Below are 57,671 nucleotides of genomic sequence, written 5' to 3' on the forward strand. Positions count from 1 at the left end.
ATTTCAAAGAACATGAATATAAACAACTGAAAATCAGTTTATTTCAAGTGGACACTAGTGATATTTTTTATTAATAACCCGGGAGCTGTGTCAGATTAGGGTTATCGATCATGGGGTGACCGGCAGACTGGGCGGCAAAAGGGAGCAATTCGGTGCGATTTTCCCGGAAACCGTAATAGAGGCCATCACCACCTCCCGGGGCCTCTATCCAGTTGGGGTACTGACCTCCGTTTTCATCGGAACCTGTAGGTTGCGTGTAAATAATGGCGCCGATTTGCAATGTATTAAAGCCACCCCGGAACCCTACTGCTTTACGGGCATTACCGTTAAAAGTACTTGTATAAGCCTCAAACATTTTTACAGGATACCATTTATCCCCGCTTTCGACAGAAATGCCGTGAGCAGCTACTATATCGGCCAGGATTTCCTGAAAATCATCATAACCGGACGCATCGGCAGGTACATCCCGCACTGCTGCGATTTCAGTTGCATCAGTCAAATCTATATAATCTACTGCCAGAAATTCATCGCCATAGCTTTGTGCGTCCTCATGGTATTTATACAAGCGGTACGCCGGAACATCCGCATATTCACCGGTACGGTCAGAAAGGTTCTTCATGGCCTTCTGGGCCTCGGTCAATTCTTCGGTCAAGCGATTCATCCGGATCAAGTCGGTACGAAGATTAAATTCGCCTGCAAATTCCCATTTGCGTTCCTGCACTATAGCCTTTTCAAACTCCTGTTGTCCGGAAGGTATGGGCATGGCACCTATACCGGCACGATCTCTTACTGCTCTCAGGGCATCCATAGCTGCCCCCGTAGGCCCTCCATTCAGGTAATTCTGTGCTTCTGCGTACATCAGCAGCACATCGGAATAACGTAAAATGGGAATGTTGAGGTTCCGGCTGCTCGCTGCCTGTGGTTCTACACACCACGAAATGCGGAATTTACCGGGCATGATACAGGAATACGTAGTCCCCACGTCTACCCAGGTATCACTTGAACTTCCGTTATCCAGGAAATAAATACTGTAGGCAGTACAAGAGACATCCCGTCGGGTATCGTTTTCGTCAAAAGACAAGTAGTAGGTAGGGAGCATAAATTGCATGGCCTTACGCGAACCATATGTGCCACCTCTGGAACCGGGGTGGGCGTATACCCCGAAACTCGAGTTGGTATTGGGACCGTATTGTGCGGTATGCCAGAGTATTTCGGGATCAACACTCGTAAAATTGCGCTGACAGAAGTTATACCATAAATACTGAAAACCGCTCATTCCGCCCTGGTCCTGTATCAAATGATTGGCGCCCCGGCCTATTATCTCTTCACAGGCATCACTGGCAATCTGGTATAGTTCCCGGACGCGGTCATTATCGTTGCGACGTGCCATTGAAGCTGCGGAGGGGTTATTGAGGTCCCAACGCAGGGAATAGCCTCCCGCATAGAGTGCTATCCGGGCCAGCAGGGCATAGACCCCTTGTTTGGTGAGGCGTTCGTTCGTAGGAAAACCGCTTTCCGATAACCAGGGGATATCGTCTATGGATTCCTGTATATCGGTGATAATATGATCGTATATTTCATCCCGCGGTGAGCGTGAAGGGTAAAAGGTATTTTCATCATCAGGGTTCATCTCCTCCAGCGGAATCCACACTGCGGGGACATCACCATACACGCGGATGAGGTTGTAATAGCAGAAAGCGCGGATCGCTTTTGCTTCTCCCAGCAAAGCATTGCGTTTATCACTCTCTTCCATGGCATTTAACCTGCTGATGGCGATGTTGGCAGATTCTATGGCAGAGTACATTTCCGCATAAATAGTGGTAACGGTAAAAGGAGAAGTGGCATCATAATAATAGTTACAGATGTTGTACTTGGAATTATTGGTAGATCCGTCCTCGCAGGAATGCATGACCGTTTCTCCTGCTCCCAGCTGATAAAACATTTCGGTAGGCACCAGACCGCGATAGCAACCTTGTACAAACATATCTGCTGTTTCTAGGTCGGAAAATACCGATTTGGTATCGGAAGAGTTATAGGGAGGCATATCCAGAAAATCCTTTTCGCAAGAACTGATGCCGAAGGCAAATATCATTAGCGATAATACGGGTAACCTCTTTTTTATGTTGAGTATCTTTTTCATCGTCTGTAATAGTTTACATTAAAATGTTAGATTAATACCGAGAACAAAGCTTCTGGAACGCGGATACGTAGAACTGTCATATCCGGGGGTAACCGTAACACCCTCTGCGGCCGCAACTTCCGGGTCATAACCGGAATAACCCGTTATTGTAGCCAGGTTATTGACCGTAACATAGAAACGGGCGTTAGACATATAGGCTTTCTCCGCCCACTTTGCAGGTAAGGTGTATCCCAGTGTTAACTGTGCAATACGCAGATAAGACCCGTCTTCTACATAATACGAAGAAGGATAGGTAATATAGCTTGAGTTGGTCGTATTTAAACTCCAGGTACGCGAAGCTTCATCGGGATTTAATTCTCTCAATCTTGACAGGCTAGTTGCCTGCCTGCCCGTTAAAGGGTCTATAACCCGATAATAATTATTCCCGAATTCTTCGGGGACATTCTGGTAAAGCGCATACGGGCTCAAACTATGTTTGGTTGCATTATAAATATCATTACCTACACTGAATTTCATAAATACGTTCAGGTCGAAGCCCTTGTATGTAAATGTATTGTTAATACCCCCCATATAGTCAGGAGTACCGTTCCCTATTTTGACCAATTCGCGGGTAAATTGGTCCCCTTCTTCGTTATCCGCAGCGAATTTAATATCACCGGGACGTGGGGTAGCGTCTCCATAGGGTTTAACGACGCCTTCCCTTAAGGTAAGTGTACCGTCGGCATTCTCTGTGAAATCATCTGTGGTATACAGTCCGTCATACGCATAACCATACATATCTCCCAGTTGTTCGCCAATTACAGCATAATAGGTGACGGAACCTGTTCTGTTGCCACCTACACTAAATGTACGCTGATCCAGGCCCTTCTCGAGGGAAATTACCCTGGACCTGTTTAATGACACGTTCACATCGGTTGTCCACCGAAAATCCTTAGATTCAATATTTACGGTACTAAGTGTAAATTCCCATCCCCGGTTACGCATGGCCCCTACATTCTGATATTGTCTGGTATATCCAGTCGAAACGGGAACCAAGCTGGACATAAGCATATCACTGACATTGTTGTTATACCACTCGGTTGTTAATTTTATACGACTCCTGAACATACTTATGTCCATACCGATGTTAGTAGCTTTTAGTGTTTCCCATTTCAGGTTTTCATTGCCTAAGGTATTGCTGGTTACATAAGCCGGATTACCAATGGTGTTATTGATAGGGTAATCTGTTTGTGACACATTGGTAAGGTATAGATTATCATCTATTCCGTTATTACCGGTGATACCGTACCCCACACGTAACTTTAAGTTGTTTACCGTGTTCATTATATTGCCATTCTTCCAGAAATTTTCTTCCGAAATACGCCATGCTCCCGATACGGAAGGGAATATTCCCCATCTGTTGCCTCTGGCAAATTTGGAAGAGCCATCTCCTCTTATGGTTGCAGTCAGCAGGTAACGATTGTCATAGGTGTAGTTTACACGTCCGAAAACAGAAAGCAGGCCGTTGCGTGAATGGTCTGTTTCTTTATCAGATACCGTTGCATTGGATATGTCATCCAATCCGAAATTGGGATACGGAAATTGCCTGAGCTCGATCTCGTTATTTTCCGATTCACTGTAGTTTACCTCATGCCCTAACAACACATTCACATAATGCTTTTGAGCAAAGGTTTGATTGTAGTTCAATGTATTGGTTATCTGGTACCGGTACGATTCGGAATTACCAATACTTCCGTTAATCCCCGTATTTACAGGGTCTGTTAGGAATGCTCTGGAATTCTCATCCGAAAAGGAAGTGGATTTACTGTTTGACCAGGTATATTGGCCGGATGTACGCCATGTGAAATGTTTGAGAAAATCAAACTCTACACCTGCATTTACTATAAAGGTACGGGAACGCTTGTTCGAGGTAGAAGCGTTATTCTCTATAAGCGGGTTTTCCGTATCGTAGGTAGAATCCAGCGCCGAAAAGTCCGGATAAGTCTGCGTATTTAGCAATTGATCTTCTGTAAATAAAGTACCTCCGTTTATCGGTTGGAGAAGTATTTTTTTCATACCGGAATAGGCACCACCTCCATCGGTTGATATATTTGAAAACATGGTATTAACATCCAGTCGGATCCCCTTATAAAGTTCCGAATTGATTTTGGCACGAAAAGAATTTCTCTTCTCGTTGTGATTTGCCAGGAGACCGTCCTGCCCGTTGTAATTATAACTCAGAAAAACCTGCGTTTTCTCAGTGCCGGTGGTAACAGTAACATTGTGATTTTGGGTTAAGGCCGATCCACCCAGCATCCTGTCCTGCCAGTTTATGGCATTGGCAGAAGCATATCTATTGTTAATACGACCAAAGGCACCTGTATAAAATCCGGGAGTATCTGTCCCCAGACTGTTATCAAAAACATTACTCCATTGCGTCGTTTTACCTTGCAGCTGGGCCATTTCATACTGATACCTCACAAAATTTTCGGCATCGGATATCATGTCCAGCTCTTTGGAAAGCCTGTCGAACGAAGCAAAGGAGTTAAAAGAAACCTTTGTTTTCCCTGTTTCTCCGGATTTAGTGGTAATCACAATAATACCGTTGGACCCCCGGGCTCCGTAAATAGCTGTGGATGAGGCGTCTTTTAATACTTCGATACTTTCAATATCATTCGGGTTAATTACATTGAGTGCGTTACTCATCTGAAAACCGTCTACGATATAAAGCGGTTCGGTATCCTGAGTAATTGATGCCCCTCCGCGGATAGTAATATTCGCTTCGGCCCCGGGAGCACCACTAGAGGTTACAATATTTAATCCAGCTGCTCTGCCCTGAAGTGCCTGTATGGCATTCATTGCCGGAACAGAAGCTAATTCATCGGCGGAGACAGAAGATATTGCCCCGGTCAAATCAGACTTTTTTACCGCTCCATAGCCCACGACCACTACCTCATCGAGTTCGGAATGGTCTGCTTGCATCCGGATATTAAAATCTGCTGCTTCTCCAACGACCAACTCAATCGTTTTCGTTCCTATATAAGAAAAAACAATGACGTTGTTTTCTGAAACTTCAAGACTGTAATGTCCGTCAAAGTCAGTTTGTGTTCCTGTTGTAGTTCCTTTTATCAGCACGTTTACGCCAGGTAAGGGCACACCGTTTTCATCGATAACATTACCCTCTATATGCTTTACCTCCTGGGCACTGACAAAAGATATACCTGCCAGAAGTAAAGCTGAAAAGAAGAGCTTTAGAATATGGTTTTTCATAAATAGTTTTGGTTTTATTAACACATCAAAACTATTTTCAATGAAACAGAAAACTATCCTGTACTATGCTGAGACACAACTTATTTAACTTTTCCGCCTGGAATAAACCTCGATTGCAGCTAATAATCAGGCATTTTTTGCCCGATCAGATTTTTGGGATGTTATAGGCTATAGCTGTGTACGATACTTTTTTTCCCTGCCGGACAGGACTGTACAGGATACGGTATTTAAAGAAAAGAAAGAAATTGCGTAACGAACAAAAAACAGGCCCTTATGTATACCTTCCGGTTATTGGTTATGCTTTTTGCTTTAAGCCTTCTCTCCTGTGACGGTCCCGGACCGCAGGCAAATGAGGCACAGGCTACTGCATGGTGGCACGATAAGGAGCGGGAAGTCCACTACCTGCCCGAGGGAAATGATTTTGTTTTACATAAGGGAAGGCGAAGGTTCAACAGGGCCTTGTATGGCACCAATACCGGCTTCCGGGTAGAGGCCGGGGACCTTCCGGAATTTGCCATGTACATGCCGGGGATGGGAGGAAATTTTAAGCTTGGAATTATCCGGGGAGAAGACAGCAAGTGGATCATTGACTGCGATTCTGTTGCCACCCGTTATCGTCCCGGCAGTATGCTGTATACGATAAAGGATAAACTATTGGGTGCAGGGGCCCTGCGTCTCCGGATATTGGCGCTTGCAGATGAAGAAGGTTTTGTTCTCAAGGCAGATATGGAAGCGATCCCGGAAGGGACCGAACTTCTTTGGGTTTATGGTGGTGCCAGCGGAAAGAAATTTTCACGTAACGGAGACATAGGAGCCGATCCGGAATCGGTATTTTACCTGAAACCGGAATATTGTACAGGAAACACCTATGACATCAGGGAAAAATCATTTATGCTCCGTTACGGTTCTGTTCATAATAAGAAAAAACGGGAAAACGATAAGTCTGTGTTCGGGATTTTTCCGGAAAAATCTGTGGTGCATCTTGCAGATGCCGGACAACAGTCCTCTCCCCTGTCCATAAATGCTTCCGAAGGGGATTCCCTTCCCGTAATTACAGGCAAACTGGAGGCACAAACATCGGAAAGTCTGTTCTGGCTGCTCAAAAGAGGGGGAAAAGATGATTTTTCACTTCAGGACAACCCTTCGGAACAATTTCTGCATGCCGAAGAAGCACGGAAACAACTCGCAAACCGGGTTAAGGTCCGTACTCCCGATCCTTATATCAATACGTTGGGAGGGGCCCTGGCCTTTGCCGCCGATGCTATCTGGGAGGCTCCCGCCTATCGCCATGGAGCAGTAGCATGGCGGATGCCGCTCAACGGCTGGCGGGGAGCATATGTGGCCGACCCACTGGGCTGGCATGACAGGGCCGGATTACATTTCGGCAGTTATGCGAATTCACAGGTTACCGAACCGGCCACAGGGCCGGTGGTGGCAGATACGCTGCTCAACCTGGCAAGACAAAAAGAAGAAATAGGTACGTCCCTGTTCAGCAGCGGATATATAAGCCGGAATCCCGATAATAATACCAAAGCACATCATTACGATATGAACCTGGTTTTTATCGATCAGTTACTCGGCCATTTCCGGTGGACCGGAGATATGGATTTCCTCAGAGAAATGTGGCCGGTCCTGGAGAGGCATCTCGCCTGGGAAAAGCGTAATTTCGATCCGGACGGGGACGGGCTTTATGATGCCTATGCCTCCATATGGGCCAGTGATGCCCTTCAGTATAACAGCGGAGGGGTTACCCATTCTTCCGCATATAACTATCGTGCCAATAAGATAATGGCACAACTGGCCGAAAAGATCGGGAAAGATCCTCTCCCGTACAAAAGAGAAGCACAACACATATATCGTTCGGTCAATGAACAATTATGGATGCCGGAAGACGGACGTTATGCAGAATACAAAGACCGGATGGGCAATAAACTGTTGCATCCTTATCCGGGATTATGGACGGTTTACCACGCTATGGAGGCCGGGATACCGGATGGTTTCCGGGCCTGGCAGTTGCTGCGGTACACAGATACGGAGATACCACACATTCCCGTACGGGCAAAAGGACTGGACAAACAGGGACTGTATACGTTGTCCACTACCAATTGGCAACCTTATACATGGTCGGTAAACAATGTGGCCCTGGCGGAAGTATTACATACCGCCCTGGCCTACTGGCAGGGAAACAGACAGGAGGAAGCTTTTCATCTGTGGCAGAGTGCGCTTGTGGAAAGCATGTACCTCGGAGCCAGTCCCGGCGGATTTCACCAATTATCTTTTTACGATGCCATGAGAGGAGAGTTGTATCGCGATTTTGCTGACCCTGTCGGAATGACCGGCCGGACACTGGTAGAAGGTCTTTTCGGGATACAGCCCGATGCCGTAAACGATACATTGACCATTACCCCGGGGTTCCCGACAGATTGGGATCATGCATCCCTTGAAATCCCGGATATTGCGCTTGACTATAAAAAAACCGGAAACCGGGAAGAATATACTATCATCCCAAGGCTTAAGACGGAAATGTACCTGAAGTTAAGATTAAGGGTACGGAGGGACGCGATAAAGTCGGTAACCGTGAATGGACAGGAAATTATTTGGACAACAGACGAACAGGCTGTGGGTGCCCCGGTAATAGAAATAACCGTCCCGGAACAATCCGGATACGATGTAGTGGTGGAATGGCAAGGCAATGACCTGGAAAAGACCTACCCGGATAGAGACGTACGGCCGTACGTCTCCATAGGAGAGCAAATCCAGATGGATTTCCGCCCTGCCGGAATACAAAAAATCTACGATCCTCAAAAGATACTGGAAAACCCATCATTTTCCGGAGGAAAACTGATGACACAAATAAAGGATAAACCCGGGGAAAAATCGGTTTTTTTACGATTAAACCAGGGACAGTTCAGTTGGTGGCAGCCTTTGGATCTTTCGGTACGGCCTAAAGTAGAGGTTGTCCGTTTGGTTAAAGGAGATACTGTAAAAAAAGAAAGAAAAGAGATCGCCTTGCGCAACAATACCCCGGAAGAGCTCGCGGGTAAACTGGTGGTTAATCCCGGGATAAAAGAATATGCGACAGATATTACTTTACCCGCCAACTCTGAAGCGCCTGTAAAGGTCCCGGCAGGAAATCTTATTACGGGTAGTAATGTATTGGTGTTGAGGTCGGATGGGGAAGAGGTCTTAAATACGAATTTCCGGGACTGGGATGTCAAGGCCCCGACCGGTTCCCAATGGGAAACCCTGGATATCTCGTCTTTTTTTAACAGCAGTGTCACTGACATTTTCAGAAACGAATACCTGTCTCCCCGGCCGGTGTCACCTACCTTGCAATTGCCCGTTCACGGTATAGGGAACTGGTGCTATCCGAAAGTGGAAACAGATATTGACGATTCCGGCTGGTGTAAAAAAGCAGGGAAAGACAACCATGTGGAGACACCGTATGGAATTCCCTTTATGACTCCCGGAGAGAAGGAAAAAGATAATGTAGCCTTTACCTCCATGTGGGACAATTATCCGGAAGAAATAGCAATTCCTTTATACGGTAAAGCTTCGCATTTGTATATGGTCATGGCCGGGTCTACCAACCCCATGCAGAGCAGGATAATTAACGGAGTGGTCACCGTGGAATACGGAGACGGGACCAAAGAAGAACTGGCACTCAAAAACCCGGAAAACTGGTGGCCGATAGAACAGGACTATTTCACTGATGGATATGCCTTTACTACAGGAGGAACGAGACCACCCCGTGTTTATTTGAAAAGCGGGGACATTTCCCGGGAATTCACGGCATACACCCCGATAAAAGGGTTTACCGATTTTGGTGTGGAAGGAGGTGCGGCTACTATTCTGGATTTACCGCTTAACCCGGAAAAGGAGTTAAAAACCATAAAGTTGAGATCTGTAGCCAATGATGTGGTTATCGGCCTGATGAGCGTAACGCTTCTCCGTGATCTGGAATGATAAATTATGAATACCGGGAATGTTTATTGGCAATAAAGCCTTTATACATTCACATAAAACTTTAAAGTGTGGACCGAAAAGATTTTTTACAAAGTATATCCCTTTTTTCTGCCGGCCTCCTGATCCCGGGAACGGGATTTTCCACAGGTAATCCGGCAAAAGAGGGAAACTTTGGATTTGCGGAAAGACTGGTACCTGTAGGCAGGAGACTGCAGATGGAAGGATATTATGTTTGGTGTAATAGTCCTATAGAGGGACCGGATGGTAAAATTCACGTGTTTTTCTCCAGGTGGGCCGCAGAAAAATCGATGAGCGGATGGATAAGGGGATCGGAAATATGTCATGCCGTAGCCGATCATCCGGAAGCGCCATTCCGTTTTGTTAGTGTGGTACTGGCTCCGCGTGACGGAGACTATTGGGATGCGACTACCTGTCACAATCCGCATATCCGGTATATAGATGGGAAATACTGCCTGTTTTTCATGGGAAATTCCAATGGGAAAACCAATACCAAACGTATAGGCCTTGCTACCTCTTCTTCATTGTACGGCCCCTGGCAACGCCCGGACAGCCCCTTGTTGGAAACAGGTAAAGAGGGAGCGTGGGACGATCATTGTACAACGAACCCTTCTTTTGTAAAACACCCCAACGGGGAATACTGGCTGTTTTATAAATCGTGGAATACCTTGGAGTATGAGGAGGCAGTCGGGAAAAGCGTGAGGGGTAACCGGAAATACGGGTTGGCCGTAGCAAAAGATTTGCAGGGGCCTTATGTGAAATACGAAGGAAACCCGATAGTGGATTTTTCCGGCAGGGGAAGAAACGCCCAGTTCGAGGATGCTTTTATCTGGCTCGAAAAAGACCGGTTCCGGATGCTGGCCAGGGATATGGGAGTTTTTAGTGATGATGTAGGGCTTTATCTGGAATCGACGGATGGAATACATTGGGGAGAACCTTCCATCGGATATCATCCTCTCAAAAATTACGTAAACGAACCCCCGCCTCCCGGGTACTTAAAACGGTATGGACGTCTGGAAAGGCCGCAGGTATTGTTTACAGATGGTAAACCTTCCTATCTTTTTACGGCGGGACAAGGAGGAAAATACGGAACTTCGACATCTTTTGTGTTTAAAATAGTGTAGAAAAGAGATGTTGTAGTCGCAATTGTCGGGGGAGGATAGGCAATAGCCAACATATTGCACCTCGGAGTGATGAAAATAACCGCTAAAACCCAATCATAAAAATGAATTATACACTGTTAAATCCGGAAATACATAAAAAGATCATTCTTGCCTTGTTGATACTGGCAGGGACAGGTTGTTCCGGCGTAAAAGAAGAAAAAGAGGAGACACAGGGGCAGATAGACCGCAAAGCATTGGTACAAAGACATAATGTAGTAGTAGAAGAGGCCGATACACTGGCATCACTCTCTGTCGGAAACGGAAAATTCGCCTTTACCACAGATATTACGGGTTTACAAACTTTTCCCGAAACCTATCAGAATGGCATTCCTCTCGGGACGCAATCCGAATGGGGATGGGACAGTTTTAAAGATACGACGGGCTATAAATTTGAAGAAAGCCTGAAAGCATATGACCAGTACGGACGGAAGGTAACGTATGCCGTACAAAGGTCTTCCGAACCCGGAAGGAACAGGGATGCTGCCAACTGGTTCCGTAAAAACCCCCACCGTCTGCAACTCGGCAACCTGGGTTTTGAGATTTATAAAGAGGACGGAAGCATGATCGCCGTGGAAGATGTAAAAGATATCCGCCAGGAGCTCGACTTATGGGCAGGGGAAATACGAAGTTCATTTACTGTGGAAGGGGAAAAGGTTGAAGTCCGGACCGATGCACACCCGGAAGAAGATATTATAGGGGTAGAGGTGACATCCGCACTTATAAAAGAAGGCCGCCTGAAGATCCGGCTTCGTTTTCCCTATCCTACGGGAGAATGGACAGATGTTGGTGTAAACCGGCAAAATACCGGAAGGCACAAAACGGAACTGGCTGTTTCGGAAGCGGACAGGGCGGAAATTATCCATACGCTGGATACGATGTCCTATGCCGTTAAGATGCAATGGAAGGAAAAGGGAATGGCAGAGCAGAAAGAACCGCACTATTTTGTGGTGACTCCCGATAAAGGCTCAGACACTTTCAGTATGACCTGTTTGTTTGCTTCCCAGGGGAATAAAGAAGTTTCCCTGCCTTCTTTCGCAGAGGTACAATCCGCGAGTACCGATGGATGGGAGTCTTTCTGGAATTCGGGGGGAGCAATAGATTTTTCGGAATGTACGGACCCCAGGGCGGCGGAACTGGAAAGGCGGGTAGTGCTTTCCCAGTACCTTACCAGGATACAATGTGCAGGAAACGCCCCGCCACAGGAAACGGGGCTTACCCATAACAGTTGGTTCGGGAAGCCGCATCTGGAAATGCACTGGTGGCACGGTGTACATTTCCCGTTATGGGGCCGGCCGGAATTGCTGGAGAAGAGTATGGACTGGTATACCAAAGTATCCCGGAAAGCAGGGAAAATTGCCGAAAGACAAGGATTTGAAGGAGTCCGCTGGCAGAAAATGACCGATATATACGGTAATGAATGCCCGTCTTCCATAGGATCGGTACTTATCTGGCAACAACCGCATTATATTACCTTTGCCGAATTGCTCTACCGCGCTGACCCGGACAAGAAAACCCTGGAGAAATATAAGGAACTGGTCTATGCTACGGCAGATTTTATGGCGTCGTTCGCACATTATGATAAGGACAAAAAGCGATATATGCTGGGGCCTGTGGTGATTCCGGCACAGGAACGTTTTAAAGCGGAAGAAACATTTAATCCCACATACGAACTGGCGTACTGGCGTTGGGGGCTGGAAACGGCGCAAGAATGGAAAGAACGTCTCGGGGAAGAACGAAGCGCCCAATGGGATGATGTCCTTCGGAAGCTTTCCCCGCTTCCGGTGCAGGACGGCGTTTACCTCGCCACCGAAAGTGCCACGGATTCTTATACTAATCCGAAATATAAGACAGATCATCCGTCCGTATTCGGGACCTATGGCATGTTACCCGAAACATCCGGGCTGGATAAGGAAATCATGCGGAACACATTCGATCTTATTTGGAAAGACTGGGTGTGGGAAGATACCTGGGGCTGGGATTTTCCGATGACAGCCATGACAGCAGCAAGACTTGGCCTGCCGGAAAAGGCGGTGGATGCCTTGTTTATGGATATACCTACCAATACTTACCTGCCTAACGGACATAATTACCAGGATAAACGTCTGCGGTTGTACCTTCCCGGTAATGGAGGAATACTGACCGCGGTGGCTATGATGTGTGCCGGTTGGGACGGTAGTGAAGGTGAGAATCCCGGTTTTCCGAAAGACGGTACATGGGATGTACGGTGGGAAGGGCTGGCCAGAATGCCCTAGTAAAGTATTTTTCCGGAGAACTACCGGATAAAGTCACGATAAATGCCCTGAATTTTCGCAATGGTCAGTTTTCCCTGATGAACAACAAGCCGGTTCCGGAATTTCAGGGGTTTTTCCCGGGGAATGGAAATCGGTTTTCTGCCCGGAAAAGCGGCATTTTGCATACTTTGGTTTTTTCTGAGTATCCAGCCCTGAAACGAAGGCAGGTTTTCAGGATCGCAGAACAGGACAATCCCGGTTTGTTCTTTTTGCCCTGTGTCGTAATCCGGAATAGCGTGTACCCATCCGCCGGTTTTTACCGGGGTGTTTTCGGGAGTAACTTCGCCTTGCGCGGAGAAAAAGGTTATTCCGTCAGATGATTTGATCCTGGCAGAAAATCCTCCGTATCCCTTATCGTCTTCCGAACCTCCTATTTCTACACCATCCGTCAGGGCGGTCAGGGAAATGTCAAAATCCATGAGATAGTAACCTTCTTTCGGTGTATAGGAAATACTGGCCTCTTCGCGGATAACGGCTTCTTCCGAATCGGTAACCCAGTAAACAACAGTATGTAATATTCCGGAATTTTTACGGACTTCGGTTCGGGCCGAATCTACTTTCCACCGGATCCCTTCACACAGCCAGGGGTCACTTACCCTTTTTCCTTTGACAAAAAGCTGGTGCCAGGTCCAGAAAACGCCACGGTGATGCAGGTGATCCTCCGGGAAGTCTTCGGTAAGAATATCTCCCCGGGTATCGTAAAGCGGATGAATGTAATTGGCCCGGGGAAATTTACCGTTTTTCGATTTGGTCCCCTTTTGGTACGAAAAGCGTGGAGAACCTCCTTCATAAAGGGTTATTTTATCACGTTCTTCTTTAAAATGCAATTGCTGTGCGTAGCTGCATATGCAAAAAAGGAAAAGCAGAAAATATAAAAAAGTACTTTTTAAATTTCTCATGGGCAATGAATCCTGTTCCGTAAAGATACACCGATATTGCATTACACCGAATTTCTGTCCAGAAAATGAAAAACGTTTTTAATCTGTTCCTTACGGTTGTTAAGAAGCATATCTGCGGCAGTTTCTCCCATTACTTTGAAATCTGTACTGATCACGGTAATGCCCAGGAGTTCTTTAAGAGGAGTATCGTTATATGAAATAATACCGATATCTTCTCCCAATACGAGGTGTTGTTCCCGTACCTGTTTTACCAGGTTGACCAGATCGTTTTCTTCTATAATTATATAGGCATCACGAGATTGCAAGCCCATATCGTCGTAAATCTCATTCAGTATCTCAAAATCGAAAGAATGTTCCACACAGAATTTACGGAAACCGTGGAGGATACGCAATGGATAAGGGTACACGGACTTTTGCGGGTATACGAGGATAAGCTTGTCATAACGGAGAAGTTTTTCCAGTCCCGCTGTCAAAGCGTGATAGATGTCATTTTCAAAATCCTGGTAGATGGCCGCGTATTTCCCCGAAATGGAAGGTTTGCAGTTATCCATCAATAGCAATTTGTCTTTTGGAATTTTTTCTATGGCTTTCAGCACCTCTTCGGTATTGCTGATATGCATCATTTTCTCGTTTTTAAAATGAGGCATAATGACATAATAATCATAAGCCCCGATATTTTTCTCAAGGGTTTTTACAAAAAGCGTCTCTTCGCAGTGATAAATAAAAAGATTGACATGCCCGTTAACCCCTATGCGGTCTACAAAAGAGTTGTATATCCGCATTTTATAGGAGCTGAGCTTGTTAACCATAAAGAAAATGTTGATCTTGGAAATAAGGTCCGTACGTGCCGTATAGTACCCCTTGCCTTTTACGGAAACAATGATCTTTTTTTCCTTTAAAAGGCGATAGGCCTTTTCCACGGTATCTCTCGAGAGGTAGCATTCTTCACTCAGTTCGTTGATAGAAGGTATCTTCTGTCCTATTTTCAAATCTCCCCTTGCAATGCCTTCTATTATAGAATCTACGATCTGTTTGTATTTCGGCACTCTCGAATCCTCATTTATGCTAATATCTGCAATGGCTGGTGCAATATTCATAGTTGGTATTTTTAGTGTTAATATATGGAGGTTTTGGTAAATTAGCACATAAATTTTTTCTAAAAGGTAAAATTAAATAATTTTGGTGTATATCCTACACTATATCATGAATATCTAATAATTAACCACTTGTGAGCAGCACACCACAGGATAGTTGTTTTGCGTATAACTTATATTTTCGTCCATGCTTGAATAGAGAATCTTAATCCGTGAAAAAAGGTATTACCTGCCGGCCGGGACAAAGGTCAGGGGATGCCTTGAGAACTAAAAATGTAAATCGATGAAAATACTGGAAAAGAAAAATTTCAAATACGTGGACTATCTGTGGGATGAAGAAAAGGCCGCCGCTATGGAAGGTAATGAAGTGGATCTGCTGCTTTACCGGTCTAACCTTCTCGGCGCGGACCTCCGGATTACCAATTACGGTGGTGGAAATACGAGTTGCCGTACCATAGAAAAAGATCCCCTCACCGGAGAAAATACGGAGATTATGTGGATCAAAGGTTCCGGAGGAGATATAGGAAGCCTCACCAGAAGTGGACTGGCAGGACTTTACGTAGACAAGTTACGTGCGTTGAAAAAAGTATACAGGGGATTGGAGCATGAAGATGAAATGGTAGCCTTGTTCAATCATTGCATATATGACCTGAACAGTAAGGCTCCTTCTATAGATACGCCATTGCATGGCCTTTTGCCTTTTAAGCACATAGATCACCTCCACCCCGATGCCCTGATAGCCGTTGCGGCGGCAAAGGACGGTGAGCAAATAACCAGGGAAATCTGGGGAGACTCTATGGGCTGGGTACCGTGGCAGCGCCCGGGCTTTGATCTGGGATTGCAGATAGAAAAATGCCTTGCAGATAATCCGGGCATAAGGGGAATTATACTCGGGAGCCACGGGTTGTTCACCTGGGGAGATACTGCTTATGAATGTTATATAAACAGCCTGGAAGTTATTGAACAGGCGTCCGCATATATAGAAGAGCGGGTAAAATCCAATGGTAGTGTTTTCGGCGGGGAAAAAGTGAAAAGCCTCGATCCGCAGAAAAGAAAAGACCAGGCAGCGACAATAGCGCCGTTGTTAAGAGGCCTTTGTTCCTCAGAAAAAAGAATGATAGGACATTTTACGGATGCTGACAGGGTCTTGCAGTTTATAAACAGTAATGATCTGGAAAGACTGGCTCCGTTGGGAACCTCCTGTCCCGATCATTTTCTCCGGACAAAGATACAACCGTTGCTTTTGCACCTGGATGCTGGTACAGACCTGACCGATCGGACAGAAATACTTGAAAAACTGAAACCGGCATTTGAACAGTACAGGAAAGAATACAGGGAATATTACGAGGGCTGTAAGCGGGAAAACAGCCCGGCGATCCGCGATGCCAATCCGGTAGTGATCCTCTGGCCCGGGGTGGGCATGTTCACTTTTGCTAAAAACAAGCAAACCGCACGTGTGGCATCGGAATTTTATATCAATGCTATTAACGTTATGCGCGGGGCGGAGGCCATAAGCGAATATACATCCCTGCCACGCCAGGAAGCTTTTGACATAGAGTACTGGTTACTGGAAGAGGCAAAATTGCAACGTATGCCTGCGGAGAAAACCCTCTCCAGAAAGGTTGCCGTAGTTACCGGAGCCACCGGAGGCATAGGTAAGGCCATAGCAGATAAACTGGTCGCGGAGGGTGCCAATGTGGTACTTACGGACCTGGATGAAAATCTTTTGAAAGAAGCCGAAGAGACCTATAAAAAAGATGAAGTTTCCTCTACGGTCTGTGACGTTACCAAAGCAGTATCGGTGGAAGCGGCATTCCGGAAGGCATGTGTGGATTTCGGGGGTGTGGACATAGTAGTCCATTCCGCAGGACTGGCCATTTCCAAATCCCTTCCTGACACTTCAGAAGAGGACTGGGAGCTGTTGCAAAACGTATTGGTAAAAGGACAGTTCCTGCTGGCAAAGGCCGGGGTGGATATTATGAAAAAACAAGGTCTTGGCGGAGATATTATAAGTATAGCCAGCAAGAATGGCCTCGTAGCCGGCCCGAACAATGTGGGCTATGGTACGGCCAAAGCAGCCCAGCAACATATGTCGCGTCTTCTCGCAGCCGAACTGGGAGAAGATAAAATACGGGTGAATACCGTAAATCCGGATGGTGTGATCGTAGGAAGCAAGATATGGGAAGGCGAATGGGCCGAAGGGAGAGCCAAGGCTTACGGTATAACTGTGGAGGAACTTCCCGCACATTATGCCAAAAGGAATCTCCTGAATGAGATCATCCGCCCGGAAGATATTGCCAAGGGCGTATATGCCCTGTTGGGAATACTTGACAAAAGTACCGGGAATACCATTAATGTAGATGGTGGTATGGCCAACGCTTTTGTACGATAAAAAAGATAACATCAATTTGACAAGACAGGAATACAACAGAGGATGAGAATAGACCAGCAGGAAATAAGGGAGTTGAACAACCCCGGTACGGATACACATAAGCGTTGCCTGGAAGGATTGAAGACCGTTTATTCAGAATCTCTTATAGAGAGAGTGGTAAACAGGCTTTCGGACTTCCAGGTGGCACTGCCGAGTTGGGCTCTTGGTGCCGGTGGAACCCGGTTCGGGCGTTTCTCCTATGGCGGAGAGCCCGGTTCCCTGGAACAAAAGATAGAAGATATCGGGGTAATACATCAGCTTACAAAGACCGCGGGTGCGGTGTCCCTTCACATTCCTTGGGATATCCCGAAAGATGTGCAAGCCGTAAAAGAACTGGCGGATTCCCTGGGTATTACATTCGACGCTATGAATTCCAATACCTTTCAGGACCAGGAAGGGGCGGCAGAGAGTTACAGATATGGTTCCCTGAGCAGCGTACACCAGGCAGCCAGGGAACAGGCTGTTGAACATAATATTGAGGTAATACGCATCGGGGAACAGCTGGGTTCCGGAAGCCTGACCGTATGGTTGGCAGACGGGGCCAATTTTCCTGGTCAATACAATTTTCAAACCGTGCTTAAGCATGCAGAGGATAGTTTGAAGAAGATCTACAGGGAGTTACCGGAAGACTGGAAATTATTAATCGAATACAAGCCGTATGAACCCAATTTTTACAGTACTGTAATCCAGGATTGGGGTACCTCGTTTATGCTGGCAAACGCCTGCGGGGAAAAGGCATTTACACTTGTGGACCTGGGGCATCACCTGCCCAATACCAATATAGAACAGATTGTGGCTACCCTGATGTCGCAGGGTAAACTCGGGGGATTCCACTTCAATGACAGCAAATACGGGGATGACGATCTTACGGTGGGATCGGTGAAACCATATAACCTTTTCCTCATTTTTAACGAACTGGTCTACGGAATGGAAAATAATCCCCAAAACCCGTCCCTGGCCTGGATGATCGATGCCAGTCATAATATAAAGGATCCGCTGGAAGACCTCATACAATCACTCGAAGCCATATTGATTGCTTATGCCCAGGCTTTACTGGTAGACCGCGAGGCCCTGCTTGAAGCTCAACAGGGCAGTGATGTAGTGCGGTGTCAGGAAATTTTACAGGATGCCTACCGTACCGATGTAAGGCCGTTACTCCGGGAAGCCCGTCTTCGTTCGGGAGGGGCCATGTATCCGCTACAAGCCTACCGGGAACTGAAAATAAGAAAACGACTGATTGAAGAAAGAGGCATGAGAGTGAGAGCAACAGGACTGTAAAAAACAAATCATAGGGAAACTCCCCTGCCAACCAAATTAAACAACTTTAACCGATGAATGCCAAAACTGAGGTGACCGCCGTTTTTGATATCGGTAAGACCAATAAGAAATTTTTCCTGTTCGACACTGATTTCAAAGAAGTATACAGGGAATATACCATGCTGGATGAAACAGAGGACGAAGACGGTTATCCCTCGGAAAACCTGCAACAGTTGCAACAATGGCTGAAGGGCCTGCTGGACCGTATTCTCCATGCGGAGGAATACAAGGTAACCGCCATCAATTTTTCCAGCTACGGTGCCAGCTTTGTACATGTGGATGAAAAAGGGAATGTACTTACACCGCTTTATAATTATACCAAACCGGTACCGGAAGAAATCACAAAGGAATTTTATGATACATATGGCGATGAACTGTCATTTGCCATCGAAACAGCTTCTCCACAGGCGGGAATGCTGAATTCCGGAATGCAACTGTACTGGATAAAGAAGACCAAACCGGAAATCTTTGAAAAGATCAAGTACTCTCTTCATTTTCCGCAATACCTGTCTTATCTGTTTACGGGCATTCCCCTTAGTGATTATACCAGTATAGGCTGCCATACCGGGCTCTGGAACTATGAAGCCAACGATTACCACAGCTGGGTATATAAAGAAGAAATAGACAAGAAGCTTCCTCCGATTGTACCTTCCGGGACCAGTTTGAGCATGACTTACAAGCGGAAAAAGATCAAGATCGGGGTGGGGATACACGACAGTTCGGCTGCGCTTTTGCCCTATATCCTGAGTGAAAAGAAACCGTTTTTACTGGTGTCTACCGGAACCTGGAGTATTTCCCTGAATCCTTTTAATGAGGAAGGGCTCTCCCGGGAAGATGTGGAGAACAATTGTCTGAACTATATGCGTACCACAGGGAAAAGAGTCAAAGCGACCCGTTTTTTTATGGGAAACGAATATCGCATACAGGTAAAAAAGCTTGGAGAACATTACGGTAAAGCTTACGGATACCACCGGAAAATAAAGTTCAACAGGAGATTATACCTGAAACTCATTTCCACGCCATCCATACATTTTAAGTTCGAAGGTATAAGGCTCCGGAGAAAAAAGCTGAACGAAACGGACCTGGCCCCTTTTTCAACTTTTGAAGAAGCCTTTCACCAGTTGATGATAGAACTCATGGAATTGCAGGTGGAAACCTCGCGGAGAGCGATCGGTAATACCGATATAAACAAAATATTTATAGATGGCGGCTTTACGGACAACGATGTTTTCGTAAAGTTAATGTCTTATCATTTCCGGGAATTCAAGGTGAGGACCACCCGGAATTCATTAGGATCGGCTCTCGGTGCGGCAATGGTCATTTCCGAAGAAAAACCCGGACCCAAATTTTTGAAGAGGACCTATAAAATGGAAAAACTGGCACCTTTACTACTCTCTCCGGAAAGAGATGCGGTCTAAATAGTGCCCGTTCAACTTTTAATTTTGAATTATGGAACAGACGCATACAGAAGAGCAAATACTCGAACTGACTTCTTCCGCCGGGGGAGAATACGAAAGGGAAGCAGTCCCCGAATCGCGGTGGAAAGGCTGGAAGAGTTTTCTGGGGATGTATGCCGGCGAGCATGCGGCAGGAACAGAATTTGTTATCGGGCCCCTGTTCCTGACTACGGGTGTAAGTGCCTTTGACCTGATCATCGGGTTATTACTGGGAAATTTCCTGGCTGTTCTGAGCTGGCGGTTCCTTACCGCGGAAATTGCAGTCAAATACCGGTGGACGTTATATTATCAGCTGGAGAAAATCTGCGGAAAGCGCCTGGTTACTGGGTATAACCTTGCCAATGGCGTATTGTTCTGTTTTCTGGCCGGGTCCATGATTACCATATCTGCGACTGCAGTGGGCATTCCTTTTAATATGGAAATGCCGCGGCTGACGGACACGATGCCAAACGGTATAACCTGGATCGTTATAGTGATAGCCATAGGACTGGTGATTTCCATCATTGCAGCACGGGGTTATGAAATGGTATCCAAAGCGGCAAACTGGATGTCCCCGGTTATTGTACTGGCATTTCTTGCATGTGGTATTGTAGCTTTGGGTCAACTTGGAGTGTCGAATTTTTCGGATTTCTGGAATGTATGGGGTGAAGGTGGCGAGCCTTTTCCCGGGCAGGTAAAATATACATTCTGGCATGTGATGTTATGGTCGTGGTTTGCCAACGCAGCCATGCATATAGGGATGTCGGATCTCAGTGTATTTCGATACGCCAAAAAAGCTTCGGTGGGATGGACCAGTGCGGCCGGTATGTATGTAGGACATTACATGGCCTGGATCGCAGCAGCACTGATCTATGCGGTGTACCTGCGTTCTCCCGAAGTAGAGTCTATTCTGGCCAATGGGCAGGCGCCTTCCGTGGCTCCGGGACCACTTGCATACAATACCATTGGGATATTCGGGATTATAGCAGTAATACTGGCCGGATGGACTACAGCCAATCCCACTATCTACAGGGCAGGACTGGCATTCCAGGCTGTGATGCCCAAAGCGTCGACATTCAAAGTGACCCTGCTGGCCGGGGGAATAGCTACATTTGCCGGGCTTTTCCCAGCCATAGCTATGAAATTACTGGATTTTGTAGCGCTGTACGGATTTATTCTGGCACCTTTCGGGGCGATTATCGTTTTCGAACATTTTTTTGCCGACCGCTGCGGTGTGCGGAAGTTTTATGCAGAAAAGACCGGGACCCGGTTCAACATTGCGGTGTTTCTGGCCTGGATCATCAGTTTTGCGGTATTTTATTTTATCTCCCTGCAATTTAATGTGTTCCTGTCTTTCGTAACCCTTCCCACATGGGTTTGTTGTGGGGTGCTGTTCCTGGTGTTCAGCAGGTATTTTCAGAAGAAAGTAGTAGTAAGTTAATAGATTGAATTAGTTAATTGGTATGAAAAACCCTGTCGGTTTTCCTTTTGCGGAAAACATCGACAGGGTTTGCCTTTTCGGATAAAGCTCGTCTGTTTTAAAATGTATACGAGAAATTAGCCGATACGTTTCTTGTCAGTTGCGGGTTGATCGTGGACCATCCCGAATAATATTCTTCGTCTGTAATGTTGTTCAGCTTCAGAGTGACACGAAAATCTCTTGTGCCGTAAAATACGGAGGCATTGAGAAGGGTATATTCGGGCACGGTAAAAGCTCCGGTATTATTCCGGTTCATTATTTTGTTTTCACCGGCATAATTACCACCAAACCCTAAACCGAAACCTTGTAGTCTGCCGGAAGTAAACTGGTAGTCCGCCCATAAGTTTGCCGTGTTTAACGGGCCTGCGGATTCCGGCCTGCGATCTTTAAAAGCAGGATCTCCTTCTTCCAGGTTACTGTCTACATAGCTGTATCCTGCTACGAGATTTAACCCGTTTACCGGATTGGCATTTATGACAGTTTCAAATCCTTTGTTCCGCTGTTCACCGTCCTGGGTGAAATAATAAGTATTCGGGTCGAGATCAATCCGAAGCCTCATATCGCTCACCTTAATGTCGTAATAACTCAGCGTAGCGGTTAATTTATCGTTGAACAGGTTCAGTTTCGTCCCGAATTCCAACTGGGTGGCATGCTCCGGTTTGAAAGACCTCATGGTCTGTACCCCTTCTGTGAGTTCGGGCTGGGGAGCCACGTTGGTAAAACCGTCCATATAATTGGCAAAGAGGGAAACATGATTGAGAACAGGCTGGTAAACAAGTCCGAATTTAGGAGAAAATGATGTTTGGTTATAGGTTTCGTTCCAGAAACGATCTACACGCAAACTAGCCATTGCAGACAGTTCGGGAAGGATATTTATAACATCGGAAGCATAGACACTGAATATTTCCTGTACGGTCCTAGACGGGTTTATTTTGGAACCGGTAAGTAAGGCATCGGTACCCGCCCGGGTAAGGATTCCGCTGTCATCAGTGTACTGCGCAGGATTCGTAATCTGTAATATTCCCCGGTTAAAGGTTTCCAGGTCTGAGCCTATATATACAAGTCCGTTGGCTACATAAGAAGTATTATTATTAGTTACATTGGTTTTGAGGTAATCCAGCCCTACAACGAGCCTGTTGCGTACCGAACCTATATTGAAATCCCCGATAAAATTCTGCTGGATGTCCGTTCCTATGGTTTCGGAGTTCTGCTTGCTCAGGTACCTTGTAAGTACAATACCGTCATTCAGGGTTACCGAAGCATTATCTTCTGCCGTGGTTGTGCTTTCATAAAGGTAGGAATAATATCCGTTCGACTTGGCGGAGGAAGTGGAAAATGCGGTCTGTGAAGTCCACGCATCGCTTATTTTGTAGTTCATCTGTGCCTGAAGGCTGTAGGTGGGATTGTCCATGTAAAGGTCATTACTGGTATAGGACCTTTTATGATCATAGGCCAGTTCGTCCATATTATGCACACGTAACGGGTGTGCTCTGTCCAGGAAGAGCATGGTCGGGTTGGTGCTCCTGCCATTGTATATTTCCGTATTGATAAGGAACGATAGTCTGTCATTTACCTGGTATGATAGCGAAGGTGCCACATAGAAAGATCTCCTGAAGCCGGCATCCTGAAAGCTGTTCTGGGTATGGTAGGCACTGTTTACCCTGAGATAGACATCTTTTTCGGTACTCAGGGGTGTGTTTATATCGACGGTCACACGATTTTGCCCATAGCTTCCTGCGGTATACCCTATATTGCCCCTGAAGGTGTTCAAAGGCTTTTTACTAACGATATTTATAAGCCCGCCATAAGAGATAAGGCTGCTTCCGTATAATGTTCCGGAAGGGCCCTTTATGACTTCTATCCGCTCGGTATTTGCAAGGTCGGGGCTGCCGTTGGTAAGGGCAGGGAGACCATTGAGCATAGTGGGCTGTACGGCAAATCCGCGAACGGAAAAATACCCCGCTCCGTCCGAAGCTCTTCCGGTGGGTTCCCATAACATGGTTACACCGGGAGCGTTTCGTAAAGCATCATTAAAATTGGTGATTACCTGGTCTTCGAGAAGCTGGCTCCCGATACTGTTGGACACCTGGGGGTTCTCTATATCCTTTAAAGGCATTTTGGAAACATATGTACTCTCCTTTTGCGCATATTTATTGATCTTATTGCCTTCCACAACTACTTCTTCGAGTACCTCCTGTTGCTCGCTGAGGACAATCCGGGGTACTGTGGTTACCTCATTAGCTCGCACAACTATTCTGATCTCGCTGGTTTTGAAACCTACGGAGGAAGCTTTAAGGGTGTATGCGCCGGCGCTTACACCGGAAATCTCATAATTTCCCTTATTATCGGTAAGTGTACCTTTTGCCGTACCATTTTTGCCAATGGTAAGGGTTACATATTCTACAGGGGCATTATTGGTGCTGACAACGGTACCCTGTATGGTTCCGCTTTGTGCCAGGGCTGTTGCAGAAAAGCCCAGAACGGCAATAAAAAGTAATAGCCTCTTCATTGAAAACCTGTTTTTATTTAGATTTATTTTAAACAGCACAAAAGTATTTAACGAAGTTTTAAGAACAAAACTTTTTCATGCTTTATTTATGCCTTTTTAATGTGCTGTTTATCAGTGTATAATATATGTTTTGTGTGCATTTTCTTTCTTTGTTTGAAGATGCATACAACGTTTCGCTGGGAGCGGATGGAAAATCCGGTGAAAACAAAATATGAAGTCGGTTTGAATTACTGAAAAAGGAATATTTTCATGATCGTGGTCTCAGTATATACCTGAACCAGTTTTAATCCATTGGCGGAAAATTCATCCGCAATCCGGGCAAGAGACCGGTCTCATTTAATCCCTGGGGATAAGCAGAAACTCACCCGGAGCCATCGGAGGTGTGACAAGGAGTGAATGTTTTTTCGCTCGTCATCCGGGCCTGTGGATTTAAATGCCTTTGACATTGCAAAACAGTATCAGGAAGAAAAGGAAGATGCCGGTATAAGAACAGAAATATTGTTCCGCTGCAAAAAACTTTTTATTCCCGGACTATTCAGGCAGGACAAAATCTTGTGGCTTTGCAGGTTTAAAAAATGGAAAATAAAAAAACCTTCGCTGTGTGAACGAAGGTTTTTATACTTTACGAAAAGATGAATCTCTGCTTATGCCTCAAAAGGCACAATAGAAACATAAGATTTGTTGTTCTTTTTCTTTTCGAATTTTACGATACCGTCAATTTTTGCGTGAAGGGTATGATCTTTACCCATGTACACGTTTTCACCCGGGTTGTGGGCTGTACCACGCTGACGAACGATGATATTTCCGGCAATGGCAGCCTGCCCGCCGAATATCTTTACACCAAGACGTTTAGATTCTGATTCCCTACCGTTCTTGGAACTACCTACACCTTTCTTGTGAGCCATTTTTGTTCGGTTTTTTGCCTTGTTTTACCCTGTGGAAAACAAGGGTGGGTTATACTTTAGTTATTACTTCGGGGGTTATTTTTCAATACCGCCGTCCAGTTTTTCCTGTAATTCTTTCAGTTCGTCCCATTTACCATCGGCAGCAAGCTGAGCTTGTTGCGGCCATGTATCGGGAATTTTGTTTGCATAGTTCGGGCCGGCTTCGCTGAGGATATCTTTCAGTTTATCTACGGAAGTTGCTGCGAGATCTGCATAGGTAAGGATACCTGCACTGTTGAACAACTCGGCAATTTTAGGTCCGATTCCTTCAACTTTCTTCAGGTCATCCCCTTTTTTGGCTGCTTTTTTTGCAGGAGCTTTTTTAGCGGGTTTTTCCGCGCTGGCTTTAGAAGCCGTTTTCTTTGCTCCGGAAGCAACGATGTTTTCAACCACGATTTCGGTCAGGGCCTGTCTGTGACCATTTTTCACTTTGTAACCCTTACGTCTTTTCTTTTTGAAAACGATTACTTTGTCACCTTGAAGGTGCTTTACTACCTTGGCTTCTACGGAAGCACCATCTATAGCCGGGGCGCCTATGGTAACATCACCTGCATTGTCCAACAGAAGAACATTGTCAAAAGAAATTTTTGCTCCTTCCTCTTCTGCCAGGCGGTGTACGAATACCTTCTGGTCTTTCGCAACTTTGAATTGCTGCCCTGCTATCTCTACAATTGCGTACATAGCTTTAATTATGATTTAATTATCCAAAAAGCCCATGCCTAGGGCAAAGGCGGGTGCAAATATACGTCTAAATACTTAAAAGGCAAGTGGGTTACGATAATTTTTTATGCTTTTTGGGGAATCTTCCGTGAAAGGTTCCAGCTCGGCTTGAATTTCTGCATGAACGCAAGGGTAAGCACTACGGAAGAAGCAAAACCCTCCACAGCAATAATAAAGAGAAGTATGCCGGGTCCCTGGTTATAGCTTTCGATCCAGGTGTTCATTATCGTTTCCGGGAAAGCGGGGTCCAGGTGGAACATATATATGCTCATAAATCCGACAAAGATAAGCGTGGCGATAAAACCGGTAAATATTCCGGTAGTTGCCCCGGCATAGTAATCAAACTTCTCTCGTTGTACGAGACGTTTAAACCGGATAGAAGCATATATGCCATAGCCCACAATTACCCCGTTGAGCAGGCGAAGCCATATGTTTTCGTGAAGGTCAAACAACTTTACGATCAGGAAGTAGGCAATTAAGACTATTGCCGTTACAATACCATACCTTAAATGAATGTGTTTAGCTCCCATAGTCTCATAAATTACTGGATTATAGGTATTAAGTTACGAAAAAATATGTGACAGTGCCAAAATCTTTGTTATTTTTAATTGCTGTTTTCTGAAAAAAGAGGATTTCCGTAACATTTGATACCTGTCGTATACTAATATCATATAGTAATTATGGTGAAACGGATACACATTATAACACCCAAAGAGCTTTCTTTGACTTTTAAGTTTTGCAGAGAGAAATAACACAAACACAATACCTATGAAAAAAAGATTTTTACCCATTGTTTTACTGTTGACTTCCCTTTTCACAGCTACGGCCCAGCAGGTAGCTTTTGAAGAATACGACCTGGACAACGGACTGCATGTTATCCTGCACCGGGACAATACGGCACCCCTGGTGACTACGGCAGTAATGTACCATGTCGGTTCGAAGGACGAAAACCCCGAACGCACCGGTTTTGCACATTTTTTTGAGCACCTTCTTTTTGAAGGGACAGAGAATATAGACCGCGGGCAATGGTTTAAAATTGTGACGGCCAATGGCGGACGAAACAACGCGAACACCACTCAGGACAGGACCTATTATTATGAGGTGTTTCCTTCCAATAACCTGGAACTCGGGTTATGGATGGAATCCGAAAGAATGTTGCACCCGGTGATCAATCAGATAGGTGTGGATACACAAAATGAAGTGGTAAAGGAAGAAAAGCGTATGCGAATGGATAACCAGCCTTATGGCCAGTTTGCCACAGCTCTTTTTGCCAATTTATTTGAGAAACACCCTTACCGCTGGCCGATAATAGGTGCTATGGAACACCTGGACGCGGCTACTCTTGACGAATTTCTTGCTTTTAACGAGAAATTCTATGTGCCGAACAATGCCGTCCTTGTTGTTGCGGGGGATATAGAGACGGATAAAACCAAAAAAATGATAGAGGATTATTTCGGCCCCATACCAAGAGGAAAAGATATTACAAGGAAATCCTTTATGGAATCCCCCCTGACAGAAACAAAAAAAGCGCGTTTCGAAGATCCGAATATTCAAATCCCCGCCATCCTTACCGCATATCGTACACCGTCCATGAAAGAAAGGGAGGCTTATGCGCTGGACATGGTTTCTTCCATACTGAGCGACGGTAAATCGTCTCGCCTGTATAAAAAACTGGTAGACGAAAAGAAAAAGGCTATGGAGATAGGAGCGTTTAACTATTCTCTCGAAGACTACGGGGCTTATATCATATATGCGCTACCACTCGGGGGGACCCCATTGGATGACCTGGTTGCCGAGATCGATGAAGAAGTGGGCAGACTGCAAAACGAACTCATCTCCGAAAGGGATTACGAAAAACTGCAAAACCAGTTTGAGAACAAGTTTGTAAATGCAAACTCAAGCATAGAAGGTATAGCCAATTCCCTTGCCAGGTATTATATGCTTTATGGCAACACCAGATTAATCAATGAAGAAATAGACATTTACCGATCCATTACCCGTGAAGAAATCAGGGACGTTGCCAAAAAATACCTGAACCCCAATCAGAGACTGCTTTTGGAATATGTTCCCCGGGAAGACGGAGATAACCGATAGGGACGTAGAAACGGAAAAATAAATGTTGGTATTTTATAAAAAGATAAACCCGATGAAAAAATTCATATTTACCCTATTCTTTATATGTGCAATTGCCACACAGGCCCAGATAGACCGGAGCAGACAGCCTCAGCCCGGTCCGGCACCGGAAATATACCTGGGCACACCGAACACTTTTGAACTGGAAAACGGACTGAAAGTCATTGTTGTAGAAAATCATAAATTACCCAGGGTTTCCTATACCCTTGCTATAGACAACCCTCCTTTTACCGAAGGAACAAAGGCGGGCGTTTCCTCTCTTACCGGGAGTATGCTCGGTAAGGGATCTATTCATCTGGACAAAGATACCTTTAACGAAGAAGTGGATTATATGGGGGCCAGTATGGTTTTTGGATCTGGCAGTGCCCATGCAAGCGGGTTGGCCAAATACGCCGAAAGAATACTGCAACTGATGGCCGATGCGGCGCTTTACCCCGATTTTAAGGAAGATGAGTTCCGCAAAGAAAAGGACCTTTTACTGGAAGGGCTGAAAGCCGATGAGAAAAGCGTTACTGCTACTGCACAAAGGGTGGAAGCAGCCCTGGCCTATGGTAAGGGCAGCCCCCAGGGAGAATTTATCACGAAAGAGACTGTAAATAATGTGTCATTGCAGGACATTAAAAATTTCTACGGAAATTATTTTGTCCCTGAAAATGCCTATTTGGTAGTGGTGGGGGATGTGAAGTTTGCGGATATCCGTAGGCAGGCGGAGAAATATTTTAAAGCCTGGAAGAAAAGTGCCCCTCCTGTTGTTGTTTTTCCGGATCCTTCCGATGCCCAGTACACTCAGATCAACCTGGTAAATATGCCCAATGCCGTGCAGTCGGAGATTGCGGTGGAAAACCTCGTGAACCTGAAAATGTCCGATCCGGATTATTTTCCCGCCATGCTGGCAAATAAAATACTGGGAGGCGGTGCGGAAGCCAGGTTATTTCTCAATTTGCGTGAAGACAAAGGATATACTTATGGTGCGTATTCAAGGATCGGTGCGGATATAAAAACAACTTCCAGGTTCCGTGCTTCGGCAAGCGTAAGGAATGAAGTTACCGATAGTGCGGTTGTTGCTTTCCTCAGTGAAATAGACCGTATAACCACCGAAAAAGTATCGACACAGGAACTGGTAGTTGCCAAGGCAGACTATGTCGGAAACTTTGTAATGGCCCTTGAAGAACCCGAAACCATAGCCAGGTATGCACTGCTGACCGAAACTCAGAAGTTGCCGGAAGATTTTTACCAGACATATCTTGAAAAAATAAATGCAGTTACCGGGGACCAGGTCCTTGTTGCGGCAAAAAAATACTTTAAAGGCAACAACGCCCGGATAGTAGTAACCGGGAAAGCCGGAGATATTGCCAAAAACCTGGAAAAAGTAGAATATAAAGGAAAAAAGGTCCCTGTGTTTTATTTTGATAAATATGCCAATCCCGCGAAAAAACCGGAAGAAAAGGCTATCGCAGCCGATGTGACTCTGAAAAGTGTGCTGGATAAATATATACAGGTCATCGGAGGGGAAGAAAAACTCCACTCCGTGAAAAGTATATTTAGCAAAGCTACCGGAGCTATCCAGGGAATGACACTCGAAATTGTGGCCAAGAACACTGCGGATGGAAAAGTAGTTTCTGAGACTTTTATGATGGGAACTACCCTTAGCAAGCAGGTTTTCAACGGTGAAACAGGATATATGGTACAACAGGGACAACGAAAAGAAATGGAGGGAGAAATGCTGACATCCGCAAAAGAAAATGCATATCCGTTTCCCGAGCTGAAGCTGCGTAATAAAGAAGGAGTAACGCTCGAAGGGATAGAAGAAGTGGATGGCAGGGATGCCTATGTGGTTAAGAACGGCAAAACAAGGTTGTATTTCGATATCGGTTCCGGCTTAAAGATTTCCCGGGTCAGTACTACGGAAATTAAAGGACAGCCTTTAACACAGACCTTTAAATTCGGAGATTATCGTGACGTTGAAGGAGTGAAGATACCGTTTAAAACCACCTTCGATACCGGAACGGGCATGCAAATGGAACTTACCACTACCGAAGTGAAATTCAATGAAGGAGTAACTGATGCGGATTTCGAATAAGTAAATCCGGATTTATATAAATTCAAATAAAACTGTTTTTCCGGAAGGTACAGCATGATACTCACAAAATGTTGAATCAGGGATATTTCTTCCGGAGAACAGTTTTATTTGTTTTGATACCGGGTTTTCCGGAAAGGTAAACCCCCAGTAATATAACGGCGGCGCCCAGCAATTGCCGGGAATTCATTTTTTCACTGTCCAGAAAGCCCCATATAGAGGCAACAATGGGAATAAGATAAGTAACCGAGGTAGAAAATACAGGGGAAGAGATCTGTATCAGCCGGAAGAAAAGAATGTTGGCAATCCCTGTTCCTACTATGCCGAGAATGAAAATAAAACCGATCGAGGTCAGTGTTTCAGGGGTATTGATATGTTTAAATATTCCGGAAAATAACAGGATGGTAAGCGCCGGGACAGACAAAACCAGGAAATTCCCGGTGACAATACTCAGCGGAGGGAGCTCCTGTAAATACTTCTTAAGGATGTTTACATTAAGTGCATAACATATAGTGGCAATAATAATAAAGCCGGCAAAAAAATAATTTTGTTGCGGGTTCATGGATGCGCCATTGAGAATAAGCAGGATACTTCCGGAAAGCCCGAACAAGACCCCGATGCCCTGTCTTTTCTGAAAAGGAGCCCGGAAGAACAGTATCCCTATAATAAGGGCATTTAACGGTACAAGGGAGTTTAGTATAGAGGTTACGGAACTGTCTATTTCTGTTTGTGCAATTGCAAAGAAATAAGCCGGAATAAAAGTACCCAGCACAGAAGTTATTACAATGTACTTCCATTGTGGTTTTTGAATACGTTTAAGGCTCTTGTAACCTGTTGCGAATAAAAAAAGTGCGGCAAATAAAATACGGAAAGAGCCGAGTTCAATCGGAGAAAGTCCGGAAAGTCCTCGTTTGATCAGTATAAAAGAGCTTCCCCATACTATGGCCAGTACGGAGAGGAGCAACCATTTGTTGTTTATGCTTAGGTTCATGATATTGCATGTTGAGATCCGGTCGACAAAGATGCATTGTTTTTAGCTAATTTTTACCCGCTTTCTTGCTTTTTAACTATGCCGATCACCCACAGCGTTGCCCTGTGTAAAAACAGGACTATAGACCTGATGTACTTTATCAATCGAAGGAAGGTATGAGGATGAGATCCTGCAGTCGGCCGGATTCCTGTGTTTAACGGTAGATCCACAACCTTAACCAGCACGATTAAAGGAAATTTAGTTATTTTCCGGATTATCTGACGACATGAATTTTGGAAGTCCCCAGGGCTTTTTCAATGAGTATAACTTCTCCGGACAGTCCTTGTGGGCCACGACCAGGATATATTCTTTTTCAGGCAGCGTTATTTTTATTGCTTCCGCCTCTTGGTCCGGAAGCACTTTGTCATTTCGGTTATATACCGGGATTTTTTTGTATTTCAAATGGTTGTTTTCGGGAAAATATAACAGTGTAAAAAAGGACTGGAAACCTGTCCTTTTTGTATAAAATTCAGCCCGTTTTACGTTTTTTTTCAGGTTGTATTCGGGAGACCACCAGGCGTCCGTAAGTTTTGCGGAGATTTTTTTTACCGGTTGTATACGTAAATTATTATTCGGATAAGTAGTAGATAAGCCTCCATCCTTTATCTCTACCTGTTCATCCGGAAAATTAAAATACAGGGAGAAGGTATGCTCCTTTTTTCCGTAGAAACTGTCGGCCAGTATCCAAAGGTCAGGCTTAAGATAGAGCATTCTCCGTTTCATCCATACAGGATCTTTCAGGCGTAGGTAAGCCGTGTTTATGGCTTCTGAATAATCGTAGGTTTCCGTTATACCGGAGTACACTCCTTCCGATCTCGCTTCATACGAATTTCCCCACGAACTCGAATATATGCTGTTCGGAAGATGGTCTACACCCAAGGTGTTGTGTGCGCTGTTATCTTTGAAATATTTCCGCCATCTATTGTTTACATAAGTATATCTTCCTCCGTCTACAAGGTAATCTCTTCCGTAAGCAAAAAGAGTGAAGTGCAGGAGGTCGTCATGAGAATGTCCTCCACCTATGCGTTTCATATGAAAACTGCTGTAATACGCATTTTCCCCCCAAGAGGAACGTGAGTAGAGATCCCCGGTGTTTTGCTGGTGTACGGAAAGAAAATCGGGTTCTTTCGAAACCATATCTGTATATTCTTTTTTCTCCCGGTTGGGGAAGATAAAGAAGTTTTCATAACCGGGTTTGGAGAAAGCCCTGGATTTTATGGTCTGGTCTTTAAAAATAAATGCTGCTGTTGTGAGCAATCCTCTCAGGTCATTGTCATCGCTGTCCCCCAAAAGAGGCTCATGGAAATCCGGTTTTTGCCATGCGATGTTGGCGTAAGCCATATCTCTGGTTTTTTGCAGTATGATTGTTGGTAACGGGATATTGTTCCTTTGCGAAAGCAGCAAGGTATTCAGGTAGCAATGAAATACTTCGTTATGGTACATGGGCGATTGCTCCCATTGAGTGCCGTCGTCCAATATCTGGTTGCGTATACAGGTATCGAGCCTGGCGATAGCATTTTTCTGCCATAGGTCAGCTTCCCGGAAACCGGAGAGAAATACGGCAAGATTAAAAAGGCCGTGAAATTCCAGTACACCCCAGTTACTCATTTGAGAATGTCGGTTGTATGTCCCGTCCAAAAATTTGGCATGGATGTATAAGGCATGTAGGAATTTTTTGAAAAATTCCGGGGTTATATATTTTGAGTTCTTGAGTAGTTCAAAGGTTTTTATCCAGTTTTCGGCCCGTATACCGGCTTCTATCCGTCGCCATGAGGTCCATTTTTTGGCATCTTCAACGGGATTGTTGTCTATCCAATGGGTAACCTGTTCCACGAATGTTTTGGCATATTTTTCCTTACCGGTCAGGAAATAGGCTTTACCGAGGTCTATCCAATAACGATGGCGGTTTAACATGAATGTCCACTCCTCATCACCGAAAGGTTTGATATCCCAGTTGATCTCCCCGGAAAAACGATAGGGTTCGGTCGTTTTTTCCATATCCCATTCATACCGGAAAAGAAAATACCGGTCCCTTACTTCTTCGGCGGTTTTTAAGGTAGTCTCCATCTCGTTTTTAAATTGTTTACGGATATAAGGAATATCCGTTTGGGAAACCTTTATGTAGAGATTTTCCCTTTGCCGAAAGGCATCCAGTAAAGCCTTTTTGGCCTTTTGTATATCCCCGTTGTCGTAATATTTTTTTACGGCTTTCAGAGAAGGGACTTCCATGTTGAGCTTGTCCAGTATATCGTCGTTAAACGAAAAAGTTTTCAGGATGCCGAACAGAAAACAGCATGTCCATGTTATATAAAATTTGTGCATTTTTTACAGTTTTTCTTCCTTAATGACATACTCCCAATTACCGTTTTGCTCTTTATTCCGGGTTTTGAGCACAATTCTGTACAATTTAGGTTGTTTCCAGGCCTGTAACAATCTCGGATCTTCAAGAGGCAGTTCTTCAACAGAAATGTCAAATATACCTTCAGGCGGATATAGAGAAACCTTTTTATCCCTGGTTTTTTTGAGGCTTATTTTGCCGCTATGTTCAATTATGGGAGGAGAAAGGACAATAAAGTGGAGGGAAGTGTTGTCTTTTGCTTTATCAAGTTCAAAGTTATCCCGGATGCTTAATTCGGGAGCGGAAGACCGTTTTAACGTATAAGTCCTCTTCCAGAAAGTACAGGCGGCATCATCAGGATAAGCAGATGCTATGTCTGCCGTAAAACGCAATTCAGATCTGGTGTTGTCAAAGAAAACCTCCGAGGCTTTGTATTTCTTTCCGTATGCCTGGGAAACCCCGTTTATCAAAGGTAAATTATGATAGTCGGACTGCATTGTCCAGATGGAATATCTTTCGGAACTGAATGTTTTTCCGGTATAGGTCTCTACTCCCACATCTACGATAAGGGGCTGCCCTTCGTAAAAAAGGATAAAACTCCCTGCGTCATTATGATTATGGCTTTCATCGTTATACCCGCCTTTGACAGCAAAGAAAAAGCCTTTCCCGGCATTGGGACTTGTACGGCCCCCGCCTATTTCGGTCTGCGGATACCAGAAATGCAGGGGATTGTTTTTTTCCGGAGAAGTATTTTTAATCTTGTCGTAATTGAAGAGATTGTGCAGGGAACGGTCCAGGCTATGACCCAGCGGATAGGAGAAAAAATCATCCCGATTAGCTATAAAGGAGGCGAATTTTTCCAGGGAAGGATTTCGTATATAAGAACCGAAGCGGTAAACAATACCCGCATCGGGATGTAATCTGGCGGGAGAGTCCGCAAAGTTTACAAAATAGTCGTCGGCTATATGTGCGTCGAGGATATACGTTCCCATATTCCGGATAAGTTCCCGGTCTCCGATGTATATTTTTCCGGAGGAAATATGTTGCAGCAGTTCCAGGTATTCCATCATTTTTCCACCGGCATGGTCCCAGTAGGCGGGCCCCTCTTCACAGGCTCCGTCTTCCTTGTAGTAATTGATGAATTTATCTACAGATCGCATGGTTTTCGATACGATCTCATTTTTGGTATCCGTATCGACAGAAGATCCCAGAAGCAGGGTGCTGATGAGCACATTGTAATTGCACCAGGGATTCCAGTTGTTAACAAAACCGTCTTTTTTCGATGCCTGCCACCAAAAGTCATCCCTTTCCAGGTATGGTATAATGATGCGGCTCCTGATCTCGTCAGGGATACGTTTTTTGAGAAAAGGGGAGATCCCGGCAAAATTTTTCTGGAAAAAGTAGTAGGTCCACCCCAGAAGGTTTGCCGTTTCGCCTGCACCAAGGTCAATTATGGGTTCATGGACATTAGGAATTCCGGCCCCTCCTTTCTGCGAGGGTAAGTGTGCCGACAATACCCAGGTAGATTGTTCGCAGATAGCCCATGATCCGTTGACGATGGCATCGAGAAAACGACCTTTGTTTTCCAGTAATTCGCCCAATACCAGTTTTTTGAGGGCGCTTCCTCTTTTACGGCTGTATTGTTGCATCACTTCCCGGTCGCCGGTGCGCTTAAAATCCAGGTAAGCGGTAACAGGAATAGAAGGCCAGTCGTATGTCATGGCCTCTTCGGCATCGGCTATAATTTTTCCCCGGGTTTTTCCCGGTAATTTCTCCAGGTAAAGTTTTACGGAATCTCTGGTATAAGGAAGACATTCCGGACCGATCATATCGTGTATTGTTTGTTCTTTTAGAAAAGTACCGAGCAGGTTACGCTTTTGCTGAGCCTCAACGGCTTGACTCCATGTCAATAAAATCCAGGAGATGAGTAATAGTGAAACATGTTTAATTGTCCATTTCATTTTTTGGGTTTATGATGTGAAACAGGTTGAAGGAGGTAGCTCCGGTTGGTCCGGGGACTGCCTCCTTCGGTTGTTTTTATTCTGTATAGGTACCCGGATTCTGACAGGTATCCATAATTGCAGTTACCATCCCGGGTTTTGTTCCAGGTTGGGGTTCAGAGATAATTGTTCCGTAGAAAAGGGCCACAAATAATCTTTGGCCGGATCGAAAAACCGGTTTTCTGCCCTTTGCAGTAGTATGATGTTATCTTCTGTAAGTAAAGGGTCGGTTCCTGCCTGTTCTTTAAATTCGTCAAAGTAATAGTTGCCCAGGATATCTCTTTTAAGGACATCCTCTGCTATTTTCCATCGGATGATATCCCAGTAACGGAAGCCTTCGAGGGCAAGCTCCACCCGGCGTTCCCTGCGGATTTCTTCCCGCATATCGAGATTATTGCCGGTCACAAAGGCATTGGTAAGCGGAGGCATATTTACACTTTCCCTGCTTCGCAGTTCGTTAACGGAAATGTTGAGGTCTTCATCGCTGATAGTCCCATTCAGTTCATAAGTCGCTTCCGCATAGATGAGCAGGACCTCCGCATACCGGATAATGGCCCGGTCTATGTAAGAGCGGGATACCTGCCAGTCGTCGAGGTTGGCATATCTTCGGTTGCCGAACCCTGTTTTCTGAAAGTTGAGCGGAGGGATGGTGTATACCGGCCTGGTCCCGATATATTCATCTCCTGCTTTAAAGAAAGTATCTCCCATACGCGGATCACGGTTGTTAAAAACTTCTACCGTATTGGTGGGTTGCTCATACAGGGGGGATTGGTCTATCGGTAATCCGTCGGTCATCAGGTAAGAATCGGCCAGGTACTTGGTAGGGTTAGCGGCACCGGTTTCGAGGTTTCTTTGTGTTACGTGAGAGGAAATGCTGTTCTCTGTATTCTGACCGTACATTCTCACCAGTATATTTTCCTTATTATTCCTGCCATTCCCTTCATATTGGAAAAGGTCGAAATAATTGGGGAAAATATCGTGTTCACCCGACCGGATAATCTCCAGGGCCGCTTCCCGGGCAATGGTCAGGTGACTTTGCGGATCACCGTATTCGTGAAATTTGGCACGTGTACCTTCAAACAGGGCAGCTCTCGATTTTAACGCCAGGGCTGCGGTACGGGTAATACGGCCGTAGTCCGACGCTTCCTGCTCGCTGGGGTTGGGCAGTAAATCGATGGCAATATCTAGGTCAGCGTATATGGTTTGTATGATCTCTTCCCTGGAAGCCTGTGGTTCCAGTAACTCCGGGGCATCTTCGGTAAGGGTTTTAAGGATTAACGGAACGCCGCCATAACGTTGAAACAGTTCAAAGTACCCCCATGCCCGGAAAAAACGGGCTTCTCCCAGGTAAGTGTCTACCAGTTCCTGAGATGTACCGTTTTCCAGTACGATTTCCGATTTTTCCATGATGTTATTTGCCCAACGGATGAGTGCATATTGATCGCCGTAGAAACTATCGGTTCCCGGTGTAATCCTGGTACCGTCACTTGTGGAGTTGTTATCTGTTCCGTAGGCGTCGTCAGACCACACGTCGTTGGTTACCGGGAGACCGGGTAAATAGGGATAAAGCCTGTTTGCCCCCATTTTCAGGTCGGCTTCGTTTTGCCAGAAAGACGGGTCGGTAATATCGGTTTCCGGTATCCTGTTTACTTCACAGGAAGTAAATCCTATGGTTGAAATAAGAATGCCTGTAGCTATTTTATATAATGTGGATTTCATAGGTTTTCATATTTATGGATTCTTTCCTTAATGGTTTTTGTTCCCTTGACATTCAGAATGCCAGGTTGATTCCCAGGGCCAGCTTACCCGACAAGGGATAATCGGAGTTGGAAAGGTCTCGTTGTTCCGGATCAATAACTCCCTTGAACGGACCGAGATTGGTAAACGTCAGAATATCTTCAGCCGAACAATATATACGGAAGCGGGAAAATCCTGTTTTCTCGAGCACACTTTCCGGTAAAGAATAACCGATCTGCATATTTTTCAGTCGCACATAGGCTGCGTTGAGGACCCATCGGTCGGAGGCTACGAAATTATGTCCGCCTGCAAGGTAAGGTCTCGGGAAAGCGGCATCCGGATTTTCCGGAGTATAGTAGTCCATATGGTATTTTCTGGGTTGTATCCAGGATGCCTGAAGCGGCTGCCTTACGTAAATACTGGGTATAATATACCGTTTGCCTACACCCTGGAAAAAGAAATTGAAATCGAGATTCTTCCAGTTTCCGCCAAGTGTAATACCAAAAAGGTGGCGGGGATCGGTGGTTCCCATCATTCTCAGGTCTCCCGGGCTTTCCAGGTTCCCGTCCCCGGGTGTGATCCTTCCGTCACCGTCCAGATCTACATATTCGATGTCTCCGATACCGGTATTATTGTGATAAAAGGGTGCTGCAGCCAGCTGTTCTTCGGTTTCAATATATCCGGGGGCGGTTTGATACCCCCAAATACTCCGTAAAGGCATTCCCTCAATTCTTGTATTTGTTCCTGTTTGTACAACACTAACCCCTCCGTAATTGACGAGTTTGTTCTGGTTATCCGAGAGGTTGAGACCTACATTATAGCTGAAATTTTCCCCGATACGATCCCGGTAATTGAGGTTTAGTTCCCATCCCCAGCTTTTCAATTCCCCGGTATTTACATAAGGAGAGGTTACTCCTAGTGTCGCAGGGCGGGGAATACGAACCAGCATATTTTTGTTGAACTTTTCGTAAAAGTCGAAACTTCCGCTCAGCTTGTTGGCGAAGAAGCCGAAATCTATCCCGTAATTAAAGGTTTCGATAGTTTCCCATGCCAGTGTTGAAGAAGGGATACTCCCTTGTGAAACATACGTATTTCTTCCCCTATCCTCACCAAGTACCAGGTTATCGGAAATGGAAAGTGTGGGGAGATAGGAATAATTACCTATAATATCTTCGGAATTGGCGCCTCCGAGCTGTCCCCAGGAAAATCGCGGTTTTAATTGGGTTATAAAGGAAATATTGTCTGAAAACCAGCTTTCACGATGCATGTTCCACCCGCCTGAGGCGGAGGTAAACCATTTTACCCTTTGTCCGGGCGCCAGGCGCGAACTTTCGTCGGAGCGGATGGTCAGTTCCACGAGATATTTGTCGTCGTAGGTATAATTAAACCTTCCGAGTAAGGACTGGTTGGCAGATTCAGCCTTGGACTCACTGTTATTGAGGTTTTCCTGGTCGGCAAAATTTAAGCTCGGCAGGTCGTTGGTAAACATGTTACTGGCAGATGCCACTACGGTTTTCCGGGTAAAATCTTCCCATTGATATCCCGCAAGGAGGTGGAAGTTGTGTTTTTCGGCAATAGACAGGTCATAATCTACCAGGAACTGAAAATTCTGTGTTACGATATTCCTGCGGTTGACTTCATAATAGTTCGGGTTGTTCAACTGGTATACCGGGGTGTCTGCCCGGTCCCACAGATCTACGGTGCGCCGGAAAGTGTCGAGATCTCTCCGCTGGTCCTCGCGGCCGTAGATCGTACGGATTTCCAGGCCTTTTACAAAGTCTTTGGCCGTGAGGGTAAAAACACTGTTGAGTCCCCCGAAATTATCGTGAATATATCCCCCTTCCTTAAGGAGTGCATAGGTATTATTTCCCGAAGTTCCTGCGCCGCCGTAGAGGTTACCTTCCGGGGTGAATATGGGAAATCTTGTACGGGCCTGGTACACTTGCTGAAATAATCCGTAACCGTTAATGGTTGAGGAGGATTTCTGTTTGTATTCGTCAGTGTAATAGATACGGGAATCGAAATTAATATGTTTTGTAAGATCGGCATTTACGTTAGCTCGTATATTCCACCGGGTGTACTGATCGGGGCCTATTTTGAAAATCCCGTCCTGGTCCTGGTAACCCAGGGAGAAATTATAAGTCATTTTTTCCGATCCGCCCCGGGCACTGAAGTTATGGTTATGCATGAAATAGACTTTTCTCAGAACATCTTCGGAAATATGTCTCTGATTGTACATGATATATTTGTTGGGATTTTCCGGGTCCACCACGTACGGGATGCCGTTTCGTATGTTTTGCAGGTCGAAATCACTGTATTCCGGGCCGATTCCGGCATTGGCACGGGCAAGGTTTACATATTCGGCTTCGTCGAGCAGGGATAGCCTGTCGGGAACATTCAAGGCCCATTGCGCAGTGACCTGCCCGGTGTATTCGAACACAGCTTTGCCTTTAATGCCGGTTTTTGTAGTGATCAATATCACACCCCCGGCAGCTCTTGCACCGTAAATGGCGGCTGCGGCACCATCTTTAAGGACAGATACAGATTCTACATCGGAAGGGTTAAGCCCTTGCAAAGCTTCGGGGCGGGAGGTAACACCATCGATGATGACCAGGGGAGGTGTGGCGCCGTTAGCAGAACTTACCCCGCGGATCTCCATGGCAAGACCTTCATCTCCCGGTTGTCCCGTACTACGTGTGATAGAAAGCCCCGGGACAGTACCTTGCAGGGCCGTGGTCATACCTGTGGCCGGTCTGTTTTGTATCGTTTCCGAGGATACGGTACTTACGGCACCGGTCATGGTAGCCTTTTTCTGAGTCCCGTAACCTACCACAACGACTTCGTCGAGTTCCGCAATATCTTCTTTTAGGGATACATTTACAGCTGACCTTCCTTCTACCGGTACTTCCTGTGTTATGTAGCCCATATAACTGAATACGAGGACAGCATTGGTGCCAGGGACCGAAATTTCGTAATTCCCGTCAAAGTCGGTTGCGACACCGGTAGCAGTGTTTTTAAGTACCACGGTAACTCCGGGTAGAGGCATATTGTCACTGGCAGAAGTAACTACACCACTTACCGGTGTCTGGGCGTAGGCTGTGGAGAAACTGCACAGGAGTAGAAATAGGCACATCAGGAGGTGCCGTTTTTTGCAAAAGTGTTTCATGTTTTGATTAGTTTGAATTAATTAGTTATATGTTAACGAGCACATAGTTAAATAAAAGCATCCTGATGTTGGTGTGCTTACAGGATGAAGGGTTCGGGTGGGGATAAACGGTGCATAATACAATCAATCGGTTGTAATTGTAAAAATGAAAATTATGGGTTCGAGCACATTTTGTTTTGAATATCGTATTTTTAGTGTTAATTGAACTTAAAAATTTAGGAATTACCTGGTTTTAGTCTTAAAAGAGTGGCTAATGTATAGTATTGAAAACGAAAAAGCAAAAAAATGAACAAAAAAATACAATCGATTGTTTTATAATTATGATAAATCTATTATTTGTTATGAGCATCGGATTATATCGTTGCGAAAATGTTCCCGGTCACCTTTATGCTTACCGATTCGAAATGCACGTGTCCTTAACCCATGGGGGATATATTCAGATAAGACAGAACACCCATTCGCCAGCATTATAAACATTGACAGAAGCCTGTACCGGGCATCGGACATTATGCTTTGGCTTAGAGGTATGTATATTGATAACATTTACGTCAACGATATTGACTCCTTTTCAATATTGAGGAGTACAGTCAGATACCGGTTTTCCTGTTGGATGATTCTCTTTCGATAAGGGTAGGGTTCAGAATGATGGTCTTGTTATGTACGAGGTTATCTCCGCTCTGTATATTATGTATCAGCAGATCGCATGCCATTTTCCCGATTTCAAAACCGGACTGGTCTATCGTAGTAAGCGACGGTTCTATGACTTCCGAGATAGGTTCATTACTGAAGCCTACTATGGCAACATCATCCGGTATTTTTTTATCATTTTTTTTCAGATATTTGACCGCCCCGATGGCCGATACGTCGTTGGCGGCAAAGATACCATCGATATCTATACCGTTTGTCAGGAGCTTTTCTGCGGAAGCGTACCCATCTGCTTCCATTAATCTTGAACTTAGAACGAGCCTGGGATCGTATGTTATTTGATGGTCCAGGAGAGCTTGTTTATATCCTTTCAGTCGGTTTTTATATATCTCGAGTTTCCCTGGGCCGGAAAAATGCGCTATTTTTTTACATCCCTTCCGGATAAGATGCGTTACGGCATCATATGCTGCCTGGCAATCGTCTATAATAACCTTGCTCGTACCGGGCATATCTTCGCAATGGCGGTCAAAAAAGACCAGGGGAATGTTGTTGTCCCGAAAGTATTCCAGGTGTTTGCCGTTATCGGTTTCCATAGAAACGGAAATAAGAATGCCATCTACACGGTTGGCAATGAGGTTCTTGACAATGCGTTGTTCACGATCCAGTTCTTCCAGGGACTGGCAGATAATAACATTAAACCCGGAGGTGAAAGCCACTTCTTCGATACCCGCAATAGTGGAAGAGAAAAAGTGTCTGGAGATCCTGGGAATAACCACACCTATGGTGTTGGTCTGGTTCCGGCGGAGATTGGAGGCCAGCAGGTTGCGCTGATAGCCGAGTTCCTTGGCCTTGGCCCACACTTTGTCTTTGGTTTTCTGTGTTACCCTGCTGCTGTTATTCAGGGCCCTGGATACGGTTGAACTGTTAATATTCAGGACCCTGGCGATTTCATGTATAGTAGGCTTGCCTTTTTTCATATATCTGGATTTTCCGGGATCGATAGTGTAAATATACTATGATCTGCGAATTGATGGAGGAATAATTGTAAACTGCCCTCCCTTCCCGGACAGCCATACCTTTTTGACATACATGTTTTATTTCTGTTGTATTTCCTTCCTGCGGAACATGGCTTCGAGGAAATAATAATCCGCATAGTTCAGGGGGACATCTACTTCTACCTCGTGTGGCTTGCTGCCTACGGAATGCATAAGTAGAAAGTTCCCGTTGGCTCCCGGCTTGGCAAAATAGGCAGAGGAGCTCAGGCTTTCCATAATTTGGTCTGCAAGATCACGATGGCCTTCCGCGCCTTTGTTTTCGGTAAATGTACTCAATTCATAGAGTGCTGAGGCTGCTATGGCGGCGGCAGATGCATCCCTTGGAGTATTTCCGGAGGCAGGCGCGTTGTAATCCCAGTAAGGTATTTTGTCGGAAGGGAGATTGGGGTTGTTCCTGATAAAGCTGGCAATGTTTTGTGCCTGTTCCAGGTATTTCGGATTCCCGGTTTGCCTGTAGCACATGGTAAAACCGTATAGCCCCCATGCCTGCCCCCTGGCCCATGCCGAATCGTCCCGGAGGCCCTGATGGGTGTTTTTTTGTATCACTTGCCCGGTTATGGTATCATAATCCAGTACGTGATAGGAACTGTAATCTTCCCTGTAATGGTTCTTCATGGTCTGGTCGGCGTGAGATACTGCAATATTATAATAGGTGGAATCACCGGATATACTTGTGGCATGGAAGAGAAGTTCCAGGTTCATCATATTATCAATGATAACGGGACACTCCCATTTTTCGGACCAGTCCCAGGACTGGATAACTCCTGCTTTTGGGCGAAATCTTGCCGAAAGGGATTTGCCCGTTTGTACTATAACGGAATCATAGGCGGGAGCGTCCATATATTTCAGGGCGTTGCCATAGGAGCATTCCATAATAAAACCTACATCATGGTTCCCTTCCCAGTATTGTATGGTGTCCAGTTTTTCAGTGTATTCCACGGCACGGTCCTTCCATTTTTTGTCTCCCGTAAGACCATAGAGATACCACAGCGATCCGGGGAAAAAACCGCTGGTCCAGTCGTATATGCCTACGGATACCAGTTTCCCGTCTTTTGTGGTACGCGGCATCATCTTTTTACTTTCTTTTAGTGATGCTATGTAGACACAGAGCGAGTCATACTGATCTTGGGCCAGATCAACTACGGGTAGCGAAGTTTTCTTAACGGGTTTTTCGGAGCATCCGGTTATAACTGCAGCCAATAGCAGCAGAAAAAATTTACATCTCATAAAAATCGTGTTTCTGGTTGGTTTATAATTAATTGTCAAAATACTAGTATATTATGTGTTGTCGAGCACAGCAAATATATGTATTTCTCCGAAAAAACAATCGATTGTATTAATTTTTTATTTCCATTTCATGGATTCTATCAGTCTCCGTATGTCTTTGTTCAGGTATTCTGCAGCGGGCAGGATGGAGTCGTAATTCGGTTTGGTATAGAAGTAAAGAGATCCGGTAAGAAAGTGAGAGGTGCTGTCCGTTACATAGAACTGGGTTTGCGATGCTGCGTTTCCGGCAATTTCATACAATCTCCCGTAAACCTTTTCTGTTTTGTTCTCAAACTGTCCCCCGACACCTATTTCGTCTGCTTTTATAACATGGTCAAAAGTAAGTTTTTCAGCATCCAGGAGCAGGGATTTGAGGTTGTCCCGAACCGGCATATAAGTAAGGAATATAGTGGCTTTCATGCCGGGATATTCGATATTAAGGCGGCAATTGCCCTTATCTTTTATGGTGGCCAGGGTATTCTGGACAAACCGAAAGGGACAGTCCCCGGTTTCTGCGGGGCGGTAGGAGGCTTCCGGGTATTCCAGCCGCAATACCGCTTTGGGTTTGGGGATTGTTTCCTTACCGCATGCACTAAGGAGTAATGACAGTATAATGCAATATAAAAAACCGGGTTTCTTCACGTTGTATTTTTTCGGCGACACAGAGGACTGTAACCTCTTACGGATCGGGTTCTATGGTAACCTTAATTTGCTTGATACGTTTTTCGTCCAGGGCTTCTATAATAAACGTAAAGTTATGGAAGTTTATTTTTTCCCGGATACGTGGAAACTTTCCGGCGATTTCCAGTACAAATCCCGCGACAGTTTCGGATTCCCCCTTGTTTTCCTCAAAGATTTCCTCATTGTCCAGGCGTAGTACCCGGTAAAAGTCCTTCAGGGTTGTTTTTCCTTCAAAAACATAATTGTTTTCGTCCAGTTTGGAGAAAATAAGGTCTTCGTCGTCAAACTCATCACTTATATCGCCGACAATTTCTTCGATAATATCTTCCAGGGTAACCAGTCCGGAGGTGCCCCCGTATTCGTCCACCACGATGGCCAGGTGCATTTTCATTTCCTGGAATTCTTTCAGCAGGTCATCCAGTTTTTTGTTTTCGGGAACGAAATATGCTTCTCTTTTCAGCTTGGCCCAGTTAAAGGTCTTTTTGTCAATATGAGGTAGCAGGTCTTTTACGTACAATACGCCGGTAACATTATCTACATTATCCTTGAAAACGGGAATCCTCGAATATCCGTTCTTGACGATTTCGCGGATGACATCCGGAAACTTCATTTCTTCATTGAGCGCAAAAATGTCTATTCGCGGGCACATGACCTGCTTGGTATCCGTATTTCCGAACGAAACGATACCCTGGAGGATCTTTTGTTCTTCCTTGGTCGTGTCTTCTTCGGATGTCAGTTCCAGGGCATGCGATAGCTGGTCTACCGACAAGTTGGTTTTTTCCCTCCCCAGCCTGTCCTGCAGAAAAGAGGTGGAAGCTTTCATGGGAATACTGAAGGGAGCCAGCAGTTTATCGAGCACCATAAGAGGGTAAGCCATAAAGTGCACAAACTTGATGCGGTTACGGCTGGCATATATTTTTGGCAGTATTTCCCCGAACAGGAGTATCAGGGCTGTAGCTACAACTACTTCGAGCAGGAACCTCAGTTCCACCACATCGAAGATTTTCTGTTCCAGTCCCCCGAACATTGATTTACCAAGTGAACTAAACAGCAGCACAATGGCAATATTTATAAAATTATTGGCTACCAGTATGGTGGCCAGTAACCTTTTAGGACGCTGCAGCAGTTTTACGATGAGGTTCCCCCGGGGAGTTTTAGAGGCTTCTTCTTCATTAAGATCGGTTTGTGTCATGGAAAAGAAAGCCACTTCCGCTCCCGACACCAATGCGGAGCAACCGAGTAATATTAAAAGTATGGCGAATTTAAAAATATCTACGCCTTCTGTATCGGAAAGAAAAATTAAAAAACTCGAGGGTTCAGGGTCCAATCGCTGCGAATTTGGTTAAACTTTATTAAAACGGTAAATCGTCGTCCTCTCCCGTATCCTGGGGAGGAGTGGGATTATTACCGGCAGGCCTGTTTTCCGTTGAAGAGGAGGGGCCTGCCTGGGAGAAATTATTATCACCGCTTTCTTTTTTGGTGGATAGAAAGGTGAAATCGGTTACCTGTATTTCCGTAGAATACCGGGTATTGCCGTCATCTCCCTGCCATTGTCTTGTTTTTATTCGTCCTTCTACATATATCTTGTCTCCTTTGCTCAGGTATTTTTCACAAACTTCAGCGGCTTTGTTGCGCACTACTATATTGTGCCATTCGGTATTGGTAACGCGTTCTCCGGTTTGCCTGTTCACATAAGTTTCATTAGTGGCCAGGGGGAAGCGCCCGATGGAATTTCCTCCTTCAAAATAATGCATTTTCACATCATCTCCCAAATGCCCTATCAGCATCACTTTGTTCAGCGTTCCACTCATAATTATATGGTTCTATTTACTCAAAAATACTAAAAATTAGCTGTTTTTCCCGGTAAAGGACTCAAAATTCATATTCACGCACAAAATTAGCAATTAAAACGGGGACGGGATACTCTTTTATCCGGGATTTGCGGATCCCTCCTTCGATATCGTTTTTCAGGTAAACGATCCAGAATGTGGCGTGTATATGTTGATGGGAAAGTTTATGTACCACATTTTCCTTGTTGTAAAGGGAAATTTCGAACCGGTTTTCTCCGATGAGCTCCTTAAATTGCGGATGGCTTATAATTTCTTCTTCACTCATGGGTTTTTCCGTTTCCACCAGGGGAAATTCGTACAGGTGCTGCCATATGTCTTTTTCCCTCCTTTGAAAGAGCAGGGTGCGATGTTCGTTATGTACGATAAGGTAATTGAAATACCGGTGTTTTATCCTGGCATTCCTGATTTTTACCGGGAGTTGGTCTACCAGGTTGTCTTTGAGGGCCACACAACCTGCATTCAGGGGGCATTCGGAGCATAACGGGGACCTGGGCTTGCATTGTACGGCACCGAATTCCATAATTCCCTGGTTAAAAGTAGCAGGGTCTTCCTTATCTATAAGTTCCTGTGCAAGTTCTTTGAAATATTTTATGCCCCGGCCGGAGTTTATAGGGGTGTCAATACCAAAATAGCGGGAAAGCACCCTGTATACGTTACCGTCCACTACCGGCGAAGCTTCGTTGAAGGATATGGATGCTATGGCACTTGCCGTATAATCTCCTACTCCTTTGAGTTTCAGAAGCTCTTTATAGGAAGAAGGGAACTCCCCTTTTCTTTCCCTGGCAATATATCCGGCGGTGTGATGCAGGTTTCTGGCCCTTGAGTAGTAACCAAGTCCCTGCCATAACTTGAGGACTTTTTCTTCTGTCGCATCGGCCAGGTCGAAGACTGTCGGAAAGGCTTTTTCAAACGCCAGATAATAAGGCAGCCCCTGATCTACCCGGGTTTGTTGTAACATGATCTCCGAAAGCCATATTTTGTAAGGGTCGGTGGTTTTTCGCCACGGCAGCTCGCGTTTATTCTGTCTATACCAGTCTATGATTACCTCTGAAAAAGTCATGTTTTTGAATATGGATCAAAAGTATAAAGTTTATATGGTTAAATTTTAATCAATTAGGGTTTAAATTTTGAGTAATTAATTTATATATTTGCATCCCCTAAAATTAATATAAGTTAATAAAACATAATAGAAATGACGAAAGCAGACATCGTAGCCAAGATTTCAGAAAAACTTGGTATGGAAAAAGGAGATGTGCAGGCCACAGTAGAATCTTTCATGGATGAAGTGAAAAATTCTTTGGAAAGCGGAGACAATGTGTATTTGCGAGGATTTGGCAGCTTTATTATTAAAACCAGAGCGGAGAAAACAGGTAGAAATATCTCCAAGAACACTACCATCAAAATACCTGCTCACAATATCCCTGCATTTAAGCCTGCGAAAGTTTTTGTTGAGGGAGTAAAAACTAACGTGGAAGTTAAGTAAGCAATATTAATTTAATCATACAGACTATGCCGAGTGGTAAAAAAAGAAAAAGACATAAGGTAGCTACGCATAAACGTAAAAAAAGGGCAAGAGCTAACCGACATAAAAAGAAAAAATAGGCTAGAGGCACACGATGGTGTGTCTCTGCCGTTTTCAGCTTTAAGAATTATAAACGTTCATTGAAATAGAGACTTTGCCCGTAAGAGGATAAAGTTTCGCCGGGTTTAAACCTGCCTTTCAAGGCAGGAAACCTGTGAAAATTATTGTTTAATCCTTTCGTTCGCACACATACCGTAATGGTTACTGGCGAATGGACATAAAATCATTCAGAGTGAATAAGGAATTGATAGTAAGATCTGGTTCCTCTGACGTTGATTTTGCCTTGTTAAAGGATGGAAAACTAATAGAATTGCATAAGGAAGAGGACAGCAGTGATTTTGCTGTGGGCGATATTATGCTCGCCAAGATCAGAAAGCCTGTTTCCGGGCTTAATGCGGCCTTTGTAAATGTAGGGTATGAGAAAGATGCTTTTTTGCACTATCATGACCTCGGCCCCAAATTACCTTCTTTATTGAAATTCATTAAACGTGTAAGCACAGGTAAATTAAAAGACTTTTCATTAAAAGACTTCCCATTTGAAGAAGATATAGACAAGAACGGAAGCATTGTAAATGTGCTGAAATCCAATCAGTCTATATTGGTGCAGATTGTAAAAGAACCTATTTCCACCAAAGGGCCCAGAATCAGTTCCGAGCTATCCATAGCCGGACGTTATCTGGTACTGGTACCTTTTTCCGACCGTATTTCGGTTTCGCAGAAAATTGAAAGCAAAGAGGAAAAAGACAGGTTGAAAAGGCTCGTGCAAAGCATCAGGCCCAAAGGGTTTGGTGTTATAGTTCGTACCGTTGCAGAAGGCAAAAAAGTCGCAGAACTGGATAAAGATTTACACAACCTATACCTTAGATGGATAGCCATGTGTAAAAAAATCCATAAAGCGGGACATCCGTCAAAAGTGCTCAGTGAGCTGAACCGGACAGCATCCATATTAAGGGATGTATTTAACGATTCGTTTACGGGTATTTATGTGGACGATGAAACGCTTTATTATCAAATTAAAGATTATGTGCATGAAATCGCACCGGAAAAAGAATCTATCGTGAAATTACACGATCCCCGTATTCCCATATTCGAAAAATACGGGATAGAAAGGCAAATAAAGACTTCTTTCGGAAAAACCGTATCCATGAGTAAGGGCGCATACCTGGTTATTGAACATACCGAAGCCCTCCATGTGATAGATGTAAACAGTGGTAATCGCTCCAACAAAGCCAAATCGCAGGAAGAAACCGCACTGGAAGTTAACCTGATAGCAGCAAGTGAAATTGCCAGGCAACTTCGGCTGCGCGATATGGGCGGAATAATTGTCGTCGATTTTATTGATATGACAAGACAGGAGAACCGCAAAAAACTCTATGACCATTTCAGAGAGGAAATGAAAGAAGACAGGGCCAAGCACAAGATCTTACCCCCCAGTAAATTTGGCCTGATACAAATTACGAGGCAGAGAGTGAGACCGGAAATGAATATTAAGACCAGGGAGGAAAATCCCAACGGTAACGGGGAAATAGAGGCCCCTATCTTAATTATAGACAAGATCTCTGCCGATCTTGAAAAAATTATACAGAATAAAAGCTTCAAAAACGGTATTGTACTTAATGTGCATCCGTTTATTGCGGCATATTTAACCAAAGGATTTCCATCCATCCGTTCTAAGTGGTTCTTAGAACACAAAAAATGGGTAAAAATTTTACCAAGAGACGCTTACACGTATTTGGAATACCGATTCAAAGATAAAAAGGGAACTATTTTATCTTAAAAGAAACCACGCTGTAGTAATACGGCGTGGTTTTTTGTTTTGTACAGCTTGCAATGCATTGCTGGTAATTCTTCCGTAAATCCGAGAAAACACATAACTTACCCCGGTACAAAAGGCAATCATTACATTAAAAGAACTCAGGACTACCGACTAAAAAAACTTCGTAGCATTTACCCTTGCTTCATTTGCAATATTTTGCTTTTATTTGATCCGTTATTTAGTTTTTCCGGATGATGAACAGAGAAACCTTTACCGTAGACGAGGCCAGGCGAAAACTGGAGCACTACTGTGCTTACCGCGAGCGCTGCCATAAAGAGGTGGTGGCAAAACTCCGGGAGATGAACATGATACCCCTGGCTGTCGATACCATAGTGGTACATCTTATTGAAAATGATTTTTTGAATGAGGAGCGGTTTGCAAGAAGTTTTGCCCGGGGGAAATTCCGGATAAAGAAATGGGGTAAGAAGCGCATAGTGAGAGAACTGCAGGCAAGGGAAATATCTGCTCCCAATATCCGTGAGGGCCTTAAAGAAATTTCAGAAGAAGATTACCTGGAAACATTCCACGAGATTGCCGAAAAGAAGTGGCAGCAGATAAAAGATACATTTCCCGGCGGTAAAAAACAAGCCGAAGCCCTGTTTCGGGGGAGAAAAAAGTTATCTGATTATCTTTTGTACAGGGGGTGGGAAAGCCATCTCGTATATGAAAAAATAAACACCCTCACCAGCTGAACCCGGGCCAGGCTCAGGTCTGTATGCCCAGTTCCCTGTGGGTTTTTATGATGGCCTGCTCATTTTTATAATCTATCCAGTCCTGTCCTTTCTGCCTGCGCATAAAGTTGTCGAAATGGCGCATAATAAGCACATTATATGCTGCCTTTGCCAGGTTCAGGGGCTTACGCGGAAAAGCCCGAAGGCTCATGGAGAAGCCCGGGGTCAAATACTTCATATAATGCCAGTATCCTTCCGGCATATAAAGCATTTCCCCGTGTTCCAGGTTGGCGATATACCCTTTTGCTTTTTTCAGGGCCGGCCATTTGTCATAATCCGGATGGTCAAAATCAATATCTTCCCTGGAAATAAGGGAATGCGGGATTTTGTACATATATCTGGTCTGGTCCGGGGGAAGGATAATACACTGCTTTTTGCCGTGAAAATGGAAGTGCAGTATATTGGAATAATCAATGTCGAAGTGCATGAATACCTTACTGTTTTTCCCTCCGAAAAACAGCATGGGCAGTTGTTTTACCAGCTTAAGGCCTATATCGGGCCATTCGAAATCCTTTTGAAGTGCCGGTACTTCCTTCATAAGGTTGTATAAAAATATCCTGTAACTGGTAGGTTCCGTTTCAAGGAGTTTGATGTATTCGTGCATTTTCATTTTGGCATGCGGTTCGTTAAAACCGTCTTCATGGCTTACAGGCCGGTCATCGTACAGAGGTACCGTTTTGTCTCCGGCAATATGGTCTATGTAGTTGAGATGCCATTTTTCATACGCACCCCATTCTTTGGTAAGCTCCTGGATGACCACAGGCTTTTGGGGCTTTACATACCGGGCTACAAAGTCCTCTTTTGTGATGTTTTTTACACGAGGGATTTCCTGTAGTTGCATACGAAAATACATTGAATTTTAACCGGGCAAAGTTAAAGAATTGTTTCAAAATTGTTTACATAAATTTTATTTAAGTGGTTTTTCCGTTATTACAAATGTCAGAAACTATGACATTTTGCCTGGATTGTTTCGCATATAAAATATAAACGGATGCCGTATCCTTACCATGGTCCTTAAAATTCGAAAACACTCCCGAAGGTATCCTTTTGCTGTCTTTTTTGTATATCTTTATGTAAAGATATAATGAAAACCCGGTTGATAGCAATGTCATTACCAGTGCTGTGAACAAAGTAAAAACAGCGGGATGTCCGTAAAACAAGGGTAAATATTTAATATGGTTTTCGGTTTTAACACCCTTTCGGAGGAAGAAACCGTACCGGCTTGTTCCCCTGAAGAATACGGTTATTGGTTAAAACTATACGGGCATTGACAGAAACTGTTGAAAAGCAATAATACTTATCGTACTTTTGTATAAAAATTGCATTATGAGTATTAAGGATATTCAGGAAGAAATAGTTGGGGAGTTTTCCATGTTTGATGATTGGATGCAGCGTTACGAATATATGATAGAACTCGGCAAATCGCTTCCTCTTATCGATGAAGAATATAAGACAGATGACAATCTTATTAAAGGATGCCAGAGCAAGGTATGGGTCCATGCAGAATTAAAAGGGGATAAACTGTGCTTTACGGCAGACAGCGATGCTATTATAACCAAAGGTATTATAGCCATTTTGGTAAGGGCTTTTTCCAATCAGTCACCCAAGGACATCATTGAAGCAGGCACACAGTTTATCGATGAAATAGGATTGAAAGAACACTTGTCCCCGACCCGTGCCAACGGATTGGTTAACATGATAAAGCAACTGAAAATGTATGCGATAGCATACCAGACACAGTTAAATTAAACGCCGGTATAAAATAACAGACCGGTAAAAAAAGGATTAAACCTGAGAATTATGAGTGCAGAAACAACTATAGATACTACAGAACTGGGAGAAAAGATCGTTAAAGTACTGAAGACGATATACGATCCGGAAATTCCGGTGGACATCTACGAACTGGGCCTCATATATGATGTCTTTGTTAACGAAGATTACGACGTAAAGATATTGATGACTCTTACTACGCCCAATTGTCCCGTAGCGGAAACACTTCCTGTAGAAGTGGAGGAAAAGGTAAAATCTATTGACGGGTTAAAAGATGTGGAAGTGGAAATCACCTTCGATCCGCCCTGGAGCCAGGAGCTGATGAGTGAGGAGGCTAAATTGGAATTGGGATTGCTTTAATCAGAGCGGGCGCACCTATGTTATGCCCGTTATTATTTGCAGAAGAAGATGGCTGAAGAAATTGTAAATCGTGTAGCACAGAGCAAACTTGTGACCATAGATCCCGGAGATTATTATCCCGAGGGAAAGAGGATACAACTAGATATTAAAGACTGGTTGTACGAGGGCTTTATACTCAGGGAAAAAGATTTCCGGCAGGCACTCAAAGAACATGACTGGGGCCGGTATGAGGGGGCCTTCGTGGCACTTACCTGTTCTGCCGATGCCATTATCCCCGCATGGGCCTTTATGCTGGTAACTTCTCATTTAACTCCCTATTCCCGGAAAGTCGTGGTTGGAGATATAGAGTTACTGGAAACGGCTGTTTACCGGGATGCCCTGGAAAAAGTAGATTTCAAACAGTATAATGACCTTCCTGTTATTGTGCGCGGTTGTGCCGAAAAGCCTGTTCCCCAGAATGCCTATATTATGTTGGTGGAAGAACTTCGCAAATTCGCAAAAAGCGTGATGTACGGAGAAGCGTGTTCTTCCGTTCCGTTATTTAAACGATAAAAACGTGCACTTTATCCTCGTCTTGTGTTAAAAAACTTCTTACTTTTGTCAGAACAAAAAGTCCGAATTACGTTTGCGGGCTTAAAAATTAAAAAGTAAGAAGATGAAAAAAATTGTATTCGCATTAGCCTTTATTCTGGGCGTAACAGTGGTAAATGCACAAGTCTTAAGTGAGGATTCTTTTAATCAGGGACAATATACCGTAAGACCCGACGGATGGATCCGGGCCGGTAATGTCACCTTTTTATTAAACCAGTCCGCATTTTCTAACTGGCTTGCCGGAGGAGAAAACAACGTTGCGGGAAACCTGGGGCTCAATTACGATTTTAACTATAAGAAAGGAGACTGGACCTGGGACAATAAAATTATTGCAAGCTACGGGCTTACCAAATTAAAAGGGCAGGATACCAGGAAAACGGACGATCGTCTCGAATTCAATTCCCTGGTAGGTAAAAAGGCTTCCGGTTACTGGAGTTATTCTTTCTTTGCCAATTTGAGAACGCAGTTTACAAACGGATATGACTACCCGAACGATGCCGCCGAAGAATTTCAAACTTCTGGCTTCTTTAAACCGGCCTATGTTACTTTCGGTCCCGGTATGCTTTGGAAAAGAAGCGAAAACCTGAAGGTTAACCTTGCTCCCGTAACTTCAAAAATGACTATCCTGGGAGGAGAAGTATTTACGTACGATAAAGGCCTGGGAGAGTTCTTATCCAGTGATGATGTGGAGACATTTGGTGTGGACCCGGGTAAAAGCTTACGTTACGAACTCGGATTCTATGTAGAAGGATATTACAAGTTCAATCTTATGCAGAATGTATCTGCCGAAAATATCCTGAACCTGTACTCCAACTATCTTGAGGACCCGCAGAATGTGGATATCAACTATACGCTGAACCTCGTAATGAAAATCAACGATTACCTTTCCACAAATCTTATCTTCCAGACAATATATGACGATAATGCCTATCAGGGATTCCAGATCAGGGAAGTCTTCGGCCTTGGTGTTAACTTCGGATTCTAGGAGATAACTGTTTCCTGAGAAAAGATATCAGCAGCGCCTGCCGAAAAAATATTTTCCGGCAGGCGCTGTGCTTTTTTACAGTTCATCAATAAATTCCGGGTAGAGAAAATTATTGTGAGGAAAACGTGTAATATGTATTTTCCGGACCTCCTGGTAAACTTTTTTGCGGAATTCGTCAAGGTTTTCCTTGTTGAGTGCGGAGATAAACAATGCCTGTCCGTTTGCCCGGTTCATCCATGTCCGCTTCCAGTCATCTATGGTAAAGTGTTTTTCGGATTTTTCTGTGGCCAGGTCATCCGAATCTATGGTTTCGTGGGTATATTGGTCAATTTTATTGAATACCATAAGAGTAGGCTTGTCTGCAGTATCTATTTCCGCCAGTATCTGGTTCACCGAAGCAATGTGTTCCTCGAAGTTCGGATGCGAAATATCCACTACATGGAGCAGAAGATCTGCTTCGCGTACTTCATCCAGGGTGCTTTTAAAGGATTCCACAAGCTGGGTAGGCAATTTTCGTATAAACCCTACCGTATCACTCAGAAGGAACGGCAGGTTGCCGATAACTACTTTTCGCACCGTGGTATCCAGTGTGGCAAAGAGCTTGTTTTCGGCGAAAACATCGCTTTTACTGATAACATTCATCAGGGTTGATTTCCCTACGTTGGTATATCCTACCAGTGCCACCCGGACCAGGGCACCGCGGTTTCCGCGCTGGGTGGCCATTTGTTTGTCTATGGTCTCCAGTTTTTTCTTTAACAGGGCTATCCGGTCACGGACAATCCGTCGGTCCGTTTCAATCTCGGTTTCTCCCGGTCCGCGCATACCTATACCCCCACGCTGTCTTTCGAGGTGGGTCCACAGTCCGGTAAGCCGCGGGAGAAGGTATTCGTACTGTGCCAGCTCTACCTGTGTCCGGGCATAGGAGGTCTGTGCCCGCTGTGCAAAAATATCCAGGATAAGACTGGTACGGTCCAGAATCTTGGACCGGAGGATTTTCTCTATGTTTTTTTGCTGGGCCGGGGAAAGTTCGTCATCAAAGATCACGGTCCCGATTTCATGTTCTTCCACATATGCTGCCACCTCGTCCATTTTCCCGCTTCCGATAAAGGTCTTGGGGTTAGGGATATCTATTTTTTGCGTAAAGCGTTTTACTACTTCCCCGCCGGCCGTATATGTGAGAAATTCCAGTTCGTCCAGGTATTCGTTAGACTTTTCTTCATCCTGCTCCCGGTTTATCACACCGATGAGCACTACTTTTTCATAATCTAAGATCTTTTTTTCTAGCATAAAATATTACAGGTTCAACGATAAAGTACGGGTCATTTCCTTTTCCATGACCACCCCGCTTTTTTTGCAACTATAATCTCCCAGTAACAAAATGTATATGTGGGGGTTAAATAAAATACAAAGGTACATAATTCCGTACTTTTGAAAAGATTTTTATTTGCAGAGATACCGCGGGAAACAGAGATGTGTTTCCGGATCATCGCGCTTTTCTGCCCGCCGCAGGCAAAATAATTTCTTCACCTGCCCGGTAATTACTATTTTTAGTCTTGCAAAAGGACCTTCATTTTATGTTTTTTAAGAAAAAACCTTCTCCGGAACTGTATACCATCGGGTTTTATAATGTGGAAAATCTTTTTGACGTGCATAATGATCCGGCTACCCTGGATGATGATTACACGTCCGACGGGGTTTTACACTGGACGAAGAAGCGATACGGGAAAAAGCTCTATAAACTGGGAAGAGCCATAGCCAATATCGGTTATGATACCAGCGGAATGGCACCTGTGCTGGTAGGGCTCGCCGAAGTGGAAAACCGTGAGGTAGTCCGGGAACTTCTCGGATCACGCCCTTTAAAAGATAAAGGTTACGAACTTATTCATAATGACTCTCCCGACGAAAGGGGGATAGATACCGCGCTCATCTACAGAAGCAGGTATTTCCGGGTACTTGCCTCGGAGACTATACCGTTGCTTATAGACAATGTTAACGGTGAACGCGATTATACAAGAGATATATTGCATGTTACCGGCGTGTTGAACGGACAACATATTCATGTATTGGTAAACCACTGGCCTTCCCGCAGGGAGGGGGGAGAAGAGACGGTTTATAAACGCGTGGCTGCGGCACAGCTCATCCAGGAGACCATGGAAAGGGTAAGAAAGGAAGAAAGCTCCCCGGTATTTATCATCATGGGAGATTTCAATGACGACCCGTTTTCCGAAAGTATCCGGGAGTATTTGCTGTCCCCGGATTTGTACAATCCGATGGAAAAATTACTTTCTTATGACAGCGGCAGTGCCAATTACAATTTTAAATGGAACCTGTTTGATCAGATATTGTTCTCCCGCGATTTTTTCACGGAAGAAAAGGGAACACATAGTTTTGTGAAAGCAGGTATTTTCAACAAACGCTTTTTAGCGGAATGGACAGGCAGGTTCAAAGACACTCCCTTTCGTACCTACGCCGGCCGAAGGTACCTGGGCGGATACAGTGATCATTTCCCGGTGTATATCCAGTTAAGACTAAACATGTAGAATAGCATCGTCGGATAAGATATCCTCACCGCGAAACCTGAGGAATACCTGCGCAGTGGCCACAACATCCTTTTCACAATAAGTAACGATCCGGTCCAGATCTTTTTCATTGTAAAATACATCCCTTACCTGGCTGCCGTCTATATCGTCTTTTGGCGAGGGTACTCTGAGAATGCTGGTAAGCAGTTTCAGGGAGGTGTAATGCTTGTAATCCCCGAACTTCCAGAGTTCCATAGTGTCCAAGTGAGGTACCTCCCACGGTTTTTTACCGAAGAGATTCAGTTTAAGCGGAATATTTATATTGTGAATAATCATCCGGCGGGCTATATAGGGAAAGTCGAACTCCTTGCCATTGTGGGCACACAGGAGGTGGTATGGCTGACTGAAATGGCCTTCGAGCAGGTTCCTGAATTCGATGAGAAGTTGTTTCTCTTCCCCGTGAAAAGATGTCGTGCGAAATTGTCTCTCGTTGTTCCTGGACGAAAAATAACCTACGGATATACAGACTATTTTTCCGAATTCCGCCCATATTCCCGCCCGGTCATAAAATTCTTCAGGGGTGTATTCGTCCCTGCGCTGGTATTCGGTTTTTTGTCTCCAGAGTTCCTGCAGTCCTTCCGAAAGATTATTGAAATCTTCTTCTTCCGGAACGGTTTCTATATCGAGGAACAGTATATTATCTAAAGGGATTTTGTGCAACATATTATTCCTGGTTTAGCATGGTATAGGCTTCTTCAATATATGTATAAAAATCGCCGCTGTGGGGATCATCGTCGGTTTGCTTTTCTCTTCGGTGTCCCAGGCGTACCAGGATAAGATCGTCTTCCGGGACTACAATGACGTATTGTCCAAGGTGCCCGCGCATATAGAATATTTGCCTGTTCCTGTAATTGCTAAGCCAGAAGCCATAACCATATTGGGGAGAATCCGGAAATCGCGGGCTTACGGACCTGGCTATGAAAGAAGAATCGAGCAGTTGTTTTCCATTCCATTGCCCGTGATCTTTATAAAGTTTTCCGAAGCGTGCAAAATCACGGGCATTGCTTGCTATACAGCAATATGCTTTTTCCAGGCCGTCTTTTTCACTGTCCAGTTGCCACAAGGCATCGCTTTCCGCTCCCATGGGTATCCAGAATTTTTCCGACAGATAATCGGAGATCGTCTGCCCGGTAGCGTTTTCCAGTATCATGGCCAGAAGAGCGGTGTTCCCGCTAAGGTATTTATAGGACCGGCCTGGCTCTTCCGAAACTTTCAGCCCGAGGATAATATCCCGCAGGTTCTCGTCAAAATAAGCCCTGGTGGTAACGGAGAACGGGCTGTAATAAGACTCATCCCAATTGAGCCCGCTTGACATGGAAGAGAGGTCGCCTACGGTCATATGTGCGGCCATACCATCCGAAAATTCGGAAAAGAAATCGCTTACCGGCTGGTCTAGCTCTTTTATCTTACCTTCCATAATAGCCTTTCCCAGTAAAGCAGATACGATACTTTTGGCCATGGAGAAAGAATTGCTCCTGGAATCTTTATTGTAGTCTTCATAGTATTTTTCATACCACAAACTGTCATTTTTAATGATAAGAAAGGCTACAGTGCCCAGTTCCTTATGGGTAGCCTCCAGTTTTTCGGTAGCCACGGTTTTATTATAATCCGTATGTATGGGC

Annotated in this window: 40 protein-coding genes (1 of these 40 running past the window's edge); 17 read left to right on the forward strand and 23 right to left on the reverse strand. The window is 44.8% G+C overall.

Going from position 1 to position 57,671, the window contains the following annotated elements:
- Window positions 1–70: 70 nt before the first annotated feature.
- Window positions 71–2,140 carry a RagB/SusD family nutrient uptake outer membrane protein gene (locus ED312_RS17925; RefSeq protein WP_123217407.1) on the reverse strand — a complete coding sequence of 690 codons (2,070 nt, stop codon included), beginning with the start codon at window positions 2,138–2,140 and terminating at the stop codon, window positions 71–73.
- Between the two features lie 18 nt (window positions 2,141–2,158).
- On the reverse strand, window positions 2,159–5,389 hold the full coding sequence (locus tag ED312_RS17930; RefSeq protein WP_123217408.1) for a SusC/RagA family TonB-linked outer membrane protein: 3,231 nt from the start codon (window positions 5,387–5,389) through the stop codon (window positions 2,159–2,161).
- A 273-nt stretch (window positions 5,390–5,662) separates the two neighbouring features.
- On the opposite strand from ED312_RS17930, the gene ED312_RS17935 reads away from it, so the two are divergent.
- The 3 genes from ED312_RS17935 (at window position 5,663) to ED312_RS17945 (ending at window position 12,788) form a co-directional block, all read left to right on the forward strand.
- The gene (locus ED312_RS17935; RefSeq protein ID WP_123217409.1) at window positions 5,663–9,355 is read left to right on the forward strand and encodes a DUF4450 domain-containing protein; all 3,693 of its coding nucleotides are present in this window, start codon (window positions 5,663–5,665) and stop codon (window positions 9,353–9,355) included.
- A 68-nt stretch (window positions 9,356–9,423) separates the two neighbouring features.
- Window positions 9,424–10,497 (forward strand): glycoside hydrolase family protein, encoded by a 1,074-nt coding sequence (locus ED312_RS17940; protein WP_123217410.1) that lies wholly within the window; start codon window positions 9,424–9,426, stop codon window positions 10,495–10,497.
- A gap of 101 nt (window positions 10,498–10,598) precedes the next feature.
- Entirely contained in the window at window positions 10,599–12,788 is a 2,190-nt protein-coding gene (locus ED312_RS17945; RefSeq protein WP_240643136.1) for an RNA methyltransferase, read from the forward strand.
- 20 nt (window positions 12,789–12,808) lie between these two features.
- Here the strand turns inward: ED312_RS17945 and ED312_RS17950 are convergent, their stop codons facing one another.
- Together ED312_RS17950 and ED312_RS17955 are read right to left on the reverse strand one after the other, a co-directional pair.
- Window positions 12,809–13,726, reverse strand: coding sequence for a DUF6807 family protein (locus tag ED312_RS17950; protein WP_123217469.1), 918 nt, complete (start codon window positions 13,724–13,726; stop codon window positions 12,809–12,811).
- A gap of 41 nt (window positions 13,727–13,767) precedes the next feature.
- Window positions 13,768–14,823 (reverse strand): GntR family transcriptional regulator, encoded by a 1,056-nt coding sequence (locus ED312_RS17955; RefSeq protein ID WP_123217411.1) that lies wholly within the window; start codon window positions 14,821–14,823, stop codon window positions 13,768–13,770.
- A 280-nt stretch (window positions 14,824–15,103) separates the two neighbouring features.
- Here ED312_RS17955 and ED312_RS17960 point away from each other — a divergent pair, with 280 nt between their 5' ends.
- Genes ED312_RS17960 through ED312_RS17975 form a run of 4 tightly spaced genes read left to right on the forward strand, consistent with a single transcriptional unit; the run spans window position 15,104 to window position 21,445 of the window.
- Window positions 15,104–17,212, forward strand: coding sequence for a bifunctional aldolase/short-chain dehydrogenase (locus ED312_RS17960; RefSeq protein WP_123217412.1), 2,109 nt, complete (start codon window positions 15,104–15,106; stop codon window positions 17,210–17,212).
- Between the two features lie 42 nt (window positions 17,213–17,254).
- Window positions 17,255–18,529 (forward strand): TIM barrel protein, encoded by a 1,275-nt coding sequence (locus tag ED312_RS17965; protein ID WP_123217413.1) that lies wholly within the window; start codon window positions 17,255–17,257, stop codon window positions 18,527–18,529.
- Window positions 18,530–18,582: 53 nt separating this feature from the next.
- Window positions 18,583–19,986 (forward strand): FGGY-family carbohydrate kinase, encoded by a 1,404-nt coding sequence (locus tag ED312_RS17970; protein ID WP_123217414.1) that lies wholly within the window; start codon window positions 18,583–18,585, stop codon window positions 19,984–19,986.
- 31 nt (window positions 19,987–20,017) lie between these two features.
- Window positions 20,018–21,445 (forward strand): purine-cytosine permease family protein, encoded by a 1,428-nt coding sequence (locus ED312_RS17975; protein WP_123217415.1) that lies wholly within the window; start codon window positions 20,018–20,020, stop codon window positions 21,443–21,445.
- A 97-nt stretch (window positions 21,446–21,542) separates the two neighbouring features.
- Here ED312_RS17975 and ED312_RS17980 read toward each other — a convergent pair whose 3' ends face one another.
- From ED312_RS17980 to ED312_RS18000, 4 genes are all read right to left on the reverse strand, one after another.
- A complete protein-coding gene (locus tag ED312_RS17980) occupies window positions 21,543–23,993 on the reverse strand; it encodes a TonB-dependent receptor (protein ID WP_123217416.1) in 2,451 nt (816 codons plus the stop codon).
- A 644-nt stretch (window positions 23,994–24,637) separates the two neighbouring features.
- Window positions 24,638–24,898 carry a 50S ribosomal protein L27 gene (gene rpmA, locus ED312_RS17990; protein ID WP_123217418.1) on the reverse strand — a complete coding sequence of 87 codons (261 nt, stop codon included), beginning with the start codon at window positions 24,896–24,898 and terminating at the stop codon, window positions 24,638–24,640.
- Window positions 24,899–24,973: 75 nt separating this feature from the next.
- Window positions 24,974–25,618, reverse strand: a complete 645-nt coding sequence (gene rplU, locus ED312_RS17995) for a 50S ribosomal protein L21 (RefSeq protein ID WP_123217419.1) — start codon at window positions 25,616–25,618, stop codon at window positions 24,974–24,976.
- A 104-nt stretch (window positions 25,619–25,722) separates the two neighbouring features.
- Complete coding sequence (locus ED312_RS18000; protein ID WP_123217420.1) at window positions 25,723–26,187, reverse strand: DUF4199 domain-containing protein; 465 nt, start codon at window positions 26,185–26,187, stop codon at window positions 25,723–25,725.
- A gap of 238 nt (window positions 26,188–26,425) precedes the next feature.
- Between ED312_RS18000 and ED312_RS18010 the strand changes: the two genes are divergently transcribed.
- Window positions 26,426–27,751, forward strand: a complete 1,326-nt coding sequence (locus ED312_RS18010; protein WP_123217422.1) for a M16 family metallopeptidase — start codon at window positions 26,426–26,428, stop codon at window positions 27,749–27,751.
- 52 nt (window positions 27,752–27,803) lie between these two features.
- Window positions 27,804–29,870 carry an insulinase family protein gene (locus ED312_RS18015; RefSeq protein ID WP_123217470.1) on the forward strand — a complete coding sequence of 689 codons (2,067 nt, stop codon included), beginning with the start codon at window positions 27,804–27,806 and terminating at the stop codon, window positions 29,868–29,870.
- A 76-nt stretch (window positions 29,871–29,946) separates the two neighbouring features.
- Here ED312_RS18015 and ED312_RS18020 read toward each other — a convergent pair whose 3' ends face one another.
- From ED312_RS18020 to mutY, 11 genes are all read right to left on the reverse strand, one after another.
- Window positions 29,947–30,858: a DMT family transporter gene (locus tag ED312_RS18020; RefSeq protein ID WP_123217423.1), complete on the reverse strand. Its 912-nt coding sequence runs from the start codon at window positions 30,856–30,858 to the stop codon at window positions 29,947–29,949.
- Between the two features lie 237 nt (window positions 30,859–31,095).
- Window positions 31,096–33,219, reverse strand: coding sequence for an alginate lyase family protein (locus ED312_RS18025; RefSeq protein WP_123217424.1), 2,124 nt, complete (start codon window positions 33,217–33,219; stop codon window positions 31,096–31,098).
- 3 nt (window positions 33,220–33,222) lie between these two features.
- Window positions 33,223–35,196 (reverse strand): heparinase II/III domain-containing protein, encoded by a 1,974-nt coding sequence (locus ED312_RS18030; protein WP_123217425.1) that lies wholly within the window; start codon window positions 35,194–35,196, stop codon window positions 33,223–33,225.
- A gap of 123 nt (window positions 35,197–35,319) precedes the next feature.
- The gene (locus tag ED312_RS18035; protein WP_123217426.1) at window positions 35,320–36,954 is read right to left on the reverse strand and encodes a RagB/SusD family nutrient uptake outer membrane protein; all 1,635 of its coding nucleotides are present in this window, start codon (window positions 36,952–36,954) and stop codon (window positions 35,320–35,322) included.
- 52 nt (window positions 36,955–37,006) lie between these two features.
- Window positions 37,007–40,105 (reverse strand): SusC/RagA family TonB-linked outer membrane protein, encoded by a 3,099-nt coding sequence (locus ED312_RS18040; RefSeq protein WP_206363281.1) that lies wholly within the window; start codon window positions 40,103–40,105, stop codon window positions 37,007–37,009.
- A 620-nt stretch (window positions 40,106–40,725) separates the two neighbouring features.
- Window positions 40,726–41,760: a LacI family DNA-binding transcriptional regulator gene (locus ED312_RS18045; RefSeq protein WP_123217428.1), complete on the reverse strand. Its 1,035-nt coding sequence runs from the start codon at window positions 41,758–41,760 to the stop codon at window positions 40,726–40,728.
- Window positions 41,761–41,877: 117 nt separating this feature from the next.
- A complete protein-coding gene (locus tag ED312_RS18050; RefSeq protein WP_123217429.1) occupies window positions 41,878–43,065 on the reverse strand; it encodes a glycoside hydrolase family 88 protein in 1,188 nt (395 codons plus the stop codon).
- Window positions 43,066–43,182: 117 nt separating this feature from the next.
- Window positions 43,183–43,746, reverse strand: coding sequence for a gliding motility lipoprotein GldD (gene gldD, locus ED312_RS18055; protein ID WP_123217430.1), 564 nt, complete (start codon window positions 43,744–43,746; stop codon window positions 43,183–43,185).
- Window positions 43,747–43,783: 37 nt separating this feature from the next.
- Complete coding sequence (locus ED312_RS18060; RefSeq protein WP_123217431.1) at window positions 43,784–45,112, reverse strand: gliding motility-associated protein GldE; 1,329 nt, start codon at window positions 45,110–45,112, stop codon at window positions 43,784–43,786.
- Window positions 45,113–45,137: 25 nt separating this feature from the next.
- The gene (locus ED312_RS18065) at window positions 45,138–45,596 is read right to left on the reverse strand and encodes a single-stranded DNA-binding protein (protein ID WP_123217432.1); all 459 of its coding nucleotides are present in this window, start codon (window positions 45,594–45,596) and stop codon (window positions 45,138–45,140) included.
- A gap of 61 nt (window positions 45,597–45,657) precedes the next feature.
- Window positions 45,658–46,695 (reverse strand): A/G-specific adenine glycosylase, encoded by a 1,038-nt coding sequence (gene mutY, locus ED312_RS18070; protein ID WP_123217433.1) that lies wholly within the window; start codon window positions 46,693–46,695, stop codon window positions 45,658–45,660.
- A 132-nt stretch (window positions 46,696–46,827) separates the two neighbouring features.
- Between mutY and ED312_RS18075 the strand changes: the two genes are divergently transcribed.
- The 3 genes from ED312_RS18075 to ED312_RS18085 all read left to right on the forward strand — a co-directional run bounded on the left by ED312_RS18075 (window position 46,828) and on the right by ED312_RS18085 (window position 49,725).
- Window positions 46,828–47,118, forward strand: coding sequence for an HU family DNA-binding protein (locus ED312_RS18075; protein ID WP_072316194.1), 291 nt, complete (start codon window positions 46,828–46,830; stop codon window positions 47,116–47,118).
- A gap of 331 nt (window positions 47,119–47,449) precedes the next feature.
- Window positions 47,450–48,994, forward strand: a complete 1,545-nt coding sequence (locus ED312_RS18080) for an Rne/Rng family ribonuclease (protein WP_123217434.1) — start codon at window positions 47,450–47,452, stop codon at window positions 48,992–48,994.
- Window positions 48,995–49,224: 230 nt separating this feature from the next.
- Complete coding sequence (locus tag ED312_RS18085) at window positions 49,225–49,725, forward strand: regulatory protein RecX (protein WP_123217435.1); 501 nt, start codon at window positions 49,225–49,227, stop codon at window positions 49,723–49,725.
- Window positions 49,726–49,738: 13 nt separating this feature from the next.
- Here ED312_RS18085 and ED312_RS18090 read toward each other — a convergent pair whose 3' ends face one another.
- Window positions 49,739–50,605 (reverse strand): cupin-like domain-containing protein, encoded by an 867-nt coding sequence (locus ED312_RS18090; protein WP_123217436.1) that lies wholly within the window; start codon window positions 50,603–50,605, stop codon window positions 49,739–49,741.
- A 485-nt stretch (window positions 50,606–51,090) separates the two neighbouring features.
- On the opposite strand from ED312_RS18090, the gene ED312_RS18100 reads away from it, so the two are divergent.
- From ED312_RS18100 to ED312_RS18115, 4 genes are all read left to right on the forward strand, one after another.
- Window positions 51,091–51,513, forward strand: a complete 423-nt coding sequence (locus tag ED312_RS18100) for a SufE family protein (RefSeq protein WP_123217438.1) — start codon at window positions 51,091–51,093, stop codon at window positions 51,511–51,513.
- Window positions 51,514–51,564: 51 nt separating this feature from the next.
- Window positions 51,565–51,894, forward strand: a complete 330-nt coding sequence (locus ED312_RS18105) for an SUF system Fe-S cluster assembly protein (RefSeq protein ID WP_123217439.1) — start codon at window positions 51,565–51,567, stop codon at window positions 51,892–51,894.
- 48 nt (window positions 51,895–51,942) lie between these two features.
- On the forward strand, window positions 51,943–52,446 hold the full coding sequence (locus ED312_RS18110) for a DUF2480 family protein (RefSeq protein ID WP_123217440.1): 504 nt from the start codon (window positions 51,943–51,945) through the stop codon (window positions 52,444–52,446).
- 103 nt (window positions 52,447–52,549) lie between these two features.
- Complete coding sequence (locus ED312_RS18115; RefSeq protein ID WP_123217441.1) at window positions 52,550–53,470, forward strand: DUF3078 domain-containing protein; 921 nt, start codon at window positions 52,550–52,552, stop codon at window positions 53,468–53,470.
- A gap of 75 nt (window positions 53,471–53,545) precedes the next feature.
- Here the strand turns inward: ED312_RS18115 and hflX are convergent, their stop codons facing one another.
- A complete protein-coding gene (gene hflX, locus ED312_RS18120) occupies window positions 53,546–54,757 on the reverse strand; it encodes a GTPase HflX (RefSeq protein WP_123217442.1) in 1,212 nt (403 codons plus the stop codon).
- Window positions 54,758–55,044: 287 nt separating this feature from the next.
- Here hflX and ED312_RS18125 point away from each other — a divergent pair, with 287 nt between their 5' ends.
- Complete coding sequence (locus ED312_RS18125) at window positions 55,045–56,010, forward strand: endonuclease/exonuclease/phosphatase family protein (protein WP_123217443.1); 966 nt, start codon at window positions 55,045–55,047, stop codon at window positions 56,008–56,010.
- Here the strand turns inward: ED312_RS18125 and ED312_RS18130 are convergent.
- Together ED312_RS18130 and ED312_RS18135 are read right to left on the reverse strand one after the other, a co-directional pair.
- The gene (locus tag ED312_RS18130; protein WP_123217444.1) at window positions 55,999–56,712 is read right to left on the reverse strand and encodes a 3'-5' exonuclease; all 714 of its coding nucleotides are present in this window, start codon (window positions 56,710–56,712) and stop codon (window positions 55,999–56,001) included. The two genes, ED312_RS18125 and ED312_RS18130, sit on opposite strands and share 12 nt — an antisense overlap.
- Window position 56,713: 1 nt before the next feature.
- Window positions 56,714–57,671 carry the 3' portion of a serine hydrolase domain-containing protein gene (locus ED312_RS18135; protein ID WP_394342877.1) on the reverse strand. Its footprint extends 188 nt past the window's final position, so the window shows 958 of its 1,146 coding nt (coding positions 189–1,146); the start codon falls outside the window, past its right edge; its stop codon occupies window positions 56,714–56,716.

The sequence above is a fragment of the Sinomicrobium pectinilyticum genome (assembly GCF_003725735.1).
Taxonomy (GTDB): domain Bacteria; phylum Bacteroidota; class Bacteroidia; order Flavobacteriales; family Flavobacteriaceae; genus Sinomicrobium; species Sinomicrobium pectinilyticum.

Coding starts and splice junctions, on each gene's coding strand:
- ED312_RS17925 (WP_123217407.1), bottom strand. CDS start 2,140: ATGAAAAAGATACTCAACATAAAAAAGAGGTTACCCGTATTATCGCTA.
- ED312_RS17930 (WP_123217408.1), bottom strand. CDS start 5,389: ATGAAAAACCATATTCTAAAGCTCTTCTTTTCAGCTTTACTTCTGGCA.
- ED312_RS17935 (WP_123217409.1), top strand. CDS start 5,663: ATGTATACCTTCCGGTTATTGGTTATGCTTTTTGCTTTAAGCCTTCTC.
- ED312_RS17945 (WP_240643136.1), top strand. CDS start 10,599: ATGAATTATACACTGTTAAATCCGGAAATACATAAAAAGATCATTCTT.
- ED312_RS17950 (WP_123217469.1), bottom strand. CDS start 13,726: ATGAGAAATTTAAAAAGTACTTTTTTATATTTTCTGCTTTTCCTTTTT.
- ED312_RS17955 (WP_123217411.1), bottom strand. CDS start 14,823: ATGAATATTGCACCAGCCATTGCAGATATTAGCATAAATGAGGATTCG.
- ED312_RS17960 (WP_123217412.1), top strand. CDS start 15,104: ATGAAAATACTGGAAAAGAAAAATTTCAAATACGTGGACTATCTGTGG.
- ED312_RS17965 (WP_123217413.1), top strand. CDS start 17,255: ATGAGAATAGACCAGCAGGAAATAAGGGAGTTGAACAACCCCGGTACG.
- ED312_RS17970 (WP_123217414.1), top strand. CDS start 18,583: ATGAATGCCAAAACTGAGGTGACCGCCGTTTTTGATATCGGTAAGACC.
- ED312_RS17975 (WP_123217415.1), top strand. CDS start 20,018: ATGGAACAGACGCATACAGAAGAGCAAATACTCGAACTGACTTCTTCC.
- ED312_RS17980 (WP_123217416.1), bottom strand. CDS start 23,993: ATGAAGAGGCTATTACTTTTTATTGCCGTTCTGGGCTTTTCTGCAACA.
- rpmA (WP_123217418.1), bottom strand. CDS start 24,898: ATGGCTCACAAGAAAGGTGTAGGTAGTTCCAAGAACGGTAGGGAATCA.
- rplU (WP_123217419.1), bottom strand. CDS start 25,618: ATGTACGCAATTGTAGAGATAGCAGGGCAGCAATTCAAAGTTGCGAAA.
- ED312_RS18000 (WP_123217420.1), bottom strand. CDS start 26,187: ATGGGAGCTAAACACATTCATTTAAGGTATGGTATTGTAACGGCAATA.
- ED312_RS18010 (WP_123217422.1), top strand. CDS start 26,426: ATGAAAAAAAGATTTTTACCCATTGTTTTACTGTTGACTTCCCTTTTC.
- ED312_RS18015 (WP_123217470.1), top strand. CDS start 27,804: ATGAAAAAATTCATATTTACCCTATTCTTTATATGTGCAATTGCCACA.
- ED312_RS18020 (WP_123217423.1), bottom strand. CDS start 30,858: ATGAACCTAAGCATAAACAACAAATGGTTGCTCCTCTCCGTACTGGCC.
- ED312_RS18025 (WP_123217424.1), bottom strand. CDS start 33,219: ATGCACAAATTTTATATAACATGGACATGCTGTTTTCTGTTCGGCATC.
- ED312_RS18030 (WP_123217425.1), bottom strand. CDS start 35,196: ATGAAATGGACAATTAAACATGTTTCACTATTACTCATCTCCTGGATT.
- ED312_RS18035 (WP_123217426.1), bottom strand. CDS start 36,954: ATGAAATCCACATTATATAAAATAGCTACAGGCATTCTTATTTCAACC.
- ED312_RS18040 (WP_206363281.1), bottom strand. CDS start 40,105: ATGTGCCTATTTCTACTCCTGTGCAGTTTCTCCACAGCCTACGCCCAG.
- ED312_RS18045 (WP_123217428.1), bottom strand. CDS start 41,760: ATGAAAAAAGGCAAGCCTACTATACATGAAATCGCCAGGGTCCTGAAT.
- ED312_RS18050 (WP_123217429.1), bottom strand. CDS start 43,065: ATGAGATGTAAATTTTTTCTGCTGCTATTGGCTGCAGTTATAACCGGA.
- ED312_RS18065 (WP_123217432.1), bottom strand. CDS start 45,596: ATGAGTGGAACGCTGAACAAAGTGATGCTGATAGGGCATTTGGGAGAT.
- mutY (WP_123217433.1), bottom strand. CDS start 46,695: ATGACTTTTTCAGAGGTAATCATAGACTGGTATAGACAGAATAAACGC.
- ED312_RS18075 (WP_072316194.1), top strand. CDS start 46,828: ATGACGAAAGCAGACATCGTAGCCAAGATTTCAGAAAAACTTGGTATG.
- ED312_RS18085 (WP_123217435.1), top strand. CDS start 49,225: ATGATGAACAGAGAAACCTTTACCGTAGACGAGGCCAGGCGAAAACTG.
- ED312_RS18090 (WP_123217436.1), bottom strand. CDS start 50,605: ATGCAACTACAGGAAATCCCTCGTGTAAAAAACATCACAAAAGAGGAC.
- ED312_RS18100 (WP_123217438.1), top strand. CDS start 51,091: ATGAGTATTAAGGATATTCAGGAAGAAATAGTTGGGGAGTTTTCCATG.
- ED312_RS18105 (WP_123217439.1), top strand. CDS start 51,565: ATGAGTGCAGAAACAACTATAGATACTACAGAACTGGGAGAAAAGATC.
- ED312_RS18110 (WP_123217440.1), top strand. CDS start 51,943: ATGGCTGAAGAAATTGTAAATCGTGTAGCACAGAGCAAACTTGTGACC.
- ED312_RS18115 (WP_123217441.1), top strand. CDS start 52,550: ATGAAAAAAATTGTATTCGCATTAGCCTTTATTCTGGGCGTAACAGTG.
- hflX (WP_123217442.1), bottom strand. CDS start 54,757: ATGCTAGAAAAAAAGATCTTAGATTATGAAAAAGTAGTGCTCATCGGT.
- ED312_RS18125 (WP_123217443.1), top strand. CDS start 55,045: ATGTTTTTTAAGAAAAAACCTTCTCCGGAACTGTATACCATCGGGTTT.
- ED312_RS18130 (WP_123217444.1), bottom strand. CDS start 56,712: ATGTTGCACAAAATCCCTTTAGATAATATACTGTTCCTCGATATAGAA.